Source organism: Streptomyces sp. NPDC058620, from assembly GCF_042717135.1.
In the GTDB taxonomy this organism is placed as follows: domain Bacteria; phylum Actinomycetota; class Actinomycetes; order Streptomycetales; family Streptomycetaceae; genus Streptomyces.
In genome coordinates this window covers 157,383-214,696 of record NZ_JBHXQO010000007.1, presented here as the reverse complement: position 1 = coordinate 214,696, position 57,314 = coordinate 157,383, and the positions used below count along the sequence as shown (strand labels likewise).

Sequence of the window (57,314 nt, the reverse complement as noted above, 5' to 3'; positions counted from 1 at the left end):
GCGCTTCCACATCCAACGAGCCGAATACGACGCCTACTGCCGCTGGGTCAGCGACCAACTCCCCGGACTCCACTTCGGCCACCAGGTCGACGCCGTCCGCTGGAACACCGAACGCGCCCTCTACGAAGTCGACTTCACCAAACTCGACGCCGACGGCGAAGCCGAAGCACTCGGCCGCGCCTACACCCGCCACGTCGCCATCGGCGTCGGCACCGAACCCTTCGTCCCCGAACCCCTCAAACCCCTCGCCGAAGCCGAATCCGTCCCCGTCATCCACTCCGCGGACTACCTCGCCCACCGCGACCGCCTCCTCGAAGCCGAACACATCACCGTGATCGGCTCCGGCCAGTCCGGCGCCGAAATCTTCCTCGACCTGCTCCGCGCCCGCCCCGCCGGAACCGAGAAGATCCACTGGCTCGCCCGCACCGCCGCCTTCGCACCCATGGAGTACTCCAAGCTCGGCCTGGAACACTTCACCCCCGACTACAGCCGCTACTTCCACGCCCTCCCCGAATGCGTACGCGACGAACTCGTCCCCCACCAGTGGCAGCTCCACAAAGGCATCGACGCCGACACCATCGCCGCCATCCACGACGAGCTATACCGACGCACCCTCCACGGCGGCTGGCCCGACGCCACCCTCACCCCCGGCGTCTCCGTACGCACCGCCGGCCGCGTCGCCAACACCCGCGTCGAACTCCACCTCGAACACACCCAGCAAGCCACCCGCTCCCGCCTCACCACCGACGCCGTCGTCCTCGCCACCGGCTACCGCGAACGCCCCCTCGACGGCCTCCTCACCGGCCTCGACCCCTACATGCGCCGCGACGCCTCCGCACGCCCCCGCATCGACGACCGCTTCCGCCTCGTCCTCGACCCCACCGTCACCGGCCACGTCTACGTACAGAACGCCGAACGCCACACCCACGGAGTCGGCGCCCCCGACCTCGGACTGGCCGCCTGGCGCAGCGCCACCATCCTCAACGACCTCACCGGCACCAACCCCTACCCCCTCCCCGACCGCACCGCCTTCACCACCTTCGGCCTCACCCCCTCGAACAACCCCCGCATCCCCGCCCAGAACCCCGGCCTCATCCCGCTGGTCCAGGGCAACTGACCACCGACAAAGCGGCCGTCCCCCCGCAACCAACCGGGGAACGGCCGCTCACCGCCACGCAGCCACCCACCGCCTAGAACACCGGCGAACCGTCCCGCGTCAGCCGCCAGCCCACCGCGGCGAACTGCGCCGGATCAACCGAGCCCTTCGCCTTCACCCAGCTGATGATCGTGTTCCGGATCTCGTCCGAATCGGCCCACACCTGCTTCGCACCCGGCACATGCGGAAAATTGCCCCCACCGCTCGCCCGGTAGTTGTTCACCGCGAACACGAACTGCGCCGCCGGATCGATCGCCACACCCTCGAACGTCAGATTCACGATCCGCGAACCCACCGGCTTCGCGACGTCGATGTCATACGCCACCCCCGACACCGCGTCATAGTTGTAATCCGGAATGCCGCCGGCGTTCGTCAGCTTCGACGTATCCACCGGAGCACCCGCGGCCGTCTGCACGTAATACCGCGCCGAGTACTCCAGGTACTCCTTCAACTGCGCACCCGTCAGCAACCGCGCTTCAAGCGTGTTCTCGAACGGGTACAGCCCCGCCGCATCCTTGATCGTCACCTCACCCGCCGGAATGCCCGCCGTACGCGAGAAGCACGACGCCTGCGACAGCACCGGCAGCGCCGCGTACTCGCCACCCGCCAGACCCGCCCTCACCGTCTCCGCCTGCACCTGATTGATCAGATCGATGATCGGCTCGTCCTTCCACGGCGCCTGCGCCGTCGACATCGCCACCACCGACGTACCGATGACCTGATTCACATAGGCCACCACCTTCGTGTGCTCGTCACCGAGCAGCGAAACGATCTTCGGGTCCTCCGCCACCTCGTTGGAGTTCAGCACCTCCGCGCCGACCCTCTCCACCGTCCAACGGCCCTTCTCCCAGACCAGATCGAAATCGAACAACGTCAGCCGCTGCCCCCACTTCAACGGCTCCGACAGCACGACCTGCTTCCCGGTCTCCTCGTTCGTCACGAAGTACTCGGCAATCTCCGAGTGCGCGTGCCCCACCAGAATCGCGTCGATGCCCGGAACCTGCTCCGCCACCAGACCGGCCGCGTTCTCGACGTACGGCAACTGGTCCCCGTACGACGACGTACCGCTCGAACCCGAATGCGCCGACACGATCACCACGTCCGCACCCATCGAACGCAGCTTCGGAACCCAGCGCGCCGCCTGCTCCTCAAGACCCGGGAACACCATCTTCCCGCCCACATTCGCCTTGTCCCAGATCGCGATGCCGGGATTCGTCAGCCCCAGCACCGCCACCCGCACATCACGCCCGTGCGGCGTACGGAGCCGCTTGATCACATACGGGGCAAAGGCCGGCCGCAGCGTCTTCGCATCCAGCGCGTTCGCACCCAGCAGCGGAAAATCGCACTGCTCCTCGAACTTCCGCAGCACCGGAATGCCGTAGTTGAACTCGTGATTGCCGAGCGCCGCCGCGTCATAACCGATCGCGTTCATCGCCTGCGCCATCGGATGCACCGGACCACGCCTCGCCGTGATCGGGTCGACCTTCGCGTAGTAGTACGAGAGCTGAGTGCCCTGAATCGTGTCACCCGCGTCGATCAGCAGGGTGTTGTGGCGGCCCCGCTCCTCCCGGATCCGGTCGACGAGCGTGGAGATCTTCGCCAGGCCGACATCGTTGTGGGCCTTGTCGTCGAACTCCTTGTCCGTGAAGTAGTCCCAGTTGAAGACATTGCCGTGCAGGTCGGTCGTACCCATCACGGTGAAGGAGTACCGCTTCGCCGGACGGCGCCGGCTCACCGGCTCCGCGGCCACGGCCTGCCCCGCCCCGGCCCCGCCCGCTATCGCCACACCCGCGCCGGCAGCAGCCGAACGGCCCAGAAACGTCCTACGGTTCAACGGCATCCTTGACTCCTCGTTCAATCGAGCAACGCGCGTAGATTCTGGCCCAGCCAGCACCTCCCGCAACACCCCGGGCAGGTTTCGATCTGATGACCACCCCGCACACACCCCCCGTGCCACAGTGAACACATGACCGAAGACGAGACCCCACGCCCCTACGGAACGCCCCGGACCCCCCGCATCACCGTCCGCGGCGAGGCCCACATCGAAGCCGACCCCGAAACCGCCCGCATCTTCGTCACCGTCTCCGCCCGCGGCACCGACCGGCGCGCAGCCCTCGACGACCTCACCCGACGCAACACCCAGGCCATCGAACTGATCAAGACCTACGGCGAAGCCATCGAGACACTCGAAACAGGCACCCTCTCCATCACCCCCCAACTCACCCGCCACGGCCGCGGCGAACGCGTCCGCGCCTACCACGGCAGCGTCCAGCTCAACGTCACCCTCACCGACTTCACCGCCCTCGGCGAACTCACCAGCCGCCTCGCCGACCGCGAACTCACCCGCGTCGAAGGCCCCTGGTGGGCCCTGCGCCCCGGCTCACCCGTCCACGGACGCGCCCGCCGCCAGGCCGTGCGCGAAGCCGTCCAACGCGCCCGCGAATACGCCGAAGCCCTCGACACCGAACTCGGCGCCCTCCTCGAACTCGCCGACACCGGTACGAGCATCGGCCGCCCCGCCCGGCCCGGCTTCGCCAGCCGCGGCGTCGCCTACAGCGAGGCCGGAGCGACGGAACTCGCCGCCGGCCCGGAACCGATCGACCTCGAACCCGTACGCCAGACCGTTCACGCACAGGTCGAGGCGCTGTTCACGATCGCCCCGCCCGCACTTCGATAAACGCTCATCAGAGCGCCCCACCGCACAATTCAACACTTGTCAATAACCCTTCACGCAAAGGTTGTTGAGGTGTCATGCAAGGCCAATTACCTACCCATAGGTAAGGTCTAGGCTCAAACCATGCGCCGAGCAAAAATCGTTTGTACCCTGGGACCCGCGACCGACACATACGACCAGATCAAAGCATTGGTCGAAGCCGGAATGGACATCGCCCGCTTCAACCTCAGCCACGGCACGTACGCCGAACACGAAGCGCGGTACCACCACGTCCGCAAGGCATCCGACGAGACCGGCCGCAGCGTCGGCATCCTCGCCGACCTTCAAGGTCCGAAGATCCGCCTGGGACGCTTCCGCGAAGGCCCCGTACTCCTTGAACGCGGCGACGACTTCACCATCACCGTCGAACCCACGGAAGGCGACCGCCACACCTGCGGCACCACCTACGACGGCCTCGCCGCCGACGTCACCCCCGGTGAACGCATCCTCGTCGACGACGGCCGCGTCACCCTCCAGGTCACCGAAGTCGACGGACCCCGCGTCCGCACCACCGTCATCGAAGGCGGCATGGTCTCCGACCACAAGGGACTCAACCTCCCCGGCGTCGCCGTCTCCGTCCCCGCACTCTCCGAAAAGGACATCGACGACCTGCGCTGGGCCCTGCGCACCGGCGCCGACATCATCGCCCTCTCCTTCGTGCGCAGCGGACGCGACATCGACGACGTCCACCGCATCATGAAGGAGGAGAACCGCCACCTCCCCGTCATCGCCAAGGTCGAGAAGCCCCAGGCCGTCGAGAACATCGACGGCATCGTCGCCGCCTTCGACGGCATCATGGTCGCCCGCGGCGACCTCGGCGTCGAAATGCCCCTGGAACAGGTCCCGATCGTCCAGAAGCGGGCCATCAAACTCGCCAAGCGCAACGCCAAGCCGGTCATCGTCGCCACCCAGATGCTCGACTCGATGATCGACAACTCCCGCCCCACCCGCGCCGAAGCCTCCGATGTCGCCAACGCGGTCATCGACGGCACGGACGCCGTGATGCTCTCGGGCGAGACCAGCGTCGGCAAATACCCCGTGGAGACCGTCCGCACGATGTCCCGCATCGTCGAGGCCGCCGAGGAGGACATCCTCGCCAAGGGCCTGTCCCCGCTGAACGAACGCAACAAGCCCCGCACCCAGGGCGGCGCGGTCGCCCGCGCGGCCGCCGAGATGGGCGACTTCCTCGGCGCGAAGTTCCTGGTGGCCTTCACCCAGAGCGGCGACACGGTCAAGCGCCTCTCGCGCTACCGCTCCCCGATCCCGCTCCTGGCCTTCACCCCGGACCCGGCCACCCGCTCCCAGCTCAACCTGACCTGGGGCGTGGAGACCTTCCTCGGCCCGCACGTCGAATCGACGGACGCGATGGTGGCCCAGGTCGACGAGGAACTCCTGCGGATCGGCCGCTGCCAGAAGGGCGACATCGTGGTGATCACCGCAGGCTCCCCGCCCGGCGTGGCCGGCTCCACGAACCTGGTCCGCGTCCACCACATCGGCGAGGACGACAGCCCGAAGTAGTACGCGGTCAGTGCTTCGGCCCGACGTGGGCGTCCATGAGAGCGACGGACGCCCGTCGGGCGACGGAGATGTTGTATTTTTTGCCCGCGCGGGTGCAGTGCTTCCATTCGACACCGAGCTTGTCGAGGGTGTCGGTGTACAGCTGACGAATGTCATCCGAGACGTTCGTGAACCAGTACCGGGGATACTCGTAACGCTTCCTTTCACCCCCGACGAGGCGAGTCGTCCAGTTGGTGATGCGACAGCCATCCGAGTGGATGAGGCCCCGAATGAACTCCCAGGGGTAGTTGTCGACGATCTCCTGTTGCCATGGTTCGAGCGCGATCGTGCGGGTGTGCTTCTTGCCAGGGCCGTGCTGGGGGAAGAGACACACGAGGTGCTTTGAGTAGACCTTGACGTTGTGGCAGCCGGGTTTTCGCACCCGGCACGTGGCATTGTCCGGGAACACCTTGCGCATCGCCGCTTCGGCCTCGTCCTGGATGCCGGGCCAGGCGTCGTCCAAAGTGATCATGAGGTTCGGCACCCGGTGCTGCGAGTACTGGCTCACATGGCCGTCGCCCAGGTAAAGACCGAGAAGATACGAGTACGCGGACTCGTTGAGGTCCGCACCGTCGCAGCGGTTGCACCGAGGGTTGTGCGAGCCGGGACACTCGCCCCTTTTGGAGCGGTCCATGTGCAGCCAGTACGAGACGGTTCCGCGCGGCACATTCAGCTGACGGGCGACTTCGGCGCCCTTGGTGCCGGACCGGAGAAGGGCGAGCGCCTTCTGGCGCACTTCTGTGCCGTGGAAGTTCACATCACAACTCTGTGTGACGCGGTGCGGGTACGAGTAACAAAAAGCGGATGTTCACGAGAAGGTGAACATCCGCTTTGGTGCCGGGTGCGGGAGTCGAACCCGCACGTCCTTTCGGACAGATGTGTTTGAGACATCAGCGTCTGCCATTCCGCCAACCCGGCTGGCCAACCTCGGGCGAGTCTACCGGGTCATCGCAGGGCCCCGCAGCTAGGTAGGCTCTCGGCAGCAGCACATTACCGGCCCGCAACAAGGAGCCCCCGTGACCACCCCCGAGTCGCCCCAGCCCGTAGACGCCGTCGACGACGACAAGTCGCACGTCCCGCCGCTGACGACCCGTGTCGTCATCGCCGAGGACGAGGCCCTCATCCGCCTCGACCTCAAAGAGATGCTGGAGGAAGAGGGCTACTCGGTCGTCGGTGAGGCAGGTGACGGCCAGCAGGCCGTCGAGCTGGCCCGGGAGCACAAGCCGGACCTCGTGATCCTCGACGTGAAGATGCCCGTCCTCGACGGGATCTCGGCCGCCGAGAAGATCGCCGAGGAGTCCATCGCCCCCGTTCTCATGCTCACCGCGTTCTCGCAGCGCGACCTCGTCGAGCGGGCCCGGGACGCCGGCGCGATGGCGTACCTCGTGAAGCCGTTCAGCAAGAGCGACGTGGTGCCCGCCATCGAGATGGCGGTGTCGCGGTTCGCGGAGCTGAAGGCCCTTGAGGGCGAGGTCGCGGACCTCTCGCAGCGCCTGGAGACCCGCAAGCTCGTCGACCGCGCGAAGAGCATCCTCCAGACCGATTACGGCCTCTCCGAGCCCGCCGCGTTCCGCTGGATCCAGAAGACGTCGATGGACCGCCGGCTGTCCATGCAGCAGCTCGCCGAGGCGCTGATCGAGGACGCCGAGGAGAAGAAGAAGGCGGCCGAGTAGCCCCGTACGGACAGCACGCGAAGGAGGCCCGCACCCCGGATCGATCGGGGTGCGGGCCTCCTTCGCGTACAGGAGTGCGAGGGTCAGTCCTCGCCGAGGTACGCCTTGCGGACGGACTCGTCGTGCAGGAGGTCCGCTCCGGTGCCGGAGAGGACGATCTTGCCGACCTCCATGACATGGCCCTGGTCCGCGAGGGACAGGGCGGCCTGGGCGTTCTGCTCGACGAGCAGGATCGTGGTGCCCGCCGCCTTGAGTTCGACGATGGTCTCCATGATCTTCTGCATCATGATCGGCGAGAGCCCCATCGAGGGCTCGTCGAGCATGAGCAGCTTGGGCTGGGACATGAGGGCGCGTCCCATGGCGAGCATCTGCTGCTCGCCGCCCGAGAGGGTGCCCGCGGCCTGCTTCCGGCGTTCCCCGAGGATGGGGAAGAGGTCGTAGGCGCGCTGGACGTCCTTCTCGATGCCTGCCTTGTCGTTGCGGAGGTAGGCGCCGAGGAGGAGGTTCTCGGTGATCGTCAGCCGGGGGAAGATGTGGCGTCCCTCGGGGGAGTGGGCGAGGCCCAGTGCGACGATCTTGTGTGCCGGGATGTTGGCGAGCGGCTTGCCCTCGAAGAGGATGCGGCCGCCGAGCGGCTTGAGCAGTCCGGAGAGGGTGCGCAGTGTGGTGGTCTTGCCGGCGCCGTTGGTGCCGATGAGGGTGACCACCTGGCCGGCTTCGACGCTGAAGGAGATCCCCTTGACGGCTTCGATCTTGCCGTAGGCGACGCGGAGGTCCTCGACCTCGAGCAGTGCGGTCATCGGGTGTCCTCCTCCTCGGTGGTGGTGTCCTTCGTGGTGCTGGTGCCGGCTTCGCTCTTGGCTTGCGCCGTCCCGGCCGCTTCGGCTTCCGCTTCGGCCGCTTCGACTTCGGCGACTTCTTCGGCGCCGGGGGCGCCTTCGAAGGGGGTGCCGAGGTAGGCGGCGACGACGCGCTCGTCTGCCTGGACGACGTCGGCGGTGCCCTCGACGAGCTTTTCACCCTGGACGAGGACGGTGACGCGGTCGCACAGGTTGAAGATGAAGCGCATGTCGTGCTCGATGACGAGGATGGCGATGCCCTGGTCCCGGATGGCGAAGATGAGCTCTTCGGTGACGCGGGTTTCCTGGGGGTTCATGCCTGCGGTGGGCTCGTCCAGAAGGAGGAGTCCGGGGTCGCTGGCGAGTGCGCGCGCGATTTCCAGCTTGCGCTGGTCTCCGTAGGGGAGGTTGCGGGCGAGGTGGTCGGCCTTGTCCTGCAGGCCGATGAACTCCAGGAGTTCCATGGCGCGTTCGCGGCTGGCGTTCTCGGCCTTCTTGTAGCCGGGGAGGCGCAGCAGTGCGGACCAGAGGCCCTCTTCGGTCCTGGTGTGGCGTCCGACGAGGACGTTTTCCAGGACGGTCATGTTGGCGAAGAGCCTGATGTTCTGGAAGGTGCGGGCGATGCCTGCCTGGGTGACGAGGTGGGGCTTGGGCGGCAGGACGGTGCCCTTGTAGCTGACCTTGCCCTCGGTGGGGACGTAGAGGCCGGTGAGGCAGTTGAAGAAGGTGGTCTTTCCGGCGCCGTTGGGGCCGATGAGGCCGACGATCTCGCCCGCGTTGACGGTGAGGTCGACGTTGCGTACGGCGGTGAGTCCGCCGAAGCGCATGGTGACACCGCTGGCGTCGAGCACGGGGGTGCCGGTTTCGGTGGTGGTCGTGGCTGTCTTGGTCATGTCGGTCACGCCCCCGCCTTCGTGGTTCCGGCGGCCGTGTCGGTGAGTGGTTCGTCCGGTGGTACGTCGAGCTGGCCGGTCTCGTGGAATTCGAGCTGCTTCCTGCGGTCGGCGACCAGGCCCTCGGGGCGGAAGCGCATCAGGAGTATGAGTGCGAGTCCGAAGAGGAAGAGCTGGTAGTCCTGCATGAACTGCAGCTTGGCCGGGATCAGGTAGAGCAGTGCGGCGCCGACGAGGGGTCCGCTGAGGGTTCCCATGCCGCCGAGGATGACGGCGGCGAGGAGGAACGCGGAGTTGGGCGGTACGGACCCGGCGAACTGGTACTGCTCCGGGGTGACCGTGTAGGAGACGTGCGCCTGTACGGTTCCGGCGAGTCCGGCGAGGGTGGCGCCGAGGGCGAAGGCGAGCAGCTTGAGCCGGAAGGCGTTGATGCCCATGGCGGTGGCTGCGGTCTCGTCCTCGCGGATGGCGACCCAGGCGCGGCCGATGCGGGATTCGTTGGAGCGGCGGAACACCATGACGACGACGCCGGTGAAGACGAGCATCAGCAGGTAGTAGTTGGCGGACCTGCCGAGGGTGAAGCCGCCGATGTCGTGGCTGATCCCGAAGTCGAACCCGAGGATGTTGAGGTCGGGGATGCTCGGGATGCCCTGGGAGCCGTTGGTGACGTCCGGGCCGCTGACGCCGTTGAGGGCGTTGACGGTGAGCCGGAAGATCTCTCCGAACCCGAGGGTGACGATGGCGAGGTAGTCGCCGCGCAGCCGGAGCGTCGGGGCGCCGATGACGACGCCGAAGACGAGTGAGGCTGCGGCGCCGGTGAGGACGGCGGCCCAGAAGGGGAACTGGACGCCGACGGGTGACATCGGGGAGCCGGAGACCAGGGCGGCGGCGTAGGCGCCGACGCCGAGGAAGGCGACGTATCCGAGGTCGAGGAGGCCGGCGAGGCCGACGACGACGTTCAGGCCGAGTGCCACGGTAGCGAAGATGAGGATGTTCGCGCCGATGAGGGCGTACTGCTCGTTCTGCTGGGTGAAGGGGAAGCAGAACGCCGCGATGAGTGCTGCGGCGAGGGTGACGTTGCGGTGCTTGGTGGTGAGTGCGGTGATGCGGGCGATGAGTCCGGCGCGGCTGATGGCGGTGAAGCCGAAGGCGACGGTGATCATGAAGCCGATGAAGAGTTCGGCGTATTCGGTGTCGATGCCGTACGTGAAGACGTGCAGCCCGATGCCGAATGCTCCGGCGATGATCAGGATCTCGGCCCAGGCGGGGAGGTCCTTGGCGCGGCGCGGGGCGGGTGCGCGGAGGCTGTCGCGGAAGCGGTCCCAGGCGTTCGGCGAGCTGTCCTTGTCGAGGGGCAGGTCGCTGGGGAGTCCGAGGGAGGCGATGACGGCGATGAGTGCGCCGATGCCGCTGACCCAGGCTCCGGGTTCGAGGTTGACGACGCCGCCGAGCTTCACGGTGATGGCGCCGATGGAGTAGCCGACGACGCCGAGGGTGCCGAGGGCGAGGAGCCGGGTGGGGCTGTTGGTGCCGCCTGGGGTGAGCCAGCGCAGTCCCTTGATGCCGTATCCGGAGAGTGCGAAGAGCAGGGTGAGTGCCGCGCCGATGAGGGCGAGGACCTGGAGGCCGCCGGGGTAGCCGGTGACGGTGAGGTCGCCGGGGAATTCGTCGGTCCAGGTCCAGGCGAGGAAGGTGCCGACGAGTGCGATGGCCGCGCCCGCCGTGGTGGCGATGCGGGCGGCTGCGGTGGGCAGGGCGAGGAAGGCCGGGGCGTTCTGGGTGGTCATCGGTATCACGCCCTGTCCGCGACGCGTTCGCCCAGCAGGCCCTGGGGCCTGATGAGCAGGACGAGGATGAGCAGGACGAAGGCCCATACGTCCTTCCAGGCGCCACCGCCGAAGAGTTCCATGCCGGGAACCTCGCTCATGTAGCCGGTGGCGAGCGATTCGGCGACACCGAGGACGACGCCGCCGAGCATGGCGCCGTAGATGTTGCCGATGCCGCCGAGTACGGCTGCGGTGAATGCCTTGAGCCCCATGATGAAGCCCATGCGGAAGCCGATCTGGCCGTTCTTGAGCCCGTAGGCGACGGCGGCGACGGCGGCGAACGCGGCACCGATGGCGAAGGCCATGACGATGATGCGGTCGGTGTTGATGCCCATGAGCTTGGCGGTGTCGGGGTCCTGCGAGGTGGCCTGCATGCCGCGTCCGGCGCGGGTCTTCGAGACGAAGAGGCCGAGGGCGATCATGCAGAGGGGGGCCACGATGAGGACGAAGAGGTCACCGCGCTGGATGTTGGCGCCGAAGATTTCGAACGCTTCGCCCTTGAACTGGGGGAAGGAACGGTCCTTCGTGGCATCCGGGTACCACATCCACACTGCCTGCTGGAGAGCGAGCGAGAGACCGATGGCCGTGATGAGGGGGGCTAGGCGTGGCGCTGTGCGCAGGGGCCGGTAGGCGAAGCGTTCAGCGGCCATGCTGATCGCGACGGCGGCGATGACGCCACCGGCGATCATGAGGGGTATCGCAGCTATGAGGGAGAGACCCGACGGAAGGCCGAGGTAGACCGTGAGGGCACCGAAGCCTCCGATCATGAAGATCTCGCCGTGTGCGAAGTTGATGAGCTGGATGATTCCGTAGACCATCGTGTAACCGATCGCGATGAGACCGTACATCGCGCCGAGGATGAGTCCATTGGCCAGCTGTTGCGGCAGTTCGTTCACCGCAGGGCCTCCGTGGAGTGGTTCGGATATGGCACCGCGCGGGAGCGCTCGTAGCGCTCCCGCGCGGTCTGGTTGCTATGTGTGACCGGGAGTCCTTGCGGGACCTACTTGACGGCCTCGCTGAGCTTGGAGACCCACTTGCCGCCGTCGACCTGGTAGGCGGTCATCATGGTGTTGGTGGTGTCGCCGAACTCGTCGAAGGAGACGGGGCCGGTGACGCCCTCGAACTGGACCTTGCTCATCGCGGCGAGGACCTTGGCGCGGGAGTCCTCGGGGAGCTTGCCGTCGTTCTCGGCGACAACGGCCTTGACGGCCTCGATGATCGCCCAGGTGGCGTCGTAGGTGCCGCCGCCGTACGCCTCGTAGGCGTCCTTGTAGCCGGCCGTCTTGTAGTCCGCGATGAACTTCTTGGCGGACTCGAGCTCTTCGACGGGCTTGCCGACGGAGGTGGCGATGTCGCCCTGGGACTTCTTGTTCAGCGTGATGAAGTCGGCGCTGTACATGCCGTCGCCGCCCATGAGCGGGATCTTCACGCTGTCCTTGAGCTGCTGGCTCAGGGGCGCGCCGGCGGGGTACTCGCCGCCGTAGTAGACGGCCTTGGCCTTGGAGCCCTTGACCTTGGTGACCACGGAGTTGAAGTCACGGTCGTCGGGGTTGACGTGGTCCGAGCCGACGATCTTGCCGCCGAGCTCGGTGAACGTCGCCTTGAAGGAGGCGGCGAGACCGGCGCCGTAGGGCTTCTGGTCGTCGATGAGGTAGACGTCCTTGATCTTCGCGGTCTTGAAGAGGTAGTTCGCCGCGAAGGCACCCTGGATCGCGTCCGTGGTGGCGGTACGGAAGTACGTCTTGTACGGACGCTTCTTGTCGCCGGTCTTCCAGTCGTTGCCCTGGGTCAGCTCGGTGCCGGTGTTGGCCGGGGAGACCTGGGTGAGGCTGGCGTCGTTGAGCGGCTTCTGCATCGACTGCGCGACGCCGGAGTTCAGCGGGCCGACGACACCGAGGACGGTCTTGTCGCCGATGAACGTGGCGGCGTTCTGCTGGCCGACGGAGGGCTGGGCCTGGTCGTCGAGGGGCTTGATCTCGAACTTGATGCCCGGGACCGTCTTCTCCGTGTTGGCCGTCTTGACGGCGAGGTCGGCGGAGTTCTTGATGCCGAGGCCGAGGGCGGAGAGGTCGCCGGTCAGGGGGGCGTCGACGCCGATGACGACGGTCTGGGTGTCGCTGCCGCCGCTGCTCTTCTTGTCGTCGTCGCGCGACCCGCAGGCGGTGAGTGTGAGTGCTCCGGTGGTGAGCACTGCGGTGAGTATGAGCAAAGAACGGTGTCGCACGAAAGAGGGTCCTTTCCCTGGCGCGGCCTCCTCTGCTGAGGTGCCGTGACGATCGCCGGGCCGTACTGGGTTGACGCAGCCGTACAGCAGACGCGCCCGGCGTCGTGGTGACTGGCCGTGACTCTAAGGGCAGGGCCGGGGGTGCGGGATGGGCAGCGGCAGGATGTGACTGTCTTGTTATGCCCTTGAGGAAGGCTTGAGGTGACTGTGTGGACATGTGGTGCTTTATCGCTTGACGCCGAAGTGACCGCATGCTGAGAACGTGCAGCTCTGCTAAGGCGCTTGAACCGATCTTGGTGCTGTCGCGCGAGGGGGGTGCGGGAGGGCGTGGGTCATCGGCCCCTGGGTCCGGGGCCGGCTGCCGGGCCCCGCTGCCTCATTGCGCGCGTGTTACGCAGTGTTACATCGGGGAAGATGTATCCGACCGCTATCGCGCGCGTGGCTGACGAGTGCCTCATGGAACCGGCCGCTGGGTCAAGGAAGTTGATGGAATGCGCTGGTCAACGGCCCTTCCTGGGCGGGGATATGGGTCTGCCCGGCCGGAAATGCGCGTTGCGTTCCGGGCCGGGCAGGTGGGTGTGCGGGCTGTCGGTGACTATCCGGCGGCGGGCTGGGGTGCGTCACGGAGCAGGCAGGTGAGGCGGGCGGTACAGACCCGCTTGTCCTGTTCGTCGGTGATGGCGATCTCGTACGTGGCGGTGGTGCGGCCCCGGTGTACGGGGGTGGCGACACCGGTCACGAGGCCGCTGCGCGCGCCCCGGTGGTGGGTGCAGTTCAGGTCGACGCCGACGGCGAGCTTGGAGGCGCCGCCGTGCAGCATGGCGCCGATGGAGCCGAGGGTCTCGGCGAGGACGGCTGAGGCGCCGCCGTGGAGCAGTCCGTAGGGCTGGGTGTTGCCCTCGACGGGCATCGTGCCCACGACGCGCTCCGCGGAGGCCTCGATGATCGTGACGCCCATGCGCTCGCCGAGGTGCCCGGCGGAGAAGAGTGCGGGGAGGTCGACGCCGAGTGCGGCGTACTCGTCGATGATCTCCTGGGGGAACGTGGGTGCGATGTGCTCGCCCATGGGTCCGGCTCCGATCGTCTGCGCTGACTCATTGCTGTGTGCACTGTTCTTATCAGACCGCTGAGCGAACGCTTAGTGGGTGGAGGGGGCGAGGTTCGTCACCGCAGGTTCTCGAACCGCACGACGACGGACTTGCTGGCCGGGGTGTTGCTGGTGTCGGCGGTGGCGTCGAGCGGGACGAGTACGTTCGTCTCGGGGTAGTAGGCGGCGGCGCAGCCGCGCGCGGTCGGGTAGAGCACGACGCGGAAGCCCGGGGCGCGTCGCTCGACGCCGTCCTTCCACTCGCTGACGAGGTCGGTGTAGCAGCCGTCGGTGAGGCCCAGGGCCGCCGCGTCCTCGGGGTTGACCATGACGATGCGGCGGCCGCCCTTGATGCCGCGGTAGCGGTCGTCGAGGCCGTAGATCGTGGTGTTGTACTGGTCGTGCGAGCGAAGGGTCTGCAACAGCAGCCTGCCTTCGGGCAGTTCGGGGTATTCGACGGGGGCTGCGGTGAAGTTGGCCTTGCCCGTGGCGGTGGGGAAGCGGCGCTCGTCGCGCGGGGCGTGGGGGAGTGTGAAGCCGCCGGGAACGGCTACGCGGGCGTTGAAGTCCTCGAAGCCGGGGACGACGCGCGAGATGCGGTCCCGGATCGTTCCGTAGTCCTTCTCGAACTCCTCCCAGGTCGTGGCGGATTCGGCGCCGAGGACGGCGCGGGCCAGCCGGGCCACGATGGCCGGTTCGGAGAGGAGGTGGGGGCTTGCGGGGGCGAGGTTGCCGCGGGAGGCGTGGACCATGCCCATGGAGTCCTCGACGGTCACGAACTGCTTGCCGCTCGCCTGGGTGTCCTTGTCGGTGCGCCCCAGGGTGGGCAGGATCAGGGCGCGGGTGCCGGTGACCGCGTGGGAGCGGTTGAGCTTGGTCGATACGTGGACGGTGAGACGGGCGCGGCGCATGGCGGCCTCGGTCACGGTGGTGTCGGGTGTGGCCGCGACGAAGTTGCCGCCCATGGCGAAGAAGACCTTGGCGTCGCCGTCGCGCAGCGCCTCGATGGAGCGCACGACGTCGTAGCCGTGGTGGCGCGGCGAGGTGATCCCGAATTCCTTGTCGAGGGCGTCGAGGAAGGCGGTCGAGGGCCGTTCGAAGATGCCCATCGTGCGGTCGCCCTGGACGTTGGAGTGGCCGCGCACGGGGCACACGCCGGCGCCGGGCCGTCCGATGTTGCCGCGCAGCAGGAGGAAGTTGACCACTTCGCGGATGGTCGGTACCGAGTGCTTGTGCTGGGTCAGGCCCATGGCCCAGCAGACGATGGTGCGCTTGGAGGCGAGGACCATGGCCAGGGCCTCTTCGATCGCGGTGCGGTCGAGCCCGGTGGCGGTGAGTGTCCCGTCCCAGTCGGCGGTGCGGGCGGCCTTCGCGAACTCCTCGTACCCGTGGGTGTGTTCGCGTACGAAGGTCTTATCGATGGCCCCTTCGGTCTCCAGGATCATCTTGTTGAGGAGCCGGAAGAGGGCCTGGTCGCCGCCGAGCCGGATCTGGAGGAACAGGTCGGTGAGTGCGGCGCCCTTGATCATGCCGAGCGGGGTCTGCGGGTTCTTGAAGCGCTCCAGGCCGGCCTCGGGCAGCGGATTCACCGAAATGATCTTCGCGCCCGCGGACTTGGCCTGCTCCAGGGCGGAGAGCATCCGGGGATGGTTCGTCCCCGGGTTCTGTCCGGCGACGATGATCAGGTCGGCGTGGTGGAGGTCCTCCAGGGAGACGCTGCCCTTTCCGATCCCGATCGTCTCGGTGAGGGCGGAGCCGGACGACTCGTGGCACATGTTCGAGCAGTCCGGGAGGTTGTTGGTGCCGAACTCGCGGGCGAAGAGCTGGAGCAGGAACGCCGCCTCGTTGCTGGTGCGGCCCGAGGTGTAGAAGAGTGCTTCGTCGGGGGAGGCGAGGGCCTTGAGCTCCTCGGCGATGATCGCGAAGGCTCGCTCCCAGGGGACCGCCTCGTACCGTTCGGCGCCTTCGGGCAGATACATCGGCTGGGTGATGCGGCCCTGCTGTCCCAGCCAGTAGCCGCTGCGGGTGGCGAGGTCGGCGACCGGGTGCGCGGCGAAGAACTCGGGTGTGACGCGGCGCAGCGTCGCCTCCTCGGCGACGGCCTTGGCCCCGTTCTCGCAGAATTCGGCGGTGTGGCGCTTGTCGCCCTCGGGCCAGGCGCAGCCGGGGCAGTCGAAGCCGTCCTTCTGGTTGACCTTGAGGAGTGTCCGCGCGGTGCGGCGCACGCCCATCTGCTGCTGGGCGACGCGCAGGGTGTGTGCTACGGCGGGAAGCCCGGCCGCCGAGTGCTGGACCGCTTCGACCTGCGGCGCGTCCTGGACCGGGTCACCGGTCGGGGGCCTGGTGGCCATGATGCTCCCCTTTGAGCCTGCGCGGGTCTGCCGAGCCCGCACGGTTCTGCCTGTAGGTGTTCCTGCTCACGATCCTGTCACGCGTCACCGGGCGGGGCCCCCGCACGGGCCGTGGGGCGCCGCGCCCGGTCCGGATTGTCAGTGGGCCGTGGCAGGATCGGGGGCGTGGCTGAGACGGCATCGAAGAAGACGGCAGACAACCGACCGCGCCTGCTCCTGATGGACGGGCACTCCCTGGCGTACCGGGCGTTCTTTGCGCTGCCCGCGGAGAATTTCACGACAGGGACGGGGCAGCCGACGAACGCCGTGTACGGCTTCGCGTCGATGCTGGCGAACACGCTGCGCGACGAGGCGCCCACGCACTTCGCGGTGGCGTTCGACGTGTCCCGCAAGACCTGGCGTGCGCAGGAGTTCCCGGAGTACAAGGCGAACCGTTCCAAGACCCCTGACGAGTTCAAGGGGCAGGTCGAGCTGATCGGCGAGCTCCTCGACGCGATGCGTGCCGACCGGTTCGCGATCGACGGCTTCGAGGCCGACGACGTGATCGCGACGCTGGCCACCCAGGCCGAGGCGGCGGGTTTTGAAGTGCTGATCGTCACCGGCGACCGGGACTCGTTCCAGCTGATCACGGACAACGTCACCGTGCTGTACCCGACGAAGGGCGTCTCGGAGCTGACGCGCTTCACCCCGGCGAAGGTCGAGGAGAAGTACGGGCTCACGCCCCAGCAGTACCCGGACTTCGCGGCGCTGCGCGGTGACCCGTCGGACAACCTTCCGGGCATCCCGGGCGTGGGTGAGAAGACGGCCGCGAAGTGGATCAACCAGTTCGGTTCGTTCGACGACCTCGTGGCGCGTGCCGAGGAGGTCAAGGGCAAGGCGGGACAGAATTTCCGCGACCACCTGGACGCCGTGAAGCTGAACCGCCGGCTGACCGAGATGGTCCGTGACGTGGCGCTGCCGAAGACGCCGCTGGACCTGGAGCGCGCTCCGTACGACCGCACGGCGGTCACCGGGGTGCTGGACGTCCTGGAGATCCGTAACCCGAGCCTGCGCGAGCGGCTGCTGGCCGTGGACCCGGGCGCCGTCGAGGACGAGAGCCCGGTGCCCGCCGCGGGCATCGAGCTGGACGGTGCGGTGCTGGGCGAGGGCGCGGTGGCTCCCTGGCTGGCGGCCCACGGCGGGCAGCCGCTGGGCGTGGCCACGGTCGACACCTGGTTCCTGGGGACCGGCACGGTCACGGAGATCGCGTTGGCCGCCGCGGACGGGGCCGCTGCCTGGATCGACCCGACGCAGCTGAACGAGGCCGACGAGCAGGCGTTCGCCGCCTGGATCGCGGACCCGGAGCGGCCCAAGGTCATGCACAACGCGAAGAGCGCCATGCGGGTCTTCCCGGACCAGGGCTGGCACATCGAGGGTGTCGCGATGGACACCGCGCTCGCCGCCTACCTGGTCAAGCCGGGCCGTCGTTCCTTCGCGCTGGACGCGCTGGCCGTGGAGTATCTCGGCCGCGAGCTCGCCCCCGCCGCCGCGGGTGACGGGCAGCTGGCGTTCGGCGCGGACGACCAGGCCGAGGCCGACGCCCTGATGGCGCAGGCCCGCGCGATCCTGGACCTCGGTGACGCGTTCACGACGCGGCTGAAGGAGGTCGGCGCCGTCGAGCTCCTGCACGACATGGAGCTGCCCACCTCGATCCTTCTGGCCCGGCTGGAGCGGCACGGCATCGCCGCCGACCGGGCCCATCTGGAAGGCATGGAGCAGCAGTTCGCCGGCGCCGTGCAGCAGGCGGTGACGGAGGCGCACGCGGCGGTGGGCCACGAGTTCAACCTCGGATCGCCCAAGCAGCTCCAGGAAGTCCTGTTCGGGGAGCTGGGGCTGCCCAAGACGAAGAAGACCAAGACCGGCTACACCACGGACGCCGACGCCCTGGCCTGGCTGGCGGCACAGACCGAGCACGAACTGCCGGTCCTCATGCTGCGCCACCGCGAGCAGGCGAAGCTCAGGGTCACGGTCGAGGGCCTGGTCAAGACGATCGGGGCGGACGGCCGTATCCACACCACGTTCAACCAGACGGTCGCGGCGACCGGGCGGCTCTCCTCCACCGACCCGAACCTCCAGAACATCCCGGTCCGCACGGACGAGGGCCGGGCGATCCGTCGCGGCTTCGTCGTCGGCGAGGGCTTCGAGTCGTTGATGACGGCCGACTACAGCCAGATCGAACTGCGTGTGATGGCCCACCTGTCGGAGGACGCGGGCCTGATCGAGGCGTTCACCTCCGGGGAGGACCTGCACACCACGGTCGCCTCGCAGGTCTTCGGCGTCGACAAGTCGGCCGTCGACCCGGAGATGCGCCGCAAGATCAAGGCCATGTCGTACGGGCTGGCCTACGGGCTCTCCGCGTTCGGTCTCTCCCAGCAGCTGAACATCGAGGCCGGCGAGGCACGCGGTCTGATGGACACCTACTTCGAGCGTTTCGGCGGAGTCCGCGACTATCTGCACCGCGTCGTCGAGGAGGCCAGGGCCACGGGATACACGGAGACGGTCTTCGGCCGCCGCCGCTACCTCCCCGACCTGAACAGCGACAACCGCCAGCGTCGTGAGACGGCCGAGCGGATGGCGCTCAACGCACCCATCCAGGGGACGGCCGCCGACATCGTCAAGGTCGCGATGCTGCACGTGGACCGGGCCCTGACCGAGGCGAAGCTGGAGTCGCGGATGCTGCTCCAGGTCCATGACGAAATCGTCCTGGAGATCGCGAAGGGCGAGCGCGAGCGGGTCGAGCGGATCCTGCGCCATGAGATGTCGACCGCGGTGGAGCTGCGTGCCCCGCTGGACGTCTCCGTCGGCGTTGGGCCGGACTGGGAGTCCGCCGCCCACTGACGCGAGGGGGGGCCGGGGCGACTCGCCGGGGTGCTGGGCCGGCTGGCGCCCAGCACCCGGAGCCTGGGGCACCGGCCACTCTCCGCCCCCGACAGTGAGAATCAGCGAGATCAGCGAGAACGCGGCCGGGAGCGTTCCGCGAGACCGGTGCTCGTTTCCCCCGTGTGATCAGTCCGTCCGGTGCGCGCGTCGCTCCGCAGCCGCAGCCACGTCCCGTACAGCACGAGTCCCACCGCCAGCCCGGCCCCTGCGCCGAAGCAGGCGGTCGGGATGATGTCGAGCGGCGTGGAGATCTGCCCGAAGTGGGCGTACCAGCGTGCGCAGCGGTGGATGACGCCGAGGAGCACGCAGACCGTCAGCAGCGCGCCCGCCCACCACCGCTCCCGCCGTCCGAGTACGGGCACGGCTTCCGGCGTAGGGGCCGCCCCGGCCCGCCGCAGCGCCGACACCGTGAACCACACGAGCACCGTCAGCGCCACCGCCGAACTGCCGTACTGCACGAACTGGTAGGCGGGGAAGCCGGCCACGCTCCGGTTGAGCGCCGGGATCAGCTCCGTCCCCCAGCGGTCGTGATGGGTGAACGCGTCCCAGATGACGTGGGTGGCCGCCCCGATGGCCGCGGACAGTGCGAACCGGAGTGCCTCCAGGGGCCGTAGCCGGCCGGGCTCCCGCCGCGGCCCTCGCAGGAACGCGTACACCCGGCCCTGCCGGCGGGCCGGCAGCAGCGCCACCAGCGGCTCACGCAGCAGCAGCCACAACGCCACCAGCGTCGCGGCGATCAGTACGTCGACGGTGAACACGCCCCATACGGCGTGCGTCACTTGGCCGAATTCCATCGCCCCGGGGATCGCGGTGTCCGCGTAGTAGGTCATATCGGGAGCGAACGAACCGGCGACGAGGGCCGAGGCGACGAGCGGACCGCGTCCGGCGCCCGTCCTGCGGATTCCCGGCAGCACAGCGACGGCATGACTGAGCGTGAACGGCATGGGGGCAAGTATGGGCGAGCCTCCGCGGCCCCCTGTACCCCGCTCGGGGCATGCCGTACAACTTGCTGTCGGGAACGTGAAAAAACAGTAAGAACCGGTCAACGCACGGTGTCCGGGCGGCAGGAGTTGTCGTAGGGTCGCCTGAGTTCTCGCGCTGGGGAGTGCGAGCAGCCGTCGACGGGGAGGGACCAGAACGTATGGCAGCGCAATTCGGCCGCCGACTGCGCAGGGGGGCCACCACCACAGCGGTGGCCGCGGCTGCCGTGGCAGCCCTCACCGCCTCGCAGGGCCCCGGTGCACCACTGGCCGAGGACGCGGGAAGCGGAGACCAGAAGACGGCCGGTTCCTCGTCGTCCGGCGACAGCGCGGCCACCGGTAACTCGCCCTACCACACGGACCTGCCGCCGCTGACGACGCCCAACAAGCCCGGAACCTCCGTGAATCTGCCGGTCACCGGCAGTACGGAAGCCGGGATACCCGCCTCGATCCTGGCCGCGTACAAGAAGGCCGAGCAGGCCGTCGCCGGCAGCGACGCCGCCTGCCGCCTCCCGTGGCAGCTCCTCGCCGCGATCGGCAAGGTCGAGTCCGGCCAGGCCCGCGGCGGCCGTGTCGACGCGAACGGCACCACCTTCTCCCCGATACTCGGGCCCGCCCTCAACGGCCAGGGCTTCGCCCTGATCAAGGACACCGACGACGGGGCGTTCGACGGCGACGCCACCCACGACCGCGCGGTCGGCCCCATGCAGTTCATCCCCTCCACGTGGGCGACCTGGGGCCAGGACGGCAACAGCGACGGCCGCGAGGACCCCAACAACATCTACGACGCGGCACTCGCGGCCGGGCTCTACCTCTGCGCCGGTCCCCGCGACCTGGCGGTCGGGGCCGACCTCGACCGGGCGGTGCTGAGCTACAACCACTCGCGGGAGTACCTGCGGACGGTGCGCTCCTGGTTCGACTACTACAAGCGCGGCACCCACGAGGTCCCCGACGGCACGGGAGTCCTGCCGACCGGTCCCCGCGGCGCGGGCGGCACCGGTGGCGGCACGGCGAGTCCCTCGCCGAAGCCCACTCCGCCCGCCTCCGATGCCCCCGGCGGCGGCGAGACCCCGAGCCCGAAGCCGCCGACGAGCGGCGGCTCGAAGCCCCCGAAGCCGACTCCGCCACCCACCACGCCGCCGGCCACGCCTCCGCCCACGACGACGCCGCCCACCACCCCCGACCCCACGCGGCCCCCGACGCTCGGCAGCCTGGAGAACGCCGGCACCGGCCCGCTGACCGCCACGGCCGGCCAGGCGTTCGGCGAGCGGGTCACCGTGCGGGCGAGGAACACCGTCGGCGCCCCGCTCGCCAAGGCGTCCGTGACCTTCACCATCACCGGTGACACCGACACGCGCTTCTCCGGCGGGCTGACCACCATCACCTTGCGCACCGCGGCCGACGGCACCGTCACCTCCCCGGTGCTGCGAGCGGGCGAGAGGACCGGCGCGTTCAAGGTGACGGCCGTCGCGGGCACCACCAATCCGCGCACGCTTACCTTCGGCGCGACCGTCACCGCCCGGCAGGCCGACGCCATCGCCAGGACCGGGACCGCGGCCGTGACGGCCGCCGCCGGCGCACAGTTCGACGCCGTCGAGGTCAAGGCGACCTACAAGGGCGCGGCGGCCGCGGGCGTCGCCGTCACCGCCACGATGATCACGGCCGCCGAGCAGCCGGCCGAGAACGACAAGGGCCCCTACTTCAAGGGCGCGGACGGCACCCCCGTACGCACCCTCTCCGGACTCAGGACCGGGGCCGACGGCCTCCTGACGCTGCCCGCGTTCCACGCGGACAGCACCCCCGGCACGTACACGCTGCGTCTCACCACCGAGGGCGGCGGCACGCTCGACATCGTGCTCACGGTGTCCTGACCGCCACGTCCCGGCGCCACACCGGCCGCCCCTCGGTCCTCACGGGCCGAGGGGCGGCCGCGCTTCTTCCCGTCTCCCGTCCGCGCGTTCCCGACTCGCGCCCGCGTGTTCTCATCTCGCGTCTCTGTTGCTACGGTGCCCGAACCTGACGCCCTATCAGATCCGCGCTCCCGGGAGGCCGAGCATGCGTGCCCTCGTCGCCGCCGCCACAGGACTGGCCGCAGCCCTCGCGCTCGTGTTCACCGTGACCGCGATCGGAGCACCGCCCGGCGAGACCTCGCCCAAACCCCTGCTGACCACCGTCCCGGGCCCCAAGAAGTAGCGCGCGAGCACCCGCGGGCAGCACACAGAGGGAGGACACCACCATGCGCCGCCGAGCCGGCCTCGTACTCCTGGCCTTCGCCGTCTTCTTCGCCGCCATGTCGCCGCTGCTGCGCTGGTACGCCTTCCCCCGGCTGGCGAAGGTCCCGCCGAGCCAGTACCAGGAGATGGTCCTTGAGGCGAAGCCGGCCACCCTCCTCGACTACGGCACCCTCAGATCCGAGGAGGTCGAGAAGGTCACCATCGTGCAGACCCTCAAGGGCAATGTGGAGGAGTCCGAGAAGATCGAGCGCAGCGCCGGCCGCGATGTCGTCGTGTGGGACTCGCTCTCCTACATCGAGGGCCCCGACGGAGAAATGGTCTCCCAGATCCCCGAGCGTTACATCTTCGACGCCCACAGCCAGGACCCCGTCCACGCCACCGGCGAAATGGTCGACGGCGATCCGGTCCGCCGCGAAGGCATCGAGTACAAGTGGCCGTTCCTCACCGAGAAGCGCGACTACGAGTACTTCGACGCCCAGAGCCGCACGACCTCGCCCATCCACTACAAGGGAACGCGCACCTTCCGGGGTATGGACGTCTACTACTTCGAGCAGACCATCCCGTGGACCCGGGTCCCGATGCCGAAGAAGATGCCCATCAAGGGCGTCACCGCGGCGCAGGTGGCCAAGACGGGCATGACCCGGTGGTACTCCACCAAGCGGATGTTCTGGGTCGACCCCGTCACCGGCGCACCCGTCAACGGCGAGGAGATCCACCGCGAGGAGCTGCGCGGCGCCAGGAAGATGGGCATGCCGCAGGACACCGTCACCGCGTTCGCCGGCCACGTGAAGATGCGCGAGGACTACATCGTCGACACCGTCGAGCTGGTCAGGTCCCAGCGCGTCGTGATCCTCCTGCTGACCTCGCACCTGCCCTGGGGCTTCCTGCTCCTCGCCACCGGACTCCTCGCGCTCGCCCTCTGGCTGGAGGCACGCTCCCGCCGCTCCGGCCCACCCTCACCGGGGCCGGAAGCTATCCCCGCCTGAGCCGCGCCGAGGTGAAGCGGGTCGCCTCGACCGTGGTCGGGTCCTCGGGCCACGGATGCTTCGGATACCGGCCGCGCAGCTCGGCACGTACCGCCTTGTAGCCCTCCCGCCAGAACGACGCGAGATCCGCCGTCACCGCCGCCGGGCGCCCGGCGGGGGAGAGCAGATGGAACAGCACGGGCACCCCGGCCACCCGGGGCGTCTCCCGCAGCCCGAACAGCTCCTGGAGCTTCACCGCCAGTACGGGCTGCGCCCCGCCGTACTCCACCCGGATACGGGACCCGCTCGGCACCTCGATGCGCTCCGGCGCCAGCTCGTCGAGCCGGGCCGCCTCACCCGTCGCCCACGGCAGCAGCCGCCGCACCGCCTGGCCGGCGTCGATCCGCCCCAGATCCGAACGGCGCCGCGCCCGCGACAGCTCGGGCTCCAGCCACTGCCCGGCACGAGCCAGCAGGGCCTCGTCCGACACGTCCGGCCACGGCGCCCCCAGCTCCCGGTGCAGGAAAGCGAGGCGTGACCGCAGCTGCTCGCTGTCCCGGCTCCACCGCAGCAGCCCGGTGCCTTCGCGCCGCAGCCCCTCCAGCAACGCCTCGCGCACCAGCTCCGGCTTCGGCTGCTTCAGCGCGCGCACGGACAGCTCGACGGCACCGAGCCGCTCCACGGACCGGGCCACGACATCGCCGTCCACCCAGCGCACCTCCTCGCCGGAGAACCGCAGATGCCCGGCCGCCAGCCGCGCCGTGTCCTCGTCGACGACGGCGGCCAGCCGCACCCGGGCGGACGCCGAATGCGCGGGCCGGTCCGCGACCGCGACCGCCAGCCAGGGCGAGCTGCGCAGTCGTGAGCCGTCCCGGAGCTCCGCCCCCGTCCCCGACGCCATCAGGAACGCTCCCTCGCCCCGCGCCCGCGCCACCCGCTCCGGGAACGCCAGAGCCGCGACCAGCCCGACCGCCGCGTCATCGCTCCCGGAAGCCCCCGCAGCCCCCGCAGCCCCGGAAGCCCCCGCAGCCCCGCGCGTCCCGTCCTTCGCCGTCCCCAGCGACGACGACAGCCGTCGCACCTCCTGCCGCCAGCGCGCCGCATACCCGTCCTGCCCCCGCCGCGCGGTACGCAGCGCCGCCGCCAGATCGTCCCCGTACTCGCGCGGCGGCTCCTCGCTGAGCAGGGCCACCACCTCGGCCGCCCGCCGCCCGCCCACCTCGGCCGCGCCGTCCAGCAGGGCCCGCGCCAGCCGGGGGTGCAGGCCGAGCCGGGACATCCGTACGCCCCGGTCGGTCACCCGCCCCGCCGCGTCCACGGCGCCCACCGCCGTGAGCACCTCCCGGGCCGCGCCCATCGCGCCGGCCGGCGGCGGATCGAGCAGCGCGAGCCCCGAGGCGTCCGGATCGCCCCAGCACGCCGCCTGCAACGCGAACGCCGCGAGGTCGGCGACCTTGATCTCCGGCGACGGGAAGCGTGCGAGCCGCCCGTCCTCCGCCTGCTCCCAGCACCGGTACACCGCCCCCGGGGCCTCACGCCCGGCCCGCCCCGCCCGCTGCCGCCCGGCCGCCTGCGAGGCCCGTACGGTCGTCAGCGCGCTCAGGCCCCGCGCATGGTCGGTACGGGGCTCCCGGGCGAGGCCCGAGTCGACGACGACCCGCACCCCCGGCACCGTCAGGGACGACTCGGCGACGGAGGTCGCCAGTACCACCCGCCGGACGCCGGACGAGCCCGCCAGTACCGCGTCCTGCACGGCGGCGGGAGCCCGCCCGTGCACCTGAAGCACCTCGGCGGCCACGCCGCCGAGCTGCCCTGCGACCCGCCCGATCTCCCCGACCCCGGGCAGGAAGCACAGCACGTCCCCCTCGCGTTCCGCGAGGGCCCGGCGCACCACCGACGCCACATGCGTCAGCAGCGCCGGATCGACCCTCAGCCCGTGCGGCGGTTTCACCGGCCGGGACGGCGGCGCCCACACGACCTCCACCGGATGCGACACGCCCTGCGCCTCCACGACCGGGGCATCGCCCAGCAGCCGCGCCCAGCCCTCCGCGTCGGTCGTCGCCGACGCGGCCAGCAGCCGCAGGTCAGGCCGCAGGGCGGCCCGTACGTCGAGCAGGAACGCGGCGACCGTGTCCGCGTCCAGATGCCGCTCGTGGCACTCGTCGATGATCACCACATCGGTCCCGGCGAGCTCCTGGTCGCGCTGGAGCCGCTGGAGGAGCACCCCGGTGGTGACGACCTCCACCACCGTGTCGCGCCCCACCACCCGCTCCCCGCGGACCGTGAAACCGACCCGACCGCCCGGCTGCTCCCCGAGCAGCCAGGCCATCCGCCGAGCCGCCGCCCGCGCCGCGATCCGCCGGGGCTCGGCGACCACGACCCGCCGCACCGGCCCCGCGCCGGTCAGCCCGGCCAGGACCAGCGGGACGAGGGTCGTCTTGCCGGTGCCGGGCGGCGCGCAGAGCACGGCGACGCCCCGCTCGTCGAGCGCCCGCTCCAGGGCGGGCACAGCGGTACGTACGGGCAACTGGTCCAGCGCGTCGGTACGGATCACGCCCCCAGTCTCGTACGCCGCACCGCCGGCCCCGTACGCCTGCCCGCCTCACGTCCCGTACGCCCCCTGCCCGGCCCCGTACGCGGGAGAGGCGTCAGTCCCGTTCGCAGACGAAGATCGCCGTCCCGGGGATGAGGTTGCCGCGCAGCGGGGACCAGCCGCCCCACTCCTGGTTGTTCCACGCGGGCCATTCGGGCTCGACGAGATCGACCAGCCGGAAACCTCCGGCCACCACGTCCCGCACCCGGTCACCGATCGTCCTGTGGTGCTCGACGTACACGGCGTTGCCTTCTTCGTCCTGCTCCACGTAGGGGACGCGGTCGAAGTAGGAAGCGGCGACCGACAGCCCTTCGGGGCCGGGCTCGTCGGGGAACGCCCACCGGATCGGGTGGGTCACCGAGAACACCCACCGGCCGCCGGGCCGCAGCACCCTGCGCACCTCCCGGAACACCTGCACGGGATCGGCGACGAACGGCACCGCTCCGTAGGCCGAGCAGGCCAGGTCGAAGGAGCCGTCCCGGAAGGGCAGCTTCCCCGCGTCCGCCTCGACCAGCGGGATGCCCTCGCCGATGCGCAGCGCGTGCTGGAGCTGGCGGTGGGAGAGGTCCAGGGCCACCGGGCGCGCACCCTGGGCGGCCAGCCAGCGGGAGCACTGGGCGGCGCCCGCGCCGATCTCCAGGATGTCCAGGCCGCTCAGTGAGGCGGCGGGTCCCAGCAGGGCCGCGTCGGCCTCGTCGAGCCCCTCCGGCCCCCAGACGAAGCGGTCGTCCCCGAGGAAGGCGCCGTGATCGCTCTGGTACTCGTCCGCGTTCCGGTCCCACCAGCCGCGACTTGCCCGGCTGCTTTCCGATTCTCCGGCGTTCCGGCGCGTCGCTTCCGGTTCGGCCTCATGGATCTCTTGGCTCATCGTGCCCGTCGTTGTAGTTTGCCTTCACCCGCCGCACGCGGTGGCCGCCTGTGGGTACCCGTGGGCACGGACGCGTGCGTCAGACACATTCCCGTGGCCGACGTGGCCTCGGGGAACATGAGTTGTGCCGGGAATGGGCTGTCGTGCCCCGGGTGTGCGCCTTCGCGCATTGACCCTGTCCGGCTGCCCCCGTATGCTACAAGTTGCGCTGCGAGCCTGCGCGCCTCAGACCTAGCAGGCCGCGCTCGCGTCTGTTGCATGTCCCCTCGGTTGTCGAGGCGCCGCCCGTACGACGGGTTGGTCGCTTTCCAGGCTGTCCGGCTTCTGCAGAGGCGATACGGGCTTTCGGCGTAGCAGTACCTACGACTCACTGTCCGTACCGGAGCCCTTTCCCACATGACGAGCAGCACCGAGACCACCGCCACCACTCCGCAGGTTGCGGTCAACGACATCGGCGACGCGGACGCGTTCCTCGCGGCGATCGACGCGACGATCAAGTACTTCAACGACGGCGACATCGTTGACGGCGTCATCGTCAAGGTTGACCGGGACGAGGTTCTCCTCGACATCGGTTACAAGACCGAAGGCGTCATCCCGAGCCGCGAGCTCTCGATCAAGCACGACGTCGACCCGAACGAGGTCGTCAAGGTCGGCGACGAGATCGAGGCCCTGGTTCTCCAGAAGGAGGACAAGGAAGGCCGCCTGATCCTCTCGAAGAAGCGCGCTCAGTACGAGCGTGCCTGGGGCACCATCGAGAAGATCAAGGAAGAAGACGGGATCGTCACCGGTACCGTCATCGAGGTCGTCAAGGGTGGTCTCATCCTCGACATCGGCCTCCGTGGCTTCCTGCCGGCCTCCCTCGTCGAGATGCGTCGTGTCCGCGACCTCCAGCCCTACGTGGGCAAGGAGCTCGAGGCCAAGATCATCGAGCTGGACAAGAACCGCAACAACGTGGTCCTGTCCCGCCGCGCCTGGCTCGAGCAGACCCAGTCCGAGGTTCGCCAGACGTTCCTCACGACCCTGCAGAAGGGTCAGGTCCGCTCCGGCGTCGTCTCCTCGATCGTCAACTTCGGTGCCTTCGTGGACCTGGGTGGCGTCGACGGTCTCGTGCACGTCTCGGAGCTGTCCTGGAAGCACATCGACCACCCGTCCGAGGTTGTCGAGGTCGGCCAGGAAGTCACCGTCGAGGTTCTCGACGTCGACATGGACCGCGAGCGCGTCTCCCTGTCGCTCAAGGCGACGCAGGAAGACCCGTGGCAGCAGTTCGCCCGGACGCACCAGATCGGTCAGGTCGTCCCGGGTAAGGTCACGAAGCTCGTTCCGTTCGGTGCGTTCGTGCGCGTCGACGAGGGCATCGAGGGTCTGGTCCACATCTCCGAGCTGGCCGAGCGCCACGTGGAGATCCCGGAGCAGGTCGTCCAGGTCAACGACGAGATCTTCGTCAAGGTCATCGACATCGACCTCGAGCGTCGTCGCATCAGCCTCTCGCTGAAGCAGGCCAACGAGTCCTTCGGTGGCGACCCGGCCTCGGTCGAGTTCGACCCGACGCTGTACGGCATGGCCGCGTCGTACGACGACCAGGGCAACTACATCTACCCCGAGGGCTTCGACCCCGAGACCAACGACTGGCTCGAGGGCTTCGAGGCTCAGCGCGAGGTCTGGGAGACCCAGTACGCCGAGGCGCAGCAGCGCTTCGAGCAGCACCAGGCCCAGGTCATCAAGTCCCGCGAGGCCGACGAGGCCGCTGCTGCCGAGGGCGCTGCTGCCCCGGCCGGCAGCGCTCCGGCTGCCTCGGGCGGCAGCGGTGGCGGCGGCTCGTACTCCTCGGAGTCCGATGACAACTCCGGCGCCCTGGCGTCGGACGAGGCACTGGCCGCGCTGCGCGAGAAGCTGGCGGGCGGCCAGAGCTGACGCTCTGACCCCGGTCGCTCATCGGCAGTAGCTGTAGAGCGGTAAGTGAGGCCCGCTCCCTTCGGGGGGCGGGCCTCACTCATGTATCCGGGGCTTTCCGGGCGTTACGGCGTGACGCTGATGTTCGTCAGCCCCTTGCCGCCGGTCACGGTGTTGCTGCTGTACACGGTGGTGCGGCAGCTCGACGAGCTGTTGGTGACGTTGATGGCGAGCTGCTTGTCGCCGCCGGCGCCCGAGAGGTCCGAGACGTTGTCGCGGAAGACGGTGCCGCAGCCCCAGCCGCTCTGCTGGGTGTGGGTCTCGTAGCCGTTGTTGGTCGTACGGGAACCTCTGTTGCCCTCGACCAGGACGCCGTTGCCCTTCACGTCGACCCATGAGTCGTCGTAGTTGGCGCCGGTCAGGCCGCTGCCGTCGAAGGTGTTGCCGATGATCCGTGCCCCGGTGGTGCCTTCCTTGATGTCGATGTTCTCGCCGCCGACGCCGGGGCCGATCACGTTGTTCAGGATCTGGGCCTGGTCGCTCCGGTCGGTGAGGTCGCCGGCCGAGCCGACGTACACGCCCTCGCCCATGCCGCGGCCGTCGTGCCCGGTGTCGTAGATGCGGGAGTTCTTGAGCACCCCGTTGCGGCTGGACCTGCGGAAGTGGACGCCCTCCATGTCCAGGTCGTGCACGGTCACCGAGTCGATGACGACACCGTTCGCGGCGTCGGTCATGATCCCCTTCTGCCCACCGGTGACGGTGATGCCCTGGACGGTCCAGTACGAGGCGCCGTTGAGGTGCAGCCCGTAGCCGCCGCCCGCCGTGAGGACCGCCCTGCTGGTGCCGATGAGGGTGATCCGGGCGGTGGACGTGCCGGGGGTGGTCGCCTTGAAGTTGCCGGTGTACGTGCCGTCGGCGAGCCGGATCGTGTCGCCGGGAGCCGCGGCGACGAGTGCGGACTTGAGCTGGGCCGTCGTGGTCACGTCGATGACGGCGGCCTCCGCGGGGGCCGCGGTGGCCAGCGCGAGGCCGCTGGTGGCGAGAGCGGTGGACAGCAGGGCGGTGAGAGAGGTGCGGGTGCGCATGTGGGGAGTGCCTTCCCGTCGAAGGATGCGAGACGTCCTTGTACATGCACATAGGGCGCGTGCCTGAACGTTCTGCCCAGTGACGCTAGGGAGAGGGTGTGGTCATGTCAAGGTCTGGACCAATGTCCCGTCCCGGGCGGTGAACGGAGAGAAACGTGTGAGATACACGAGTAGCTGACGGGCCGTAACACGCCCTTGCCATGATCCCCGGCAACCTCACGATCCGAAGGGGAGCCGGGACATGACGCATACGCCACACAGCTCGCACACCTCGCCCGTGGCCGCCGGCGCGAGCCGTCGGAACTTTCTGCGCAACGTGGGGATCACCGGTGGGGCGGGGGCGATGTTCGCCACCATGGGGGCCCTGGGCCTCGCCCCCACCGCACAGGCGGCCGGACGCGAACCGGCTTACAGGGCACCGGCGAGGAGTGACTTCACCCTGACCGGGAAGGCCGCCGCGAAAGTGGTCGTCATCGGCGCGGGCATCGCCGGACTCGCCGCGGCGTACGAGCTCGGCAAGGCGGGCTACGACTGCACGGTCCTGGAGGCCCGCAACCGCACAGGAGGCCGCAACTTCACCGTACGCGGCGGGGATTCGACCACCGACACCTACGGCAACCAGCAGACGGCACGCTTCGCTGACGGGCAGTACATGAACGCCGGGCCCGGCCGTATTCCGCAGTGGATGGTCACCCTCGACTACTGCCGCGAGCTCGGTGTTCCTCTCGAAGTGTTCACCAACGTGAACGCCAACGCGTACATATACAACGAGAAGTCGGGCATGAAGGCCCCCGTGCGCCATCGCACCGCCAAGGCCGACGTCTACGGCTACGTCGCCGAACTTCTCGCCAAGGCCACCGACAAGGGCGCGCTCGACCGGCAGATCACCGCCGATGACCAGGAGCGGCTCCTCGAATTCCTCAAGGACTTCGGTGACATCGGCGACAGCCTCGCCTACACCGGCAGTTCCCGGCGCGGCTACCGCACCGATCCGGCAGCCGCCGGAACGCCCGGGGAGGAGCTCGGCTCCGTTCCCAGCGCGTCCGAGGTCTTCGCGAGCGGTGTCGGCCGGTACTTCTCCTTCGAGTTCGAGTACGACCAGGCCATGCTGATGTTCCAGCCCGTCGGCGGCATGGACCGGATACCCGCCGCGCTCACCCGGGCGATAGGGGAACGGCGCATCCGCACCGGCGCGGCCGTCACCGACATCACCGACACGGCCCACGGCGTCACCGTCACCTACACCCGGGCGGGGCACACCCGCACCATCGACGCGGACTACTGCGTCGCCGCGCTGCCGCCCAACATCCTCGCCGGGACCACGCACAACCTCGGCCCGGCGGTGCAGAGCGCACTTGAGGCGTGCAGGCCGTCCTCCGCCGGGAAGATAGCGCTCGAGTACCGCAGCCGCTGGTGGGAGAGCGACCACCGGATCTACGGCGGCATCACCGAGACGGACCTGGACCTGTCCCACATCTGGTACCCCTCGTACGGCCACCACGGTGCCCGCGGCACCGTCATCGGGTACTACAACTACGGCGCCCAGGCCGACGCCTACGCCGCTCTCAGCCCCCGGGAGAGGGAGGCGCGCGCCGTCGCCCAGGGCGTGAAGATCCACGGCGCCAAATACCGTACGGAACTCGCCTCGTCCTTCTCCCACCACTGGCGGCAGACCCCGTATCTGGAGGCCGCCTGGCACTCGATGGCGGGCGGACCCGACGCACCCGTCTTCGCGCCACTCAACCGGGCGGCGGGACATGTCTACTTCGCGGGCGACTACCTCAGCCACACCGATGCCTGGCAGCACGGTTCCTTCACCTCCGCCCGGAAGGCGGTCACCGCGCTGCACTCCCGCGTGCTGGCCTGACCCGGCCCCGAACGGGGGGCACCGGGCCGGGAATGCCCGTGCCCCCACGGGCGTTCTTCCTGGGGAACACGAGGAGGAGCGGTAACCGTGCCTGATCCGCAGAGTTTGTATGAATGGGAGCCGAAGGGCCTGGCCGTCGTCGACATGGCGCTCGCCCAGGAGTCGGCCGGCCTGGTCATGCTCTACCACTTCGACGGATACATCGACGCGGGTGAGACCGGCGAGCAGATCGTCGACGGCCTGCTCGAAACGCTGCCCCACCAGATCGTGGCGCGCTTCGACCACGACCGGCTCGTCGACTACCGCGCGCGGCGCCCGCTGCTCACGTTCCGGCGCGACCGCTGGGCGTCGTTCGAAGCCCCGACGCTGGACGTCCGGGTCGTCCAGGACGCCACCGGAGCGCCCTTCCTCCTGCTGTCCGGACCCGAGCCGGATGTGGAGTGGGAGCGGTTCGCCGTCGCCGTGGAGCAGATCGTCGAGCGGCTCGGCGTGCGCCTCGCCGTCAACTTCCACGGCATCCCGATGGGCGTCCCGCACACCCGCCCGGTCGGTATCACTCCGCACGGCAACCGCACCGACCTGATGCCGGGCCACCGCAGCCCGTTCGACGAGGCGCAGGTGCCCGGCTCGGCGGAGGCTCTCGTCGAGTACCGCCTGATGGAGTCGGGACACGACGTCCTGGGCGTCGCCGCCCATGTGCCGCACTACGTGGCCCGCTCCTCGTACCCCGACGCCGCGCTCACCGCGCTGGAAGCGATCACCGGCGCGACCGGCCTGGTCCTGCCGAGTGTCGCGCACGCGCTGCGCACGGAAGCGCACCGCACGCAGACCGAGATCGACCGGCAGATCGGCCAGGGCGACGAGGAGCTCGTCACCCTCGTCGAGGGCCTTGAGCACCAGTACGACGCGGTCGCGGGCGCCGAGACCCGGGGCAACCTCGTGGCGGAACCCGTCGATCTGCCGTCCGCGGACGAGATCGGCCTCGAGTTCGAGCGGTTCCTCGCCGAGCGCGAGGGCGACGTCTGACCGGGCCATGACGTCCCGGCGGGGTGGGGACTAGGCTGCCGTTCATGCTGAAAGTGGGCCTGACCGGCGGTATCGGCGCCGGCAAGAGTGAGGTGTCGCGGCTGCTCGTCGGCCTCGGCGCCGTGCTGATCGATGCCGACAAGATCGCGCGCGAGGTCGTCGAGCCCGGTACACCGGGGCTCGCGGCCGTCGTGGACGCTTTCGGCCCCGGAGTCCTGAGCGCGGACGGCACTCTGGACCGGCCGGCACTCGGCGCCATCGTCTTCGCCGACGCCGGCCGGCTCGCCGCGCTCAACGCGATCGTCCACCCGCTGGTCGGCGCGCGCTCCGCGGAGCTGGAGCGGACCGCGGGCCGCGATGCCGTCGTCGTCCACGACGTCCCGCTCCTCACCGAGAACGGTCTCGCGCCCCTGTACGACCTGGTCGTCGTCGTGGACGCCACCCCTGAGACCCAGCTCGACCGTCTCGTACGGATGCGCGGGATGACCGAGTCCGACGCCCGCGCCCGGATGGCGGCGCAAGCTACGCGGGAGCAGCGAAGGGCTGTTGCCGATCTGGTCATCGAAAACGACGGGCCGCTGGAGGCGTTGGAACCGCAGGTCCGCACGGTCTGGGCCGGACTGGTGGAGCGAGCGGCGGCGGCCTGAGTCACCGCCCGCGCCCACGGCAGCGTCCCGGAAGCCCTGTCCACGAAGTCGGACGGAATACCGTGGCCCGTACGGATGTTGGAAACGGGCGAGCGAGGGGAAGGATGCGACCGTGCCCGAGACGAACCCGGAAACCCATGTCATCGACTTCCGTGCGGCCGAGCACCTGCTGGCGGCACGGGATCCACGGGGTGCCGTCAAGCTGCTCGACTCGGTGATAGCCGCGCATCCGGAGAACACTGCGGCCCGGCTGCTGCGGGCCAGGGCCTTCTTCGCCGCGGCGCAACTGCGCCCGGCCGAGCTGGAGTTCGAGCTCGTGCTGGAGCGCGAACCGGACAACGCCTTCGCACACTTCGCCCTCGCGCGCACTTTCCAGCGGGCCGGCCGCCCCGAGCAGGCCACCCGCCACTTCCGGCTCGCCGCCGCGCTCGACCCCAAGCCGGAGTATCTGAAGGCGGCCCGCTTCGACGAACGGTCCTGATCCGTACGGGGGTCAGCGGCTGAACCTGCCGCGTCCGCCGTGATCGGGCTCGTACGGTGGGATGTCGCGTCCGGGCTGGTAGTGCGGCCCCTGCCGGATGTGGCGGACGATGATGGCGGCATCCGCGAGCGTCAGCACCATCAGGACACCGCAGGCCGCGGTCCAGCCGGGCCGGCCGGTCAGTGCGAAAGCGATCACGCCGAACGTCGCCCAGGTCAGACCGAACAGTGCCAGAGCCAGCCGCATCCGCAGAGGGCTGCGCGCAGTCCCGGGTTCGCTGCCAGTACGCATACTCATCGCCTCACCCTCCAGCATGGACCTCCGGGCCGCGGCAGAGAAGCGCGGCGACGGAGGGTGACCGGCCGGGGCCGCCGCGTACCGCTGGACCGGCGTGGAGGAACGGCCGCTGCCCGTACGTTCGGCTGGGCATGAGCGGAAAGCTGATACGTGAGGGGCACTCAGGGGCCGGGCCGGGCGCCATCAGTCCGGACGGACGCCGAGTACCTCTTCGACGACGCGCGGTGGACCCGGACGTTCCTGTCGCGCGAGCTCCGTGGACGAGTCCGAGGGTCACCTCGACGGCGGTCTGACGGTGGACCGCTATCTCACCGACGACGGCGTGTGGGCGCGCACCCCGTCCCAAGTAGCCCTGAAAGCGATGTGGATGAGGGGTCCGGAGAGCGATGAGTTCCGGACCCCGGCCCGGTCTACCCCTATGTAAGCGCGACCGAAGCGCGACCGAAGCGCGACCGAAGCGCGACCGAAGCGCGACGGAGCGCGACGGAGCGCGATACGGAAGCCGAGTGGCGGGGGCCGAAGGGCCGGCCCGCACGTCGTGCGCGACTTCCGTCCACCACACACCGCTGAGGAGTCTTCTGTCATGTCCACAACCACCCGCACCGCCACGTCCACCCCGGCCGTGTCCGCCGCGGCCACGTCCGCCGCCGGGCCGAAGCGCGGCCCCGGTGCCGTCGTGCTGACCGGAGCCCGCTACCTCCTCGCCCTGTTCTTCGCGTTCAGCGCGTTCGCCAAGCTCATCGCGCACGAGTCGGCGGTGGAGTCCTTCGACCGGATGGGCTGGGGCGCCGGCGCGATGTACGCGATCGGCGGCCTGGAGATGGCGGGCGCCGTGGCCCTGCTGATCCCGCTGCTGTCGGGAGTGGCCGCGATCGCGCTGGCCGCGCTGTCGGCGGGCGCCTCGATCGTGCAGCTCACGCTCCTCGACCCGCCGCTCGCGGTCATGCCCGCCCTGCTCGTCGTCGTGTTCGCCCTGATCGCCCGTAACCGGCACGACCGGACGGCACGGCTGCTTGCGCTTCTGGGCCGACGTGCATGAGTACGGGGGGGCGGACGCCTGTCCGCTCCTGGTGCGCGACGCGGCCTGCGCCGATCTGACGGTGCCGCTGGACCGCACGGGCAAGGGGCTGGCGGCCCAGGAGTTCCTGCTGCGGCAGGGCGTTCGCTCAGTGGACGACGGTGTAGCTCCGCCACGGTTCGTTACGGGGTGCGGTGAAGTCGGTGAGGTTGGTCGGCAGGTACGTCGTGTCGCCACCGGTGCAGTCGCGGGTCGTGTAGAGCACGACGTCGACCAGGGTGCCGTTGTGGACCTCGTGGGCCCCCAGGGGCAGCCGGTGGCAGCCCCGGACGCTGGGGCTGTGCATGGAGATCACGGCGTGTCGCTCGGTGGTGTACGTGACCGGACCGACGGCGGTGCGGCCCAGACCGGAACAGCCCGAGACGGTCAGGGTGAGGAGCGCTGCTCCGGCTGCGACGCCGAGACGGCGTCGACGGTGGTGATCGGGCACGGTCACGGACATGGGCGGGTCCTCGTCTGCTCGTCCGGCGCATCTTCACGTCACGGAGACATGCTGGCGCTGGCCACCCTGCCCGTTCCCCGCCGGTCCGGCATCCGGGGGTAAGCCGGGCGGGCGACGGGGGCGCGGACGGAGGTTCGACCGGTATCAGAATCGGGCATACCGTGGTAATAGCGAGCAATTTCAGGACACTGTCAGGGGGCCGTGATGGTCCAGGAGCTATTGATCGCAGCAGTGGCAGCGGGGTCGGTCGGCGTGGCCTACCTGGCGGCGGCCGCCCGGGTCGTCAAGCAGTACGAGCGCGGTGTCGTGCTGCGGCTCGGCAGGCTCCGGCGCGATGTGCGCGGACCGGGCTTCACGATGATCGTTCCCGGCGTGGACCGGCTGCACAAGGTCAACATGCAGATCGTGACGATGCCCGTGCCCGCACAGGACGGCATCACCAGGGACAACGTCACGGTCAGGGTCGACGCGGTCATCTACTTCAAGGTGGTCGACGCGCCGAGCGCCGTCATCCAGGTGGAGGACTACCGGTTCGCGGTCTCGCAGATGGCGCAGACCTCGCTGCGGTCGATCATCGGCAAGAGCGACCTGGACGATCTGCTGTCCAACCGGGAGAAGCTCAACCAGGGACTGGAGCTGATGATCGACAGCCCCGCGGTGGGCTGGGGCGTGCAGATCGACCGGGTCGAGATCAAGGACGTCTCCCTGCCGGAGACGATGAAGCGGTCCATGGCGCGGCAGGCCGAGGCCGACCGGGAGCGGCGCGCGAGGGTCATCAACGCCGACGCGGAGCTCCAGGCGTCCAAGAAGCTCGCGGAGGCCGCCGAGCAGATGTCGGATCAGCCGGCGGCGCTCCAGTTGCGCCTGCTGCAGACCGTGGTCGCCGTCGCGGCGGAGAAGAACTCCACGCTCGTGCTGCCGTTCCCCGTCGAACTCCTCCGCTTCCTGGAGCGGGCCGCGCAGCAGCGGGAACCCGCCCCGGAGCGGCTCGGCGAGAAGCCGCAGCCGCCCGTGCGGCCCCAGCAGCCACCGGACGCGGCCGCACCGGTGCCTACGCCGTCCGACGCCGGGCGGCTCACCCCGCACTGACCGGTCCCGCCCCCGGTCCGACCTGCGGAGACGGTGGCGCAGGACGCGTTGTCAGACCACCCGCCTAGACTCGCCAGTCACAAGGAGACAGCCGCGAATCGAGGCAGAAGGGGGGCGGCATCAGCGTGCGGAACCCGCGTGATCAACACAACCGGTGGAACGTGCGGGGCGGGCAGGACGAGCAGAGCGCTGCCGCCGGCCGCCTGCTGCGCCGCGCCGCCGTCTTCCTCCCCGCGAGCCTGCCGAGAGACGGCCGGATCGCCTTCTGGGGCCCGGACGGGTCGGCGGGGCCCATGGCCGTCGACGGCATCGACGGCCTCCCCCACACGACCGCCGAGCTCACCGTCGTACGGCGCCAGGGTGCGGACGGCGTCCGTCGGCACACCGTGCAGGCGGTGCTGCTGACCCTTGCCGACGCCGTCCCCCTGCTCGTCCGCGCCCGGTACCTCGCCTCAGCCCACCCCGCCACCCGGTGCTGGGGCGCCGCAGCGCTCCATGCCCTGAATCTGGTGGCCCGCGGCAGACTCCTCCCCGGACTGACGGCCGACGACCACGACGCCTGGCGCGCCGGACCGAGGGACGCCGAGGACGTGGCCCACCTCAGGGCCGTCGCCGCCGCCATGCCGCCCGAAGGCCACGCGGTGCCTCTGCCGGACCGCACGCCGCTCCAGGTCCCCGAGCCGGCTGCCCTGCTCGGCTCCTTCCTCGACGCGGTCGCCGACACCCTGCCGCGTACACCGGCCGCCGGGTACGCCATGGGGGCGCCCTTCGCCGCCCGCGAGGCGCAGCACCTGCCCGGCGCGCGTGCCTGGGCCGTCGAGGTGGCCGCGGGGCTGGACGCGGGAGTCCGGGTCTCGCTGCGCCTCGACCTGTCGGCGTACGAGCTGTTCGACACCGCCGACACCTACGGCGGCGATGACGACGGGGGCGAGGAGAGCGAGGGCGCTACCGGTCGCGCGCCCGCCGCCCGCCATGCCGCCGCGGCCGTCACGCAGATCCACAGCCTGGCCGACCCGACGTACGTGACCGACGCGGCGGCCCTGTGGCACGGCGGGGGAGGAGAGGCGTTCGGCCCCCGGGCAAGGATCGACGCGGTGCTGGCCCTGCGCCGCGCCGCCCGCGTCTGGTCGCCGCTGGAACGGCTTCTCGACCAGCCGGTCCCCGATGTGCTCGCCCTCAGCGAGGACGAGCTCTACGAGCTGCTGAGCGACGCCGGGGCACGGCTGGCGGGTGCGGGCGTCGCCGTCCACTGGCCACGGGAACTGGCCCGCTCGCTCACCGCCGCCGCCGTCGTCCGGACCGCTCCGGGCTCGGCCACCGACGGCACCTCGTTCTTCGACGCCGAGCAGCTGTTCTCGTTCAACTGGCAGGTGTCACTGGGCGACGAACCGCTCACCGAGGCCGAGATGGACACACTGGCGGAGGCGCACCGCCCCGTGGTGCGACTGCGGGACCAGTGGGTCGTGGTCGACCCCGCGCTCGTACGCAAGGCACGCAAACGCGAGCTGGGTCTGCTGGACCCGGTGGACGCCCTTGCCGTCGCCCTCACCGGCAGCGCGGAGGTCGACGGGGAGCAGGTCGAGGCGGTGCCGGTCGGAGCGCTGGCCGCACTGCGCGCGCGCATCCTCTCCGACGACGCCACCGTCCCGCCGCCACCAGGTCTCGACGCGACCCTGCGCGACTACCAACTGCGCGGCCTCGCCTGGCTGGACCGGATGACCTCGCTGGGACTGGGCGGCTGTCTCGCCGACGACATGGGCCTGGGCAAGACGATCACCGTCATCGCGCTCCACCTGCACCGCGCCCACCCCGCACCCACCCTGGTCATCTGCCCGGCCTCGCTCCTGGGCAACTGGCACCGCGAGATCAACCGCTTCGCACCCGGCGTCCCCGTCCGCCGCTTCCACGGCACCGACCGGACCCTCGCGGAGCCCGACGGCGGCTTCGTCCTCACCACCTACGGCACGATGCGCTCCAGCGCGGCCGAGCTCGCCGCGCACACCTGGGGTCTCGTCGTCGCGGACGAGGCCCAGCACGTGAAGAATCCGCACTCCTCGACGGCCAAGGCGCTGCGCACCATCCCGTCCCCCGCCCGCGTCGCCCTCACCGGTACCCCCGTGGAGAACAACCTCTCGGAGCTGTGGGCGCTGCTCGACTGGACGACCCCCGGACTGCTCGGCCCGCTCAAGGCGTTCCGCTCCCGGCACGCCCGGATCGTCGAGAACACCGGGACGGCGGCAGGACTGGGCAACGAGGAAGCGGTCGAACGCCTTTCCCGGCTCGTCCGCCCCTTCCTCCTGCGCCGCAAGAAGTCCGACCCGGGCATCGCCCCCGAACTGCCGCCCAAGACCGAGACCGACCACCCCGTCTTCCTCACCCGCGAACAGGTCACGCTCTACGAGGCCGCGGTGCGCGAGACCATGGCCTCCATCGAGGCGGCCGAAGGCATCGCCCGCCGCGGACTGATCATGAAGCTGCTGTCCTCGCTCAAGCAGATCTGCAATCACCCCGCGCAGTACCTCAAGGAGGAGCCGACCAGGCTCACCGGCCGCTCGGGCAAGCTCGCCCTGCTCGACGAACTCCTCGACACGATCCTGTCCGAGGACGGCTCCGTCCTGATCTTCACCCAGTACGTGACGATGGCCCGGCTCCTCTCCGCCCACCTCACCTCCCGGGCCGTCCCCTCCCAACTGCTGCACGGAGGTACGCCGGTGGCCGAACGGGAGCGGATGGTGGACCGGTTCCAGTCCGCCGAGGTACCCGTGTTCCTGCTCTCCCTCAAAGCCGCCGGCACCGGACTGAATCTCACCCGGGCCGCCCATGTAATCCACTACGACCGCTGGTGGAACCCGGCCGTCGAGGAGCAGGCCACCGACCGCGCGTACCGCATCGGCCAGACCCAGCCGGTGCAGGTGCACCGGCTGATCGCGGAGGGCACGGTCGAGGACCGGATCGGTGAACTGCTGGAGTCCAAGCGGGCCCTGGCGGACGCGGTCCTGGGCACCGGGGAGACGGCCCTGACCGAGCTCAGCGACCGCGACCTGGCCGACCTCGTCTCCCTCCGGAGACCCGCATGAGCCCAATGAGCCCCCGCCCGGCCGCCCGCGCCGGCCACTCCCCGGACCACCGCTCCGCACCCCGTTCCGGTACGGCGCCCCGCTCCCGCCCGGGCCCCGACGACCTGCGGCGCACCTTCGAAGCGGTTCCGGCCCGCACCCGCGAGGGCGAGGGGCCGTTCGCGGACAGCTGGTGGGGCCGCGCCTGGGTGGGCGCCCTGGAATCCCTGTCGATGGACGAGGGACGGCTCGCCCGCGGCCGTACGTACGCGGACGGCGGTCATGTCGCCGCGATCACCGTCACCCCCGGCCGGGTCATCGCCTACGTCCACGGCAGCCGCCCCCGCCCGTACCGCGCGGAACTGCGCCTGCGCACCTTCTCCGACACCGACTGGGACACCTTCCTCGACGCCGTCGCCGCCCGGCCCGGACACCTCTCCGCGCTGCTCGGCAAGGAGATGCCGCACTCCCTGGTCGAGACGGCGGGGGAGACCGGTATCCGGCTGCTGCCGACCGCGGGCGATCTCGACCCGGACTGTTCCTGCCCCGACCACGGCTGGCCGTGCAAGCACGTGGCCGCCCTCTGCTTCCAGACGGCACGGCTGCTCGACACCGATCCGTTCGTCCTCCTGCTGATGCGCGGCAGGGGCGAGCGGGAACTCCTCGACGAGCTGGGCCGCCGCAACGCGGAGCACTCCGCCCGTGAACGGCCCGACACGCCCCGGACCCCCTCGGTCCCGGCCCGTGACGCCGTGGCCGACCGCTTCCTGCCGCCGCTGCCGGCACCCCTCCCGGTTCCGCCGCACCCCGGCCAGCCCCCCTCGTACCCCGATCTCCCCGGCGCGCGCGACCCGCTCTCGCTGGACCACCTCGCCACGGACGCGGCGGCCCGTGCACACGCTCTGCTCACCACGGGCGCCGACCCGCTCGCGGGCCTCACCACCTGGCAGGACGCCGTGCGGCTCGCCGCGGCCCGTCCCACCGCCGGACTCACCGCCACCACCCGGGCCCTCTACCGCGAGCTGGCCTACGCGACCGGGCGCACCACCACCGACCTGGCACGCGCCGTGGCCGCCTGGCGGCAGGGCGGCGCCGAGGGACTGGCCGTCCTGGAGACCCCCTGGGACCCGCCGGCCGGCCCCTTCGACCGGGCCCGCCCCGCACTCGCGGCGGCCGACTTCCCGCGCTTCCAGCCCTGGCGCAACCACCTCACGCACCCGCAGGGCATCCTCCAGCTCCGCTTCGGCCACGACGGCCGGTGGTACGGCTACGAATCCGACCCGGGCGAGGACGACTGGTGGCCGCGCGCCGTCCCGGACAACGACCCGGTGGGCGCGCTCACGGCGCTGCTCGGTGGCTGACCGCCCTCACTGGCGGTAGCCGCTCAGGAAGCGGCCGATGCGGCTGATCGCCGCGTCGAGGTCGTCGACGTGCGGGAGGGTCAGGATGCGGAAGTGGTCCGGGCGCTGCCAGTTGAAGCCGGTGCCCTGAACCACCTGGATCTTCTCCCGCAGCAGCAGATCGAGGACGAACTTCTCGTCGTCGACGATCTTGTGGACCTTCGGGTCGATCCGGGGGAACGCGTAGAGCGCGCCCTTCGGCTTGACGCACGACACCCCGGGAATCTCGTTCAGCTTCTCCCAGGCCCGGTTGCGCTGCTCGTACAGCCGGCCTCCCGGTACGACCAGTTCCCTGATCGACTGCCGGCCGCCGAGTGCGGCCTGGATGGCGTACTGCGCGGGCGCGTTGGGGCACAGCCGCATCGACGCGAGCGTGGTCAGCCCCTCCAGATAGCTGCGGGCGTGCTGCTGCGGGCCCGACACCACCATCCAGCCCGAGCGGAAGCCCGCGACCCGGTACGTCTTCGACAGTCCGCTGAACGTGAGGCAGACCAGGTCGGGGGCGAGAACGGCCACGCTGTGGTGCTCGGCGTCGTCGTAGAGGATCTGGTCGTAGATCTCGTCGGCGAACACCATGAGTCCGTGCCTGCGGGCCAGGCCGAGAATGCCTTCGAGGATCTCGCGCGGGTAGACGGCACCCGTCGGGTTGTTCGGGTTGATGATCACGACGGCCCTGGTGCGGTCCGTGATCTTCGCCGCCATGTCGGCGAGGTCCGGATTCCAGTCCGCGCCCTCGTCGCAGATGTAGTGCACGGCCTTGCCGCCGGCGAGCGTGGTCACCGCCGTCCAGAGCGGATAGTCGGGGCTCGGGATCAGTACCTCGTCCCCGTCCTCCAGGAGCGCCTGCACGGCCATGGAGATCAGCTCGGACACGCCGTTGCCGAGGAAGATGTCGTCGACGCCGACGTCGGTCAGCCCCATCGCCTGATAGCGCTGCGCCACGGCGCGCCGCGCCGACAGGATGCCGCGCGAATCGGTGTAGCCGTGTGCCTGCGGGAGCATCCGGATCATGTCCTGGACGATCTCCTCGGGAGCCTCGAAGCCGAAGAGCGCCGGATTGCCCGTGTTCAGCCGGAGCACGCTGTGCCCCGCCTCCTCCAGGGCGTTGGCGTGCTCGATGACCGGTCCCCGGATCTCGTAACAGACCTCGTTGAGCTTGCTGGACTGCCGGAACTCCATGCGGTGCCTCCCCGACGCGATTGCGATACTTGGTTTTACCAAGTTCGGGCTTGGAAAGTCCAACAACATGTCTAGACTGCGTCGCATGCCACGTCAGCAACAGCCGGCAGCACGTCCGGCCCGCCGCCGGAGTTACGACCAGTTCTGCGCCTCCGCCCGCGCCCTCGACTCCGTCGGTGACCGGTGGACGCTGCTGATCGTCCGTGAACTCCTGGGCGGCCCGCGCCGGTACACGGATCTGCACGCCGATCTGCCCGGCGTCAGTACGGACGTCCTGGCGTCCCGGCTCAAGGACATGGAGCAGAACGGTCTGGCCGTGCGCCGCCGACTGCCGCCACCGGCCCCTGCTTCGGTGTACGAGCTCACCGAACGCGGGCACGGGCTGCTGCCGGTCCTGACGGCCCTCTCGGCGTGGGGAGCGCACGCGCTGGACGAGCGCCGCCCGACGGACGCGGTGCGGGCGCACTGGTTCGCCCTGCCGCTGCTGCGCGCCCTGGGCGGCCTGACCCACGCGGGCGTGATCGAAGTGACCCTGGACGAGGGTGAGTTCCATGTACGGACCGGTGGGGGCCAGCCGGTCGCGGAGGTGTACGGCTTCGGCCCCGCCGAGCGGCCCGATGCGCGTCTCGCGCTCGACGCCGAGCTCTGTCTGGAGCTGGGGCGAGGCGACGTGACCCTTGCCGAGGCGGTCAGGGGCGGACGGATCGAGGTGTCCGGCGACAGTCAGCTCGCCGCCGAGATCCGCGGTGAATGACCCTGCGCCGAAGGTTTCCCGCCACTCAACTCCCGCGTAGCGTCATCATTTCGGCCACACGTGGAGAATGAGGGGTCGCACATGGGGAAGCGTGGAGGCGTGCGCAGGGCTGTGCCTGCCGGTGCGTGTGTGGTGGCACTCGGCTTCGTGCCGACAGCCGCGACCGCGACACCGGGCAGCGGAGTGACCGGCACGGTCGTAGCCAAGGGCACGTCGACGGGCAAGCTGAAGGTGGCGAGCCCCAAGGGGCGCGCCGATGTGACCTTCCGGACGATCACCATCGAGCCGGGAGGCTCCACCGGCTGGCACACCCATGCGGGCCAGTTGATCGCCGTCGTGGCCTCGGGCACGCTGACCCGGACGCTCAGCGACTGCTCGGTCGAGGTGACGCCCGCGGGCACCTCGTTCATCGAGCCGTCCGGGCCCGGACACCGGCACATCGGGCGCAACCACGGGACCGAGCCGGTCGTCCTGTGGGTGACCTATCTGATGCCCGAGGGCCGCGCGCTATCCGACGACGCCGAGGCGGTGGACTGCGGCTGAGAGCGGCCGGCCGTGCGGCGGCCGGGGGATGATGGACGGGTGCGACTTGAACCGATCACCTGGGACCGGCTGGCGGAGGCCCTCGCCGTACACGCCGACGCGCTGAAGCCCTCCGACGGCGGGCCCTGGCTCAGGATCGGGGTCGACGGAGCCCCGGCCGCCCGCACCGGCGAGCTCGCCGGAAGGCTCGCGGCGGCGCTGAGGAGCCGGGGCCGCTCGGTGCTCACGGTCTCCACCAGCGGCTTCCTGCGTCCGGCCAGCCTGCGGTACGAGTACGGCAGAGAGGACCCCGACTCGTACGTCGACGGCTGGTTCGACAGGGGGGCGCTGTGGCGCGAGGTGTTCGGGCCGCTGGCAGCGGGCGGCAGCGGGCGGGTGCTGCCCGACCTCTGGGACCCGGTGAAGGACCGGGCCACGAGGAGCCCGTACCAACTCCTGCCGGAGGGTGGGGTGGTGGTCGTGGACGGCCCGTTCCTGCTCGGGCACTGGTTCCCGTTCGACCTGAGCGTCCATGTGCGGCTCTCGCCCGGCGCACTGCGCCGTCGCACCGAGGAGAGCGAGCGATGGACCCTGCCCGCCTTCGTGAGATACGAGGACGAGGTGGCGCCCGCCGACCGCGCGGACGTGGTCGTACGGGCCGACGACCCGCTCCATCCCGCCTGGGCCCGGCCGGGCGCCCCCTGAATCATGCCGGGCGCCCACCGACCGTCGTGACGGCTTCGGCCCCCGCCCGGCAGGCAGCCGCGGCGGCCTCCGTCACGTCCGCCCCGGCGAGGCGGGCGGCGAGGAAACCGCCGGTGAAGGCGTCGCCCGCACCGGTGGAGTCGACCGGCTCCCGGACCGGCACGGCGGCGACGCACGCGGTCACGGCTCCCGCCGCGGCCAGCAGGGCGCCCCGCTCGCCGAGCGTGACCACGACCAGAGCGGCATGCCGGCTCAGCTTCGCGGCCGCGTCGGCCGGCCGGGGCAGACCGGTCAGCAGGCACGCCTCGTCCTCGTTCGGCAGCAGCAGGTCCACTCCCTCGACGCCGGCCAGGAACCGGTCGATGCCGAGCCCGGTGAGAAATCCGGCGGAGGCGGGGTCCACGCTCACCGGGATGCCCCGCTGCCGCGCCTCCCGCAGGGCGAGCAGGGCGGTGGCCCGGCTCGTCGGGGCGAAGAGGAGATAGCCGGAGAGGTGGAGGTGGCCGATGCCGTCGAGCAGCGACGGCGACCAGTCGGCGGGTGCCAGGCGCAGCCCCGCGCCGCTGTCGGTGAGGAAGGTGCGCTCGGCGCTGCCGTCGACGAGTGCGACCACGGTGGCGGTCGGCACCTCCTCGTCCACGGCCAGCTCGGCCCGTACCCCGGCGCGCAGCAGGCTCTCCCGGTGCCAGGCCGCTGAATCGGCACCGGCCCGCGCGAGCAGACGCACATCACGGCACCCCGAACGCACCGCCCAGCACGCCACGTTGGCTCCGGCCCCGCCCGGCAGCGTGCTGATCCGCGCCGCCGTGTCCGTCCCCCGGGCCGGCGCCGGGCCGTGCCGCACCACCACATCCGTGACCACGTCCCCGACGACGAGAAGTCCGCCCTGGCTCACCGCGCCGCCGCCGCCGCGATCCGGGCGGCCAGAGCCACATTTCCGCGTACGGCGGCCAAGTTGGCCTCCAGGGAGGCGCCTTCGGTATGCCGCGTCAGGTGGTCGAGCAGGAACGGCGTGACGGCCTGCCCCACGATGGAGTGCTCCCGGCACGCGGCGAGCGCGTCGGCCAGCACCCGGTCGTGGACGGCAGGGTCCAACTGGTCCTTCTCCGCGACCGGGTTGGCGACGATCAGCGCCGCCTCCGGCCCGCCGAGCGCCTCCCGGGCCCGCATCACCTCCGCCACCTCCTCGGGGGTGTGCACCGTCCAGTCGACGGGCTCGCCCGAGCTGCTGAGATAGAAGCCGGGAAAGTACGTGGTGCCGAAACCGAGCACGCCGACCCCGAGTGTTTCCAGGCGCTGGAGCGTGGCCGGGACATCCAGGATCGACTTCACCCCGGCGCACACCACCGTGATGCCGGTGCGCGCGAGGAGCCGCAGATCCGCTGATTCGTCCTGGGTGTCGGTCCACTCCCGGTGTACGCCGCCCAGTCCTCCGGTCGCGAACACCCGCAGCCCCGAGCGGGCGGCCAGGAACGCGGTGGCGGACACCGTCGTCGCCCCGCTCGCGCCCGTCGCGAGTGCGGGTGCGAGGTCCCGGTGTCCCAGCTTCCGCATCGCCGGGTCACCGGCGACCCGCTCCAACTGGGTCTTGTCCAGGCCGACATGGGCGCGCCCGTCCAGTACGGCGATCGTGGCGGGGACGGCACCGGCGGACCGTACGAGCTCCTCCAGTTCCAGGGCGACCTGGAGGTTGCGGGGGCGCGGCAGACCGTGCGCGATGATCGTCGACTCCAGGGCGACGACGGGACGGTGGGCGGCGACGGCGTCTCGGACCTCGACGGAGTGCGCCGGTTCGTAAGCTCGGGCGGCGTCCTCGGGAGTGTGCTCCGGTGTGTTGGGTGACATGTCCCCATCCCTGTCGCGCGGGGGGTGGCCGCAAACCACGGGAAGAGCGCAGGACTGCCCTGCGGGCGGCCCGCCGCGGGCCGCTCGCTAGGGTGACCGGCCATGACGACACTTGATCAAGCTCCCGCCTCCTTCGCCGTGCACATCCCGGACGCCGAACTCGAACCCGACCCCCTTGACCCCGCGCAGGTGCTCTCGGGTGACCCGGTGGTGAGCGGCAAGGTGCTCTGGGAGTCCGCCGACGGGAAGCAGGTGCGCGGAATCTGGCAGATCACGCCCGGCGTCGTCACCGACACCGAGGCCAACGAACTGTTCGTGGTGGTGAGCGGGCGGGCGACGGTCGTGGTCGAGGGCGGCGAGACGCTGGAGATCGGGCCCGGGGACGCCTGTGTGCTGCGGGAGGGCGACCGTACGACGTGGACCGTCCACGAGACGCTCCGCAAGGCGTACCACATCAGCCTCTGAAGGCTCCGAAGCCGCTGAAGCCGCTACAGGCGCAGGAGCGCCGGGAGCGTCAGGTCTTGTTCGGGGTTCCGGCGGGTACGGACACCTCGGCGGGCGCGTCCGGCGCCCCGCCCGGCCCTGCGGCGGGCTTCGCGAACACCCGCCGCAGAGCGAGCGCGGCCATCGGCAGCAGCAGACACGCCCCGACCACGTTCAGCCAGCTGTAACTCCACCGCGAGACGATCACTCCGGCGACCGCGCCGCCGATGCCCGCCGCCGTGTTCATGGTCAGGTCCGACAGACCCTGCACGGCGGCGCGGGCGGGCTGCGGTACGGAGTCGGTGAGCAGCGCCGAACCGGCCACCAGCCCGGCCGACCAGCCGAGCCCGAGCACGAACAGACCGGCCGCCGTGCGGCTGTGACTGGGGCCCGCCGTTCCGGCCAGCAGCGCGGCGCACGACAGCAGGCCGACCGCGAGACCGATGACGGACAGCCGGCCGAACCGGTCGGCCAGCCAGCCCATCACGGGCGAGAACGCGTACATGCCCGCGATGTGGCCGCTGATCACCAGGCCGATCAGCTGGATGTCCGCCCCGTGATGGCCGAGGTGGACCGGCGTCATCACCATGATCGAGACCATGGCGGTGTGGGACACGGCCACGGTCACCAGCGCCAGCCGGGCCATCGGAGAGGCGCGCACCGCGGCGACTCCCGCGCGCAGCGAGCGGTTCGCCGCGGTCTGGGTTCCGGCGGGGGCCATCGCCCGTGCGGTGAGCAGCGGGTCGGGGCGCAGCAGCACCGCGACGACGAGCCCCGCGAGCAGGAAGATGGCCGCCGCCCAGACGAACGGGCCCGCCGTCTCGGGAATGGGGGTGTCGCGGAAGGCCCGGCCCGCGGGCGCCGCGATGTTGGGCCCCAGGACCGAGCCGATCGTGGTGGCCCAGATGACGCTGGCGATCGCCCGGCCGCGCCGGTCCGGCTCCGCCAGGTCGGCGGCTGCGAACCTGGCCTGAAGATTGGCCGACGAGCCTGCCCCGAAACCGGCCATTCCGAGCAGCAGCAGCGGGAAGTTGTCCACGACGGTGGCGAACACCACGAGACCCGCACCGATCGCACCGATCAGGTAGGCGAGGACGAGGCCGGGGCGGCGGCCCCGGGAGGTCATCAGCGCGGCCAGCGGCAGCGACAGGAGCGCCGTGCCGGACACCGAGGCGGTGGGGGCGAGACCGGACAGGGCCTCGGAACCGCTCACCTCCGTAGCGAGGACCGGGGCCAGGGCGATGCCGATGGACACGCCGAGGCCGCCGAATATCTGGCCGGCGATGAGGACGGCGGATGTCCGGCGCTGCAGGGCAGGCAGGCCGGCGACCGTGACCGGGGATGCGGAGAGAGCCTTCTTCACCGGCGCAGTGTGCCAGCTCGTACGCGGGTACGAAAACGTATTCCGCGATTCCGGCCGGCGCGCGACGGCCGCCCGGAAGCACAGGGCCACGCGCGACAACCCTCACGGAGCGACGCCCGCCGAGTGACGCCCCAGAAGAGACGCCCGCTGACCACCGCCCCGGAAGCAACGCCTCAGAACAGCGGCTGCGGCAGGACGCCTTCGAGCGCGAGCAGCTGCCGCTTGGTCTCCAGCCCGCCGCCGAAGCCCCCGAGTCCCCCGTCGCTCTCCACGACCCGGTGGCACGGCACCACCACCGGCAGCGGATTGGACCCCATGGCGGCCCCCACGGCCTGAGCCGCCCCCGGCTGCCCCACCCGCCTCGCGAGGTCCCCGTACCCGACGACGGTCCCGTAGGGCACACCGGACGCCAGCTCCCGCAGCGCCTCTCGGTTGAACCCGGACGTCAGCGACCAGTCCAGGTCCAGTGTGAACGCGCGCAGCTCACCCGCGAAGTACGCCGCCAACTGGCGTATCGGCTCGGCCAGCCGGGCGGAACCGGGCGGCGCCTCCACCGGGGCCGAGCCGAGTCGCGCTTCCAGCTGCCCGAGTGCCTTCTCCCGCACCGCCGGACGGGCATGGAAGATCACGCTCACCAGCCCGGTGCCGGTCGCGGCAAGCAGCAGCGGTCCGATGTCGCTGCCGACAGCGGACCACTGAACATCCTGCTCGGTGCTCTTCATACCGACCACCGTACGACCGGGCACTGACAACGCCGGTCGGTCCGCCGGCCCGCCCGCCGCCCCGGCTCGTCAGCGGGTGGCGTCCCGCACCACGTCGGGGAAGTTGGTGATGATCCCGTCGACGCCGTAGCCGGCGGCCCTGGCCGCGGTCGCCGCGTCGTTGACCGTCCAGGTGTTCACCTGGAGCGGCTTCCCGTGCGCACCCTTCAGCTCCTGCACGGCGGCCACGTAGTCGGCGCTGAGCGTGCCGTGGGACGGGTTGATCTGGTCGGTGAACGCCGCGTACGACGGCAGATCGGCCACGGCCGGAGTGCCGAGGAAACCGGTGATGACGTCGGGGCGCTGCGCGTGCACCCGCTTCACGCTCTCCGCGCCGAAGCTCTGGATGATCAGCTTGTGCTTGACGTGGTGGCGGCTGAGCCAGCCCTCGTTGCGCAGGACCTGAAGGGTGTCCTTCTCGATGCCGGGGTAGGTCTCCGGGGCCTTGATCTCCAGGAGCAGCTTCTGGTGGTTGCGCTCCACCCGGTGCAGATACTGCTCCAGCGTCGGAACCCGGGCTCCCGCGTACTGCGCTCCGAACCAGCTGCCCGCGTCGAGCTTCGCGATCTCGGCGGCCGTGAAGTCCTTGACCGCCCAGGGCGCGCGCTCGGGGAAGAGCTGCTCGACGTCGGTCGTCCGCTTGAGGTTCGTGTCGTGCATGACGACCAGGACACCGTCACGGGTGCGCTGCACATCGTTCTCGACCCAGTCGATGCCCAGATCCTCCGCCGCGTCGATGGCGGCCAGCGTGTTCTCCGGGGCGTAAGCCGAAGCGCCTCGGTGCGCGAAGACGACCGGGGCGTCGTGCGTACCCGCGGCCTGCGTCTGGGACGCGGGCATCAGCAGTGCACTGCCGCCGAGCAGAGCGGCGACGGTCGTCGAGACGGTTACGGTGCGTACGGACACGGGTTCTCCTCGCGGTCAGAGGTGCGGGCACATCGAGCGTGGCAGCCGATCACCAACGGAGAACAGGGCAGCGGTGGCCACTACGTGAACGGAACCTTCGGTGCCGTCTCGCTGGCCGGATTCCATGCCGATATCATGCGATTCCTATGTTTGCCTGTCGGGCCTCGCCCTTTGGGGCACCCCCCGAACCCGGGCTTCCGTGAAGGGCTTACCAGCATGCAGGGCACAGTTGACGGATTCAGCTACGGCCTAGTCACCCCGGTCGTGGCTTTCCTCATGGCGTGCCTCGGCGCGGCCCTGGGGCTGCGCTGCACCACCCGGTCGTTGCGGACCGAGCGTTCCTTCAGGGCGGGCTGGCTGGCGCTGGGTGCCACGTCCATAGGCTCCGGCATTTGGACCATGCACTTCGTCGCGATGATGGGTTTCAGTGTCCAGGAGGCGCCCGTCAGCTACGACAAGCCCATCACCTTCGCCAGCCTGGCCCTGGCGATCGTGATGGTCGGTATCGGCATCTTCATTGTGGGTTACCGCGGAGCGACCCGCATGGCGCTGATTACCGGCGGCATCATCATGGGCCTCGGCATCGCGTCCATGCACTACCTCGGTATGGCCGGAATGCGGCTCCAGGGGCAGTTCGCGTACGACACCGTCACCGTGGCCCTCTCCGTCGTCATCGCCGTGGTGGCGGCGACGACGGCGCTCTGGGCGGCCGTGTCCATCCACGGCTTCCTGCCCAGTCTCGGCGCGAGCGTGGTGATGGGCGTCGCGGTGAGCGGCATGCACTACACGGGCATGGCCGCGCTCAGCGTGCACCTCCACCCCGGGGCCGGATCCGGGGTGGCACCGAGTGGCGACGACCCCACCGCCCTGCTCATCCCGATGCTCGTGGGACCGTTCTGCTTCCTGCTGCTCGCCGGGGTGATCGTGATGTTCGACCCCCTGGTGGTCATGGGCGCCCCGGACCGGGACGAGCGCCCGCCGGGCGCCGTCCGCGGGACGGGCCGGCGGCCCGGCATCCCCGCCCAGCGTGGGCGCACCCCCTACCGGGCCCCCGCGGGACGGAACTCCCGGCCGCCGCGGAACCGGTGATCCGACCCCGTTGTCAGTGCTGGGTCGTACGGTGGTTGCATGCGGCCCGTTTCGAAGATCGAACGTTCGGTGGCGCCTTTCGAGGTCGTCAGTCCCTACCAGCCCAGCGGCGACCAGCCCGCGGCCATCGCGGAGCTGGAGCGGCGCATCCGCGCGGCTGAGAAGGATGTCGTCCTGCTCGGCGCGACCGGCACCGGCAAGTCGGCGACAACCGCCTGGATGATCGAGAAGCTGCAGCGCCCCACCCTGGTGATGGCGCCGAACAAGACGCTCGCGGCCCAGCTCGCCAACGAGTTCCGCGAGCTCCTGCCCAACAACGCCGTCGAGTACTTCGTCTCGTACTACGACTACTACCAGCCCGAGGCGTACGTACCGCAGTCGGACACCTACATCGAGAAGGACTCCTCGATTAACGAGGAGGTCGAGCGGCTGCGCCACTCCGCGACGAACTCGCTGCTCACCCGGCGTGACGTCATCGTCGTGGCCTCCGTCTCCTGCATCTACGGCCTCGGTACGCCTCAGGAGTACGTGGACCGGATGGTCCAGCTCAAGGTCGGCGACGAGATCGACCGTGACCAGCTGCTGCGCCGCTTCGTCGAGATCCAGTACACCCGCAACGACCTGGCGTTCACCCGCGGCACCTTCCGGGTGCGGGGCGACACCATCGAGATCTTCCCGGTCTACGAGGAGCTCGCCGTCCGCATCGAGATGTTCGGTGACGAGATCGAGGCGCTCTCCACCCTCCACCCGCTGACCGGCGAGGTCATCAGCGAGGACCAGTCCCTTCACGTCTTCCCGGCCAGTCACTACGTCGCGGGCCCCGAACGCATGGAGAAGGCGGTCCGGGGCATCGAGCAGGAGCTGGAACAGCGCCTTTCCGAGCTGGAGAAGCAGGGCAAGATGCTGGAGGCCCAGCGGCTCCGCATGCGCACCACGTACGACATCGAGATGCTCCGACAGATCGGCACCTGTTCCGGAGTCGAGAACTACTCGATGCACTTCGACGACCGCGCCCCCGGCACCGCTCCCAACACCCTCCTGGACTACTTCCCGGAGGACTTCCTCCTGGTGCTCGACGAATCGCATGTGACCGTGCCCCAGATCGGCGCGATGTACGAGGGCGACGCCTCCCGCAAGCGGACCCTGGTCGACCACGGCTTCCGGCTGCCCTCCGCCCTCGACAACCGCCCGCTGAAGTGGGAGGAGTTCCTCGGCCGGATCGATCAGACGGTCTACCTCTCCGCCACCCCCGGGAAGTACGAGCTCTCGCGCGGCGACGGCTTCGTGGAGCAGATCATCCGCCCGACGGGTCTCGTCGACCCGGAGATCGTCGTCAAGCCCACCGAGGGCCAGATCGACGATTTGGTGCACGAGATCCGCAAGCGCACCGAGCGGGACGAGCGGGTCCTGGTCACCACCCTCACCAAGAAGATGTCCGAGGACCTCACCGACTACTTCCTGGAGCTCGGCATCCAGGTCCGATATCTCCACAGCGACGTCGACACCCTGCGCCGTATCGAGCTGCTGCGGGAGCTGCGCTCCGGTGAGTACGACGTCCTCGTCGGCATCAACCTCCTGCGTGAGGGGCTCGACCTGCCCGAGGTGTCACTCGTCGCCATCCTCGACGCCGACAAGCAGGGCTTCCTGCGCTCCGGCACCTCGCTGATCCAGACCATCGGGCGTGCGGCGCGCAACGTGTCGGGCCAGGTCCACATGTACGCGGACAAGATCACACCGGCGATGGCGCAGGCCATCGACGAGACCAACCGCCGCCGCGAGAAGCAGATCGCCTACAACACCGAGCGCGGCATCGACCCGCAACCGCTGCGGAAGAAGATCAACGACATCGTCGCGACCATCGCCCGCGAGGAGGTCGACACCGAACAGCTCCTCGGTTCCGGCTACCGCCAGGCGAAGGGCGCCAAGGCGCCGGTCCCCGCACTCGGCGGCAAGGCGGCCAAGGGCGCCGCGGCAGGCAGGGCGAAGCCGGACGGGGCGGTCGTCACGGACCGGCCCGCGACCGAACTCGCCGGGATCATCGAGGAGATGACCGACCGGATGCGGGCAGCCGCCGCGGATCTCCAGTTCGAGGTGGCCGCGCGGCTGCGCGACGAGGTGGGTGAGCTGAAGAAGGAACTGCGGCAGATGAGGGAGGCGGGGCTCGCCTGACGGCAGGGGCTCCGCTGTGTTGCAGGACCGACACAAAAGCCGCCCGCCCCTCCTGCGCTGTCCGTGCGACTGCGTAGGGTGCGGGGCAACCGCGCACACAGGTGGTTGCGGGGACATTCTGAGAGGGGACAGCGCGTGGTGGACGTATCCAAGGGCAATGCGCCCGGGGGCCCTGGCGTCAATCTGACCAAGGGGCAGGCCATCAGCCTGGAGAAGCGGGGCGGGGGAGCCCTCACCGCGGTGCGGATGGGGCTCGGCTGGCAGGCGGCTCCGCGCCGCGGCCTGTTCGGTTCACGGACCCGGGAGATCGACCTGGATGCCTCGGCGGTGCTGTTCGCCGACAAGCAGCCCGTCGACGTCGTGTTCTTCCGCCACCTGGTCAGCGACGACGGTTCGGTCAAGCACACCGGTGACAACCTCGTCGGCGGCGCCGGCTCGGGCGGGGACGACGAGGCCATCCTCGTCGACCTCCAGCGGGTCCCGGTCCACATCGACCAGATCGTCTTCACGGTGAACTCGTTCACCGGCCAGACGTTCCAGGAGGTGCAGAACGCCTTCTGCCGCATCGTCGACGAGACCAACGGCCAGGAGCTCGCGCGCTACACGCTCGACGGCGGGGGCCAGTACACCGCCCAGATCATGGCGAAGGTGCACCGCGCGGGCAGCGGGTGGCAGATGACCGCCCTCGGGAACCCGGCCAACGGCCGCACCTTCCAGGACCTGATGCCCTCGATCCTGCCGCACCTGTAGGCACGCGGGACCTGGCACGCATCGGTACGAGCAGCTCCCGGAGGCATCCGCCGCCGGGAGCTGCACCGCATACCGACCGCGTATCGCACAACACGACGCGGAACCGCACCGCACGCAGCACAGCACCGTACGCGGCGGCACCGCCCGTACGGCAACGACGCATCGTCGAGGGGACAGGGCAATGACGGCCGAGCTGGTCCGGGGGCAGAACCACACCTTGCCCCAGACCCGTCTGGAGATCCGGGTATCGGCGGGCTCACCCGTCGTGGCCGGCGCCACTCTCGGAGACGAACAGGGCACGGTGCACGGCATCGAGTGGATCGCCCATCCCGGATCGCCTCAGCTGCCCGGCCTCGAAGTGTCCAGGCAGGCCGCCGCCGATCACCGTCTCGCCGTGGACCTCGACGCACTGCCCGGCTCGGTGCACCGCGTCACCGTGCTGCTGGCCCTCCCGGTCGGATCGGGCGGGCCGGTGAGGTTCGGTGCGGTCGCCGCACCCTTCGTCGCCGTCACCGGCCTCGACGGCACCGAGATCGCCACGTTCACCCTCACCGGCCTGGACGCCGAATCCGCCGTCACCGCCCTGGAGCTCTACCGGCGCCAGGGCGTCTGGAAGGTCCGTGCCGTCGGCCAGGGGTACGCGGCCGGGCTGGCAGAGATGCTCGCCGACCAGGGAGTGGCCCGGGCGGCGGAGCTGGCCGCTTCGATACAGGAGGCGGTCGCCCGGGGCATGGCCCGCTCGGTGGCCCCACCGCCGCCCCGCACACCCGACGGCGACCGCGTCCGCCACGGAGCGGGACCCGCGCCGTCCGCGGGAGGTCAGCAGCCCCCGGCCCCGCCCTCCGCCGCCCCCGTGCCCCAGGAACCGCTGTCCGACCCGGCCACCACGGGCCCGTCCGCCGTGCCTCCGGCGGGCGGCCCCGTCAACTACGCGCACCCGCGACGCCGGACCACCGCGCCCCCACCGCCCCCGCCTGCCGCGCCGCCCGCGCCGCCGGGATCACCGGCCCCGCCGGTCGCGGGTGACGCCACCGGCTGGTCCATGGACGAGCGCCTCTACAACCAGATCTGGGGCATGTTCGAGGACCTGGCCCGCGCCACCGCCGCGTACCGCAGCGCGGTCGACTTCGCGGAGTCCCGCATGGACCAGGAGCTCGACCGTGCCCTATCCGACCCGCGCAGCCGGATCGGCGGAGCGGGCGACCGGGCCCGCGAGACGGCCCGCGCCAAGCGCGACGAACTGACGTCCCGGGCCCGCGAAGCCCTCGACCGGGATCTCACCCAGCTCGCCGCCGAGGCCGCCGTCGTCGAACCGGCACTCCCCGCCGCGTACGCGGGCTGGGCCAACCCCGTCTGGCACGCCTACCAGGTCCCCATGGAGATGCCGATGGCCCTGCGCATCGGTGACCTCCACCTGCCCGAGGCCACCGAACTGCGCATCCCTCTGCTCGTTCGGCTGCCCCTGGAGCGCGGCATCTGGGTCGACAGCGGCCGTACCGCATCCGAAGCGGCGACGCTGATGGAATCGGACCAGCTGCGCCGTCTCGCCATGGAGACGGCGGTCATGCACGCGGCGCGCATGCTCGCCGTCCATCCCGCCGGTGAGTTCTCCGTGCACGTCATCGACCCGGCCGGCTCGGGCGCTGCGGCGCTCGCGCCCCTGGTCCGGTCCGGTGTCCTTGCCGGGCCGCCCGCTGCCGGGCCCGGGGGAGTGACCTCGGTCCTCGCCCACCTCACGCGGCGCGTCGATCTCGTACAGATGGCCGTCCGTGCCGGTGCGGCCGATTCGCTCCCGCCCGACCTGGATACCGGGGAGCAGTTGCTGATCGTCAACGACTTCCCGCACGGCTTCGACGACCGGGCCGTCACCCAGCTGCGCTACCTCGCGGACGAGGGCCCCTCGGTGGGCGTTCATCTGCTGATGGTGGCCGACCGGGAGGACGCCTCCGCGTACGGGCCGGTGCTCGACCCGTTGTGGCGTTCGCTTCTGCGGGTCACTCCCGTCGCCGACGACCATCTCGCCGATCCCTGGGTCGGACACGCGTGGACGTACGAGCCGCTGGGACTGCCGGCGGGCAGCCGTGTGCTGGAACATGTACTCGCCAGGGTCGCCGAGGCGCGCCGCACCGGCGGACGCTGACCGGAGGGCGGGGAGCCGTCTTCGCACACCGCCCCTGACCTGGTACTTAGGGACGTCTTTACCCTGTTCTTTACCTTCCCTTGGGGTTTCCTGTACTGTTTCTTGGACGGAGGGGAGTATTCCCATACGCGACGTTCCCGTCAGTACGGACTGTGACCGGTCCCGGGGCGCTGGCCGGACGCGCACCCCGCGCGTCCCGGTGGAAGAGACCTCCGGCAGCGACGACGCTGATCAGTAGCCGTAGCGAACTGCCGGAGGCGCAGTGGACGTTTCATGGACCCTTTGGGCACTGACCATCTTTGGTCTGAGTGCCTTGATCGCCGTCGACTTCTTCATCGGGCGCAAGCCCCATGACGTGTCGACCAAGGAAGCCGGAATCTGGACGATCGTCTGGATCGTGCTGGCCGCCCTCTTCGGGCTCGGTCTGCTCGTGTTCGGCGAGAGCCAGGCATCCGGCGAATTCTTCGCCGGATTCATCACCGAGAAGTCGCTGAGTGTCGACAACCTCTTCGTCTTCGTCCTGATCATGGCGAAGTTCTCGGTGCCCTCGCACCTGCAGCAGCGAGTGCTCCTTATCGGTGTGCTGATCGCCCTGGTGCTGCGAGCGATCTTCATCGCCGCCGGTGCCGCGGTCATCGCCAACTTCTCGTGGATCTTCTACATCTTCGGCGCGTTCCTCATCTACACCGCCTGGAAGCTCATCCAGGAGGCGCGGGCCGACGAGGAGGACGAGGAGTTCGAGGAGAACCGGCTGCTCAAGTCCGTCGAGCGGCGCTTCGGTGTGGCCGACAGCTACCACGGCACCAAGCTCTTCATCCAGAAGAACGGCAAGCGCGTCCTGACCCCGCTCATGGTGGTCATGCTCGCCATCGGCACCACCGACGTGCTGTTCGCGCTGGACTCCATCCCCGCGATCTTCGGCCTGACCCAGGACCCGTACATCGTCTTCACCGCCAACGCCTTCGCCCTGATGGGTCTGCGTCAGCTGTACTTCCTCATCGGTGGTCTGCTGAAGAAGCTGGTCCACCTCAGCTACGGCCTGTCGGTGATCCTCGGCTTCATCGGCGTCAAGCTGGTGCTGCACGCGCTCCACGAGTCCGGGGTGCACGTCCCCGAGATCTCCATCCCGTTCTCGCTGGCCTTCATCTGCGGCGTCCTGGTGATCACCACGATCACCAGCCTGATCGCCAACAAGAAGCAGGTGGCGGCGGAGGAGGCCGGGAAGGCGCCCAAGGCGACCGGGCCTGCCGACGAGGAGACCAGGAGCATCGACGCCTGAACCGGGTGACCCCCATGGCGTAGAAGCAGGACAACCGGCACCGGCCGGGGTGGGGGGGTGGGGGGGGGGCCCCCCGGCGGGGGGGGGGGTTGGTGTGTGGTGGGGCGGAGCAGAGCGGCGGCGGCGCCGCGGG

At 70.2% G+C, this 57,314-nt stretch carries 47 protein-coding genes, 1 tRNA gene and 1 pseudogene (1 of these 49 only partly in view); 27 read left to right on the top strand and 22 right to left on the bottom strand.

All coding sequences use genetic code 11. The annotated features are described in order from the left end of the window. Positions 1 to 1,117, top strand: partial view of a lysine N(6)-hydroxylase/L-ornithine N(5)-oxygenase family protein gene (locus ACFWSK_RS10815; protein WP_383783534.1) — the 3' portion only. Its footprint begins 314 nt before the window's first position; the window shows 1,117 of its 1,431 coding nt (coding positions 315-1,431); the start codon falls outside the window, past its left edge; the stop codon is at positions 1,115 to 1,117. Between the two features lie 73 nt (positions 1,118 to 1,190). Here ACFWSK_RS10815 and ACFWSK_RS10810 read toward each other — a convergent pair whose 3' ends face one another. Next, positions 1,191 to 2,996, bottom strand: a complete 1,806-nt coding sequence (locus tag ACFWSK_RS10810) for a bifunctional metallophosphatase/5'-nucleotidase (protein ID WP_383783553.1) — start codon at positions 2,994 to 2,996, stop codon at positions 1,191 to 1,193. A 126-nt stretch (positions 2,997 to 3,122) separates the two neighbouring features. Here ACFWSK_RS10810 and ACFWSK_RS10805 point away from each other — a divergent pair, with 126 nt between their 5' ends. Both ACFWSK_RS10805 and pyk read left to right on the top strand, forming a co-directional pair. After that, complete coding sequence (locus tag ACFWSK_RS10805; protein ID WP_383783533.1) at positions 3,123 to 3,833, top strand: SIMPL domain-containing protein; 711 nt, start codon at positions 3,123 to 3,125, stop codon at positions 3,831 to 3,833. A gap of 120 nt (positions 3,834 to 3,953) precedes the next feature. Continuing rightward, positions 3,954 to 5,387 carry a pyruvate kinase gene (gene pyk / locus ACFWSK_RS10800; RefSeq protein ID WP_383783532.1) on the top strand — a complete coding sequence of 478 codons (1,434 nt, stop codon included), beginning with the start codon at positions 3,954 to 3,956 and terminating at the stop codon, positions 5,385 to 5,387. 7 nt (positions 5,388 to 5,394) lie between these two features. Here the strand turns inward: pyk and ACFWSK_RS10795 are convergent, their stop codons facing one another. Continuing rightward, positions 5,395 to 6,183: a helix-turn-helix domain-containing protein gene (locus ACFWSK_RS10795; RefSeq protein ID WP_383783531.1), complete on the bottom strand. Its 789-nt coding sequence runs from the start codon at positions 6,181 to 6,183 to the stop codon at positions 5,395 to 5,397. Positions 6,184 to 6,258: 75 nt separating this feature from the next. After that, positions 6,259 to 6,344: transfer RNA gene (locus ACFWSK_RS10790), tRNA-Leu, on the bottom strand. A gap of 98 nt (positions 6,345 to 6,442) precedes the next feature. Between ACFWSK_RS10790 and ACFWSK_RS10785 the strand changes: the two genes are divergently transcribed. After that, positions 6,443 to 7,099, top strand: coding sequence for a response regulator (locus ACFWSK_RS10785; RefSeq protein ID WP_328909591.1), 657 nt, complete (start codon positions 6,443 to 6,445; stop codon positions 7,097 to 7,099). A gap of 83 nt (positions 7,100 to 7,182) precedes the next feature. Here ACFWSK_RS10785 and ACFWSK_RS10780 read toward each other — a convergent pair whose 3' ends face one another. The 7 genes from ACFWSK_RS10780 to ACFWSK_RS10750 form a co-directional block, all read right to left on the bottom strand. Beyond that, the gene (locus ACFWSK_RS10780; protein ID WP_383783530.1) at positions 7,183 to 7,899 is read right to left on the bottom strand and encodes an ABC transporter ATP-binding protein; all 717 of its coding nucleotides are present in this window, start codon (positions 7,897 to 7,899) and stop codon (positions 7,183 to 7,185) included. Continuing rightward, positions 7,896 to 8,831, bottom strand: coding sequence for an ABC transporter ATP-binding protein (locus ACFWSK_RS10775; protein ID WP_383783552.1), 936 nt, complete (start codon positions 8,829 to 8,831; stop codon positions 7,896 to 7,898). Before ACFWSK_RS10775 ends, ACFWSK_RS10780 begins: the two co-directional genes overlap by 4 nt. A 5-nt stretch (positions 8,832 to 8,836) precedes the next feature. Next, on the bottom strand, positions 8,837 to 10,618 hold the full coding sequence (locus tag ACFWSK_RS10770) for a branched-chain amino acid ABC transporter permease (RefSeq protein ID WP_383783529.1): 1,782 nt from the start codon (positions 10,616 to 10,618) through the stop codon (positions 8,837 to 8,839). A gap of 5 nt (positions 10,619 to 10,623) precedes the next feature. Beyond that, a complete protein-coding gene (locus ACFWSK_RS10765) occupies positions 10,624 to 11,553 on the bottom strand; it encodes a branched-chain amino acid ABC transporter permease (RefSeq protein ID WP_383783528.1) in 930 nt (309 codons plus the stop codon). 104 nt (positions 11,554 to 11,657) lie between these two features. Beyond that, positions 11,658 to 12,866: a branched-chain amino acid ABC transporter substrate-binding protein gene (locus ACFWSK_RS10760; RefSeq protein WP_383783551.1), complete on the bottom strand. Its 1,209-nt coding sequence runs from the start codon at positions 12,864 to 12,866 to the stop codon at positions 11,658 to 11,660. Positions 12,867 to 13,476: 610 nt separating this feature from the next. Then, on the bottom strand, positions 13,477 to 13,947 hold the full coding sequence (locus ACFWSK_RS10755; RefSeq protein WP_383783527.1) for a PaaI family thioesterase: 471 nt from the start codon (positions 13,945 to 13,947) through the stop codon (positions 13,477 to 13,479). Between the two features lie 98 nt (positions 13,948 to 14,045). Then, positions 14,046 to 16,319 carry an FdhF/YdeP family oxidoreductase gene (locus tag ACFWSK_RS10750; RefSeq protein WP_383783526.1) on the bottom strand — a complete coding sequence of 758 codons (2,274 nt, stop codon included), beginning with the start codon at positions 16,317 to 16,319 and terminating at the stop codon, positions 14,046 to 14,048. Between the two features lie 165 nt (positions 16,320 to 16,484). Between ACFWSK_RS10750 and polA the strand changes: the two genes are divergently transcribed. Further along, positions 16,485 to 19,196, top strand: a complete 2,712-nt coding sequence (gene polA, locus ACFWSK_RS10745; protein WP_383783525.1) for a DNA polymerase I — start codon at positions 16,485 to 16,487, stop codon at positions 19,194 to 19,196. Positions 19,197 to 19,306: 110 nt separating this feature from the next. Here the strand turns inward: polA and ACFWSK_RS10740 are convergent, their stop codons facing one another. Further along, complete coding sequence (locus tag ACFWSK_RS10740) at positions 19,307 to 20,182, bottom strand: DUF4184 family protein (protein WP_383783524.1); 876 nt, start codon at positions 20,180 to 20,182, stop codon at positions 19,307 to 19,309. 197 nt (positions 20,183 to 20,379) lie between these two features. On the opposite strand from ACFWSK_RS10740, the gene ACFWSK_RS10735 reads away from it, so the two are divergent. The 3 genes from ACFWSK_RS10735 to ACFWSK_RS10725 all read left to right on the top strand — a co-directional run bounded on the left by ACFWSK_RS10735 (position 20,380) and on the right by ACFWSK_RS10725 (position 23,438). Continuing rightward, positions 20,380 to 22,089, top strand: a complete 1,710-nt coding sequence (locus ACFWSK_RS10735) for a lytic transglycosylase domain-containing protein (RefSeq protein ID WP_383783523.1) — start codon at positions 20,380 to 20,382, stop codon at positions 22,087 to 22,089. A 184-nt stretch (positions 22,090 to 22,273) separates the two neighbouring features. Beyond that, positions 22,274 to 22,411 (top strand): SPW_0924 family protein, encoded by a 138-nt coding sequence (locus tag ACFWSK_RS10730; protein ID WP_383783522.1) that lies wholly within the window; start codon positions 22,274 to 22,276, stop codon positions 22,409 to 22,411. Between the two features lie 43 nt (positions 22,412 to 22,454). After that, entirely contained in the window at positions 22,455 to 23,438 is a 984-nt protein-coding gene (locus tag ACFWSK_RS10725; protein WP_383783521.1) for a DUF3068 domain-containing protein, read from the top strand. Here ACFWSK_RS10725 and hrpB read toward each other — a convergent pair. Both hrpB and ACFWSK_RS10715 read right to left on the bottom strand, forming a co-directional pair. Continuing rightward, positions 23,425 to 25,971, bottom strand: a complete 2,547-nt coding sequence (gene hrpB, locus ACFWSK_RS10720; protein WP_383783520.1) for an ATP-dependent helicase HrpB — start codon at positions 25,969 to 25,971, stop codon at positions 23,425 to 23,427. The two genes, ACFWSK_RS10725 and hrpB, sit on opposite strands and share 14 nt — an antisense overlap. Positions 25,972 to 26,065: 94 nt before the next feature. After that, entirely contained in the window at positions 26,066 to 26,878 is an 813-nt protein-coding gene (locus tag ACFWSK_RS10715; RefSeq protein WP_383783519.1) for a class I SAM-dependent methyltransferase, read from the bottom strand. A gap of 396 nt (positions 26,879 to 27,274) precedes the next feature. Here ACFWSK_RS10715 and rpsA point away from each other — a divergent pair, with 396 nt between their 5' ends. Then, positions 27,275 to 28,789: a 30S ribosomal protein S1 gene (gene rpsA / locus ACFWSK_RS10710; RefSeq protein ID WP_383783518.1), complete on the top strand. Its 1,515-nt coding sequence runs from the start codon at positions 27,275 to 27,277 to the stop codon at positions 28,787 to 28,789. Positions 28,790 to 28,893: 104 nt separating this feature from the next. Here the strand turns inward: rpsA and ACFWSK_RS10705 are convergent, their stop codons facing one another. Continuing rightward, positions 28,894 to 29,853, bottom strand: coding sequence for a right-handed parallel beta-helix repeat-containing protein (locus ACFWSK_RS10705; protein ID WP_383783517.1), 960 nt, complete (start codon positions 29,851 to 29,853; stop codon positions 28,894 to 28,896). A 343-nt stretch (positions 29,854 to 30,196) separates the two neighbouring features. Here ACFWSK_RS10705 and ACFWSK_RS10700 point away from each other — a divergent pair, with 343 nt between their 5' ends. From ACFWSK_RS10700 to ACFWSK_RS10685, 4 genes are all read left to right on the top strand, one after another. Further along, entirely contained in the window at positions 30,197 to 31,720 is a 1,524-nt protein-coding gene (locus ACFWSK_RS10700) for a flavin monoamine oxidase family protein (RefSeq protein ID WP_383783550.1), read from the top strand. Between the two features lie 87 nt (positions 31,721 to 31,807). Continuing rightward, positions 31,808 to 32,746, top strand: a complete 939-nt coding sequence (locus ACFWSK_RS10695) for a PAC2 family protein (protein ID WP_383783516.1) — start codon at positions 31,808 to 31,810, stop codon at positions 32,744 to 32,746. Positions 32,747 to 32,790: 44 nt separating this feature from the next. Beyond that, positions 32,791 to 33,393, top strand: coding sequence for a dephospho-CoA kinase (coaE, locus tag ACFWSK_RS10690; protein WP_383783515.1), 603 nt, complete (start codon positions 32,791 to 32,793; stop codon positions 33,391 to 33,393). A 112-nt stretch (positions 33,394 to 33,505) separates the two neighbouring features. Continuing rightward, positions 33,506 to 33,874 (top strand): tetratricopeptide repeat protein, encoded by a 369-nt coding sequence (locus tag ACFWSK_RS10685; protein ID WP_383783514.1) that lies wholly within the window; start codon positions 33,506 to 33,508, stop codon positions 33,872 to 33,874. A 12-nt stretch (positions 33,875 to 33,886) separates the two neighbouring features. On the opposite strand, the gene ACFWSK_RS10680 is transcribed toward ACFWSK_RS10685, so the two are convergent. Then, the gene (locus ACFWSK_RS10680; protein ID WP_383783513.1) at positions 33,887 to 34,171 is read right to left on the bottom strand and encodes a DUF6343 family protein; all 285 of its coding nucleotides are present in this window, start codon (positions 34,169 to 34,171) and stop codon (positions 33,887 to 33,889) included. Positions 34,172 to 34,369: 198 nt separating this feature from the next. On the opposite strand from ACFWSK_RS10680, the pseudogene ACFWSK_RS10675 reads away from it, so the two are divergent. Then, positions 34,370 to 34,595: pseudogene (locus ACFWSK_RS10675) on the top strand (hypothetical protein); the annotation flags it as partial. A 159-nt stretch (positions 34,596 to 34,754) separates the two neighbouring features. Further along, a complete protein-coding gene (locus tag ACFWSK_RS10670) occupies positions 34,755 to 35,210 on the top strand; it encodes a DoxX family protein (RefSeq protein WP_383783512.1) in 456 nt (151 codons plus the stop codon). A 127-nt stretch (positions 35,211 to 35,337) separates the two neighbouring features. Here the strand turns inward: ACFWSK_RS10670 and ACFWSK_RS10665 are convergent, their stop codons facing one another. After that, positions 35,338 to 35,691: a hypothetical protein gene (locus ACFWSK_RS10665; protein ID WP_383783511.1), complete on the bottom strand. Its 354-nt coding sequence runs from the start codon at positions 35,689 to 35,691 to the stop codon at positions 35,338 to 35,340. A 204-nt stretch (positions 35,692 to 35,895) separates the two neighbouring features. Between ACFWSK_RS10665 and ACFWSK_RS10660 the strand changes: the two genes are divergently transcribed. The 3 genes from ACFWSK_RS10660 to ACFWSK_RS10650 all read left to right on the top strand — a co-directional run bounded on the left by ACFWSK_RS10660 (position 35,896) and on the right by ACFWSK_RS10650 (position 41,197). Beyond that, positions 35,896 to 36,780, top strand: coding sequence for a slipin family protein (locus ACFWSK_RS10660; protein WP_383783510.1), 885 nt, complete (start codon positions 35,896 to 35,898; stop codon positions 36,778 to 36,780). Positions 36,781 to 36,941: 161 nt separating this feature from the next. After that, positions 36,942 to 39,857 carry a DEAD/DEAH box helicase gene (locus tag ACFWSK_RS10655; protein ID WP_383783549.1) on the top strand — a complete coding sequence of 972 codons (2,916 nt, stop codon included), beginning with the start codon at positions 36,942 to 36,944 and terminating at the stop codon, positions 39,855 to 39,857. A 5-nt stretch (positions 39,858 to 39,862) separates the two neighbouring features. Further along, positions 39,863 to 41,197, top strand: coding sequence for an SWIM zinc finger family protein (locus ACFWSK_RS10650; protein WP_383783548.1), 1,335 nt, complete (start codon positions 39,863 to 39,865; stop codon positions 41,195 to 41,197). A 6-nt stretch (positions 41,198 to 41,203) separates the two neighbouring features. On the opposite strand, the gene ACFWSK_RS10645 is transcribed toward ACFWSK_RS10650, so the two are convergent. After that, complete coding sequence (locus tag ACFWSK_RS10645; protein ID WP_383783509.1) at positions 41,204 to 42,415, bottom strand: pyridoxal phosphate-dependent aminotransferase; 1,212 nt, start codon at positions 42,413 to 42,415, stop codon at positions 41,204 to 41,206. An 85-nt stretch (positions 42,416 to 42,500) separates the two neighbouring features. Between ACFWSK_RS10645 and ACFWSK_RS10640 the strand changes: the two genes are divergently transcribed. The 3 genes from ACFWSK_RS10640 (at position 42,501) to ACFWSK_RS10630 (ending at position 44,396) form a co-directional block, all read left to right on the top strand. Continuing rightward, a complete protein-coding gene (locus tag ACFWSK_RS10640; RefSeq protein ID WP_383783508.1) occupies positions 42,501 to 43,169 on the top strand; it encodes a winged helix-turn-helix transcriptional regulator in 669 nt (222 codons plus the stop codon). An 81-nt stretch (positions 43,170 to 43,250) separates the two neighbouring features. Further along, on the top strand, positions 43,251 to 43,712 hold the full coding sequence (locus ACFWSK_RS10635) for a cupin domain-containing protein (RefSeq protein WP_383783507.1): 462 nt from the start codon (positions 43,251 to 43,253) through the stop codon (positions 43,710 to 43,712). Between the two features lie 39 nt (positions 43,713 to 43,751). After that, entirely contained in the window at positions 43,752 to 44,396 is a 645-nt protein-coding gene (locus ACFWSK_RS10630; protein WP_383783506.1) for a uridine kinase, read from the top strand. A gap of 1 nt (position 44,397) precedes the next feature. Here ACFWSK_RS10630 and ACFWSK_RS10625 read toward each other — a convergent pair whose 3' ends face one another. Further along, entirely contained in the window at positions 44,398 to 45,291 is an 894-nt protein-coding gene (locus ACFWSK_RS10625; RefSeq protein ID WP_383783505.1) for a carbohydrate kinase family protein, read from the bottom strand. Beyond that, positions 45,288 to 46,241, bottom strand: coding sequence for a pseudouridine-5'-phosphate glycosidase (locus ACFWSK_RS10620; protein ID WP_383783504.1), 954 nt, complete (start codon positions 46,239 to 46,241; stop codon positions 45,288 to 45,290). The genes ACFWSK_RS10625 and ACFWSK_RS10620 overlap by 4 nt, the downstream gene beginning before the upstream one ends. 102 nt (positions 46,242 to 46,343) lie before the next feature. On the opposite strand from ACFWSK_RS10620, the gene ACFWSK_RS10615 reads away from it, so the two are divergent. Then, positions 46,344 to 46,706 (top strand): cupin domain-containing protein, encoded by a 363-nt coding sequence (locus tag ACFWSK_RS10615; protein ID WP_383783503.1) that lies wholly within the window; start codon positions 46,344 to 46,346, stop codon positions 46,704 to 46,706. 49 nt (positions 46,707 to 46,755) lie between these two features. Here the strand turns inward: ACFWSK_RS10615 and ACFWSK_RS10610 are convergent, their stop codons facing one another. The 3 genes from ACFWSK_RS10610 to ACFWSK_RS10600 form a co-directional block, all read right to left on the bottom strand. After that, positions 46,756 to 48,087, bottom strand: coding sequence for an MFS transporter (locus ACFWSK_RS10610; RefSeq protein WP_383783502.1), 1,332 nt, complete (start codon positions 48,085 to 48,087; stop codon positions 46,756 to 46,758). A 173-nt stretch (positions 48,088 to 48,260) separates the two neighbouring features. After that, positions 48,261 to 48,809 (bottom strand): methylated-DNA--[protein]-cysteine S-methyltransferase, encoded by a 549-nt coding sequence (locus ACFWSK_RS10605; RefSeq protein WP_383783501.1) that lies wholly within the window; start codon positions 48,807 to 48,809, stop codon positions 48,261 to 48,263. 69 nt (positions 48,810 to 48,878) lie between these two features. Beyond that, on the bottom strand, positions 48,879 to 49,754 hold the full coding sequence (locus ACFWSK_RS10600; RefSeq protein WP_383783500.1) for a glycerophosphodiester phosphodiesterase: 876 nt from the start codon (positions 49,752 to 49,754) through the stop codon (positions 48,879 to 48,881). A 216-nt stretch (positions 49,755 to 49,970) separates the two neighbouring features. Here ACFWSK_RS10600 and ACFWSK_RS10595 point away from each other — a divergent pair, with 216 nt between their 5' ends. From ACFWSK_RS10595 to ACFWSK_RS10575, 5 genes are all read left to right on the top strand, one after another. Continuing rightward, the gene (locus tag ACFWSK_RS10595) at positions 49,971 to 50,843 is read left to right on the top strand and encodes an MHYT domain-containing protein (RefSeq protein WP_383783499.1); all 873 of its coding nucleotides are present in this window, start codon (positions 49,971 to 49,973) and stop codon (positions 50,841 to 50,843) included. Between the two features lie 39 nt (positions 50,844 to 50,882). Next, positions 50,883 to 53,012 (top strand): excinuclease ABC subunit UvrB, encoded by a 2,130-nt coding sequence (gene uvrB, locus ACFWSK_RS10590; RefSeq protein WP_383783498.1) that lies wholly within the window; start codon positions 50,883 to 50,885, stop codon positions 53,010 to 53,012. A 135-nt stretch (positions 53,013 to 53,147) separates the two neighbouring features. Further along, positions 53,148 to 53,762 (top strand): TerD family protein, encoded by a 615-nt coding sequence (locus tag ACFWSK_RS10585; protein WP_383783497.1) that lies wholly within the window; start codon positions 53,148 to 53,150, stop codon positions 53,760 to 53,762. 181 nt (positions 53,763 to 53,943) lie between these two features. After that, a complete protein-coding gene (locus tag ACFWSK_RS10580) occupies positions 53,944 to 55,902 on the top strand; it encodes a TerD family protein (protein WP_383783496.1) in 1,959 nt (652 codons plus the stop codon). Between the two features lie 262 nt (positions 55,903 to 56,164). Further along, positions 56,165 to 57,181: a TerC family protein gene (locus tag ACFWSK_RS10575; RefSeq protein ID WP_383783495.1), complete on the top strand. Its 1,017-nt coding sequence runs from the start codon at positions 56,165 to 56,167 to the stop codon at positions 57,179 to 57,181. The last annotated feature ends 133 nt before the right edge of the window (positions 57,182 to 57,314 follow it).

Excerpts from the sequence above, each read along its gene's own strand:
- ACFWSK_RS10620 (WP_383783504.1), bottom strand. The coding sequence starts at position 46,241 with ATGTCACCCAACACACCGGAGCACACTCCCGAGGACGCCGCCCGAGCT.
- ACFWSK_RS10740 (WP_383783524.1), bottom strand. The coding sequence starts at position 20,182 with ATGCCGTTCACGCTCAGTCATGCCGTCGCTGTGCTGCCGGGAATCCGC.
- uvrB (WP_383783498.1), top strand. The coding sequence starts at position 50,883 with ATGCGGCCCGTTTCGAAGATCGAACGTTCGGTGGCGCCTTTCGAGGTC.
- ACFWSK_RS10670 (WP_383783512.1), top strand. The coding sequence starts at position 34,755 with ATGTCCACAACCACCCGCACCGCCACGTCCACCCCGGCCGTGTCCGCC.
- ACFWSK_RS10665 (WP_383783511.1), bottom strand. The coding sequence starts at position 35,691 with ATGTCCGTGACCGTGCCCGATCACCACCGTCGACGCCGTCTCGGCGTC.
- ACFWSK_RS10640 (WP_383783508.1), top strand. The coding sequence starts at position 42,501 with ATGCCACGTCAGCAACAGCCGGCAGCACGTCCGGCCCGCCGCCGGAGT.
- ACFWSK_RS10580 (WP_383783496.1), top strand. The coding sequence starts at position 53,944 with ATGACGGCCGAGCTGGTCCGGGGGCAGAACCACACCTTGCCCCAGACC.
- ACFWSK_RS10735 (WP_383783523.1), top strand. The coding sequence starts at position 20,380 with ATGGCAGCGCAATTCGGCCGCCGACTGCGCAGGGGGGCCACCACCACA.
- ACFWSK_RS10595 (WP_383783499.1), top strand. The coding sequence starts at position 49,971 with ATGCAGGGCACAGTTGACGGATTCAGCTACGGCCTAGTCACCCCGGTC.
- ACFWSK_RS10810 (WP_383783553.1), bottom strand. The coding sequence starts at position 2,996 with ATGCCGTTGAACCGTAGGACGTTTCTGGGCCGTTCGGCTGCTGCCGGC.
- ACFWSK_RS10660 (WP_383783510.1), top strand. The coding sequence starts at position 35,896 with ATGGTCCAGGAGCTATTGATCGCAGCAGTGGCAGCGGGGTCGGTCGGC.
- ACFWSK_RS10725 (WP_383783521.1), top strand. The coding sequence starts at position 22,455 with ATGCGCCGCCGAGCCGGCCTCGTACTCCTGGCCTTCGCCGTCTTCTTC.
- ACFWSK_RS10650 (WP_383783548.1), top strand. The coding sequence starts at position 39,863 with ATGAGCCCCCGCCCGGCCGCCCGCGCCGGCCACTCCCCGGACCACCGC.
- ACFWSK_RS10700 (WP_383783550.1), top strand. The coding sequence starts at position 30,197 with ATGTTCGCCACCATGGGGGCCCTGGGCCTCGCCCCCACCGCACAGGCG.
- ACFWSK_RS10755 (WP_383783527.1), bottom strand. The coding sequence starts at position 13,947 with ATGGGCGAGCACATCGCACCCACGTTCCCCCAGGAGATCATCGACGAG.
- ACFWSK_RS10780 (WP_383783530.1), bottom strand. The coding sequence starts at position 7,899 with ATGACCGCACTGCTCGAGGTCGAGGACCTCCGCGTCGCCTACGGCAAG.
- coaE (WP_383783515.1), top strand. The coding sequence starts at position 32,791 with ATGCTGAAAGTGGGCCTGACCGGCGGTATCGGCGCCGGCAAGAGTGAG.
- ACFWSK_RS10730 (WP_383783522.1), top strand. The coding sequence starts at position 22,274 with ATGCGTGCCCTCGTCGCCGCCGCCACAGGACTGGCCGCAGCCCTCGCG.
- ACFWSK_RS10605 (WP_383783501.1), bottom strand. The coding sequence starts at position 48,809 with ATGAAGAGCACCGAGCAGGATGTTCAGTGGTCCGCTGTCGGCAGCGAC.
- ACFWSK_RS10770 (WP_383783529.1), bottom strand. The coding sequence starts at position 10,618 with ATGACCACCCAGAACGCCCCGGCCTTCCTCGCCCTGCCCACCGCAGCC.
- rpsA (WP_383783518.1), top strand. The coding sequence starts at position 27,275 with ATGACGAGCAGCACCGAGACCACCGCCACCACTCCGCAGGTTGCGGTC.
- ACFWSK_RS10775 (WP_383783552.1), bottom strand. The coding sequence starts at position 8,831 with ATGACCAAGACAGCCACGACCACCACCGAAACCGGCACCCCCGTGCTC.
- ACFWSK_RS10635 (WP_383783507.1), top strand. The coding sequence starts at position 43,251 with ATGGGGAAGCGTGGAGGCGTGCGCAGGGCTGTGCCTGCCGGTGCGTGT.
- ACFWSK_RS10645 (WP_383783509.1), bottom strand. The coding sequence starts at position 42,415 with ATGGAGTTCCGGCAGTCCAGCAAGCTCAACGAGGTCTGTTACGAGATC.
- ACFWSK_RS10705 (WP_383783517.1), bottom strand. The coding sequence starts at position 29,853 with ATGCGCACCCGCACCTCTCTCACCGCCCTGCTGTCCACCGCTCTCGCC.
- ACFWSK_RS10805 (WP_383783533.1), top strand. The coding sequence starts at position 3,123 with ATGACCGAAGACGAGACCCCACGCCCCTACGGAACGCCCCGGACCCCC.
- pyk (WP_383783532.1), top strand. The coding sequence starts at position 3,954 with ATGCGCCGAGCAAAAATCGTTTGTACCCTGGGACCCGCGACCGACACA.
- ACFWSK_RS10750 (WP_383783526.1), bottom strand. The coding sequence starts at position 16,319 with ATGGCCACCAGGCCCCCGACCGGTGACCCGGTCCAGGACGCGCCGCAG.
- ACFWSK_RS10715 (WP_383783519.1), bottom strand. The coding sequence starts at position 26,878 with ATGAGCCAAGAGATCCATGAGGCCGAACCGGAAGCGACGCGCCGGAAC.
- ACFWSK_RS10615 (WP_383783503.1), top strand. The coding sequence starts at position 46,344 with ATGACGACACTTGATCAAGCTCCCGCCTCCTTCGCCGTGCACATCCCG.
- ACFWSK_RS10680 (WP_383783513.1), bottom strand. The coding sequence starts at position 34,171 with ATGAGTATGCGTACTGGCAGCGAACCCGGGACTGCGCGCAGCCCTCTG.